Source organism: Phytobacter sp. RSE-02, from assembly GCF_040578655.1.
GTDB classification, from domain to species: domain Bacteria; phylum Pseudomonadota; class Gammaproteobacteria; order Enterobacterales; family Enterobacteriaceae; genus Phytobacter; species Phytobacter diazotrophicus.
Genome location: NZ_JBEULY010000001.1, coordinates 230,686 through 288,356 on the forward strand (window position 1 = coordinate 230,686; position 57,671 = coordinate 288,356).

Below are 57,671 nucleotides of genomic sequence, written 5' to 3' on the forward strand. Positions count from 1 at the left end.
CAACGCTTGGTGCCAGTGCCGGGACGGGGCAAATTTCGGGGTACAGTGATTCCCGTACGACCACGCTGAGTGTTTCGCAACCGTTATGGGCTTTTGGGCGTATCGACAGTGCTATTGACTACGCCGACAATGACACCCTTGCCCAGCAAGCCACGGCCTGGGCTACCCGTCGTGAATTGCTGGAAGATACCGCGGTGGCTTACGCGAATATACAGGGTATTCGCGAGCGCCTTGCCGTTGCTGAATCAAACGTTAACAATCATCAGGCGTTGCAGGAACAAATCCAGCGCCGCGCGCAAGGGGGGCTGGCTTCTCCAGCCGATGTCAGCCTTGCGAAGGCCCGGTTGTTACAGGCACGCTCATCGCTCGAACAGGCCAAATCGGACCTGCGTACCGCCGAATCCACGCTGTTATCCTTGACTCAGGTGCCGATCGCAAGCGAACTGCCGATCCCTGGCAGCATCCTCAAGTTGCCTGCTGATACTTCTATACAGGAACAAATCCTTGCGCAGAGTGCGACGGTCCGAGCACGTGAAGCGGCGGTTACGCTTGCCGAAGCTGATGTGGAACGTCAGCGCACCTCATCGCGACCGACCGTCTCCCTGCAAGCCGCGCGCAACGAATATTCAGGTATGCCCAACCAGAGAAATAATAATACGGTCAATGTGGTTGTGACCGGCACGATGGAGGGGCTGGGGCTGGTCTCCCGTGGCCTCCAGAACGCGGCACTGGAACGCGTGGAATCCGCACGACAGGATCTGGCCGAACAACGCCACAGCGAAGACATTCAAACGCGCCAGTTGCTTGATCAGCGTGATGCTAACCAGACGCTGATTGCTGGTTATGAACAGTCTGTCGTCGAGCTTAGCGGCACGCTGGCCTCGTTCCGTCGCCAGTACGAATCGGGTTACAAGAGCTGGCTGGATGTCCTCAACGCCGTACGCGAATTAACCGAACAACAACAAGCCCTGGTATCGGTGCGATCGGCATGGCGGGTCGATTGCCTGCGCCTGGCCGCACGCACGGGCCGTATGGACGATACCACTGGCGCCCTGACCACGGGCACTCAATTTGCTAACACGTCTGCGAGCCATCCCTGATGATACCTGTTCCTCTTCCTGAATTACTGGCCTTGCTGGACAAGCTACATGCCCCGGTGAATAAAGCGGCATTAACGCAGGCGTATGCCCGCGCGCAGGCCGTTCCTCCGTTAACCGATCGTCCACAGGATTATGTGCGCGGTTTGCTGTCAGACGCGGGAATGAAAGATATCCGGCTGGCGTTGTTCCCCTGGCGGCGTTTTGATCCCCGTCACCTCCCGGCACTGATGTGGCACGAACAGACATGGTGGCTGGCTGAACGGCACAACGAAGAGGGGAGAGCCGATACCCTTACGCTGACCCGTGAAGGTGTCGAACCCCGAACGCTGGCGATAGACGACATTGTGACCGGCGCGCCGGGGACGACGGCGGGTGACGAAACGGCTGTACTCTGGTTCAGCCTGGCTTCACACGTACAGTCAGAGAACCTCTCTGACAGCGAAAATCCGGCTATGCGCCTGGTCTGGCGAGAACTGTTGCGCGATCGCCGCTGGGTGTTCCGGGTGGCTGCCGCCACGCTGCTGGTGAACATTCTGGCCATTCCCACATCCCTCTTCGCCATGCAGGTCTACGATCGTGTCGTGCCCACCCTGGCCTGGGCGACACTGACTACGCTTGTAGCGGGGATGGGGTTGGTTGTAGGACTGGACTGGCTGCTCAAAACATTGCGTGCCCACATTATGGACAGCGTTGCCAGCAGTGTGGATAAACGCCTTTCCCAGCATGTTTATGAACATCTGTTGCACCTGCAACTCGACCAACAACCCGGTAGCCTGGGCACGCTGGCCGCGCAGGTAGGGGCGCTGGATTCGGTTCGACAAGTTTTCTCTGCCGGTCTTGTCTTCGGTATTGTGGACCTGCCATTTGCATTGCTGTTTATCGGGATTATTGGTCTGATCGGGGGGCCAGTCGGCTGGGTTTACCTGGGGATGCTCCCCATCGCGCTGGCGCTGGGTCTGTATACCCGTCTGCGCTTACGCCGTCTCACGCGCCAACAAATGCTGCGCAGCAATGAGCGTCTGGGGTTGTTAGTCGACAGTATTCGCGGTGCCGAAACCCTGCGCGCCAGTCATGCTGGCTGGCGTTTTGCGCAAGACTGGCAGACGCTCAGTCACTCCATCGCGGGCTACAGTATTCAACAAAAATCCCTCAGCCAGTTCTGTACGAACACCACAGGCAGCCTGTCGACGCTGGCCTATATCATGGGCATTGTTGTCGGGGTTTGGGGCGTTGAAGCCGGCTATTTGACCACCGGGGGGATGGTCGCGTGCAGTATTCTGGGCGGCCGTGTTATCGGGCCGGTGAGCCAGGGCGTTCAGTATCTGATGCAGTGGCAGCAGGTCCGGGAGGCGCTGGATATGGTGAACAACCTGCTGCGCAAACCTACAGAGCGCCGCGCCGGACAGACCCTGCTGCTGCCCGATCGCCTGCCAGAACATATTAGTGTCGAAAAGCTGCGCTTTGCCTTTCCGCAGTCTCCGGTACAACAACTCAATATTCCCGCACTCCACTTTCACGCCGGTGAACGTGTTCTGCTGTTGGGCCCTGTTGGCGGCGGTAAATCAACGTTGCTCAAGATCCTGGCCGGACTCTATCGCCCCGGTGAGGGCCGTGTCCGTCTGGGCGATGTGGATCTGTGGGAGATCGATCCCCAGGTGGTCAGCGCTCAGGTTGGCTATTTGCCACAAGCGGTGCAGCTCTTCAAAGGGACGCTGCGAAGCAATCTGATGCTCGCGGGCGCAGTCAGCGACACCACGCTGACAGACATCACCCGCGATCTGGCGCTGGATCAGGTGGCGGCCAGTAATCCGCTGGGTATGGATATGCCTATCAGTGAGGGGGGCTCCGGTCTCTCTGGCGGTCAGCGCCAGCTTGTTGGCCTGGCGCGTGTGCTGATGTCCCGTCCTCGTATTTGGCTTCTGGATGAACCGACGGCCTCGCTGGATGGCGAAGCGGAGACGCGTGTCTGGAAAGCATTACAAGCCAGGCTACAGCCGGAAGATATCCTGATCGTCGCCACTCACCGTCCGATGGCGGCCGTTAATTTTGCTACCCGCGTGCTTGTCGTACAGGAAGGTTCTGTCGTACGAGATGGTACTCCTGACAAGGTGTTACCAGGACTGATGGCCCGCGCCACTGGCTCGCGTCCCGCCGCAGAGGTAACGAACGTGAAAACACACATGCCCGCAGCATCACATTCAGCAGGAGTCCTTCATGGCCGTTGAACTGTTTGACGACGAGGTCGCTGACGCTGCTCGCGTGAATCGTCTGGAAAATTACTACCGTAGCCGAGTCCCGGCAGGGCTTATCTGGAGCATCGTCGTACTGGTGCTGGGTTTTGTCATATGGGCTATGTATTTTCGCATTGATGAAGTGGCACGGGCACACGGTGAAGTGATCGCCAGCAGCCGGGTGCAGATCATCCAGACCGTGGACGGTGGCGTACTATCCGAACTGCGTGTCAAAGAGGGTGATCATGTTAAGGCGGGGCAGATTCTGGCTCGCCTCGATCCAACCCGCGTGGAGGCGGCGGCAGGTGAAGTGGACGCGCGCATCGCCGGTCTCAGGGCGCGCATTGCACGACTTCGCGCAGAATCAACGGGACAATCCGCTCCCCAGTTCCCTGCCGATCCAGGTCCGGCGTTACGCGAGCAGGCCGATATTGAACGCGCACTGTTTCTGCAACGCCGTCAGAGCCTGCAGGAGGATATAACAGCGCTGCAAACCGCCGTGAATTTAGCCAACCAGAAGCTCAGCCTGGTGAACGGGCTGGAACGCTCTGGCGATGTTAGCGCCAGTGAGCGGCTTAATGCACAGCGCGAGCTTAATGAGGCTCGTGCCCGCCTGCTTGGTCGGCGCAATAAGTTTTTGGATGATGCGCGGGCCGATCTCACCAAGGCAGAAGATGATCTGGGCCAGACCTTGCAACAGATGGCCGGTCGTCGCCAGCAGGTACACGATACGGTGTTTACGGCCATGGGGCCTGGGATTGTTAAAAATGTCCGCGTCACCACGCTGGGCGGGGTATTACGTGCCGGTGATGAGATTATGCAGATCGTCCCGTCAGATGATGCCCTCATCATAGAGGCCAAGGTTCTGCCTGCTGATATTGCCCGCGTTCAGGTTGGATTACCGGCTACTGTGCGCCTTGATCCCTTCGATTACACCATTTATGGGGCATTGCAGGGTGAAGTAATTTACGTATCGGCCGATACCCTTAAAGAAAACACCTCGCGTGGCGAGGAGATCTACTACCGCGTCCATGTTCGTTTGAAAAGCCATGCAGAAGGTCTGTCAGACCATCAGGAAGATGGGCAGCTTGTGCGCAGTACGACAGGTCGTCAGCTTGACATCCTGCCGGGCATGACATCCCAGCTCGACATCCGTACCGGTGATCGCACGCTGATGGACTTCTTACTTAAACCTTTGCGTAAAACACTCAGTGAATCATTCCAGGAGCGATGACACCGCCGGTGACCGTTGCAACCCGATTTCCCTGTCCGCCCCAGAGAGAGATAACACATTATGAAACCCGAGACCCAGATGAAGCCACGCCAATATACGCTCAGTACCGGTAAAACCCGCATCTCCCTGCAGGCCGGGCAGACCAATATTCACAAAGCTGCGCCGGGTGAATCTTACCGGGTGCTTAAACGCCAGGGTGAAAATGATCAGGAAAAGCTGGCTGATGACGTAGTGGCTTCACGTCACGGACAGGATCTGCAACTGGACTATGCCGATGGCACCACGCTGACCCTACAGGGCTGGTATACCGAAAGCGATACCAGTGTAACCCTGCCTGCCGATGGCACCTCTACCCAGGTGATTACGCCGGGGAGCACCGAAGGGGCGGCCCTGTCTGACGGCAGCCATGTTCTTTATGCGCACGGTTCTCCTGACGCGCTGGCCAGCATGACCTCAGGCCACCCCGGGCTGGAAGGTATCTTAGCTGGCCTGCAGGATGGCTCGGTAGTGACTGGCCATCCGGTAACCTACCTCCCGCAATCACATTCTTACGCGGGCTACCTCGCCGGTGCCCTCGGGCTGGGGGGCGTGATCGGGGTTGCAGCGGCAAGCGGTGGCCATGGCGGGCATGATAAGGGTGGCGATAACAACAATAACGGTGGGGGAGAAACCCCGGTCCAGAACGCTGTTCAGCTTAATTTTGTCGGCGGCCCGGCGCTCAGCAGTAATGATTTGAAAGTAGAGATTTATCAGGCCGATGGCAAAACGCTGATTGGCACGGGGACTTTGGGGGCCGATGGCTCGGTCACCGTGTCTGCGGGCAGTTACACCGGCGTCGTTATTGTGAAACTCATTAACAGCGGCAGTGCCGCTGACTACCTGGACGAAGCCACTGGCGCGGGTAAAGACCTCTCTGCTCAGCTTTGGAGTATGGGGGTTATCTCCGGAAACAACAGTACTCTTGTGCTCAATGTTAACGTGTTGACCACACTCGCCTATACCAAGGCCCAGGAGGCCCTCGGTGGCACGCCTGACAATCCCGCCACCCTGAGCGCAACCCAGGTGACCGACACGGCAACGGCCATCAGTAACCTGTTTGGTGTGGATAACATTCTGAACACCACGGTTACCGCTACCAATGGCGGCAGTTTTGATGCTGCCGATGGCCTGAGTGCCGGTGAAAAATATGGCCTCCTGCTGGCGGCCTTCTCCGGTGCAGAAGCCAACGCGGGTGCGACCACCCAGACCATCCTGGACACTGTCGCTGCCGGAATCACACTTGGCAGCACTAACAATCTGTCCGATGGTGCGCAGTCGTTGCTGATTAAAGGCGCAGCGACCGCCAGTGATGCATCCGGCGGCGTCAGCCTCATTATTGATACCCATGCGCCTGTCTTTAGCAGCGCCACGACGGCCAGTGTGGATGAGAACATCGGGGCAGGCAAGGTGGTCTGGACTGCTGTTGCTACCGACCCCAGTCAATTCAGCTATAGCCTGGGCAACACCGGTGACAGCGCACTGTTCAGCATCAATGCCTCTACCGGTGCGGTCACACTGACCGGCAATCCGGATTATGAAAGCAAAGCCAGCTACAGCTTCACTGTCGTCGCCACCGATGCGGCAGGCAATGCCAGCAGTCAGACGGTCACCCTGGCGGTCAACAACCTTGACGAAGTGGCGCCGACAATCACCAGCGGCACGACGGCCACGGCGATCAACGAAAACAGCGGCGCGGGTCAGGTGATTTACACCGCCACGGCCACCGACAGCGGCGATATCAGTGGCGGGGTGACCTTCTCGCTCAAAGCGGGCAGCGACGCGGGGCTGACGATCAACCCGACTACCGGAGCCGTCACGCTGACCGGCAACCCGGATTTTGAAAGCAAATCCAGCTACAGCTTCACTGTCGTCGCCACCGATGCGGCAGGCAATGCCAGCGACCGCACGGTCACCCTGGCGGTTAACAATCTCGACGAAGTGGCGCCGACCATCACCAGCGGCACGACGGCCACGGCGATCAACGAAAACAGCGGCGCGGGTCAGGTGATTTACACCGCCACGGCCACCGATACCGGCGATATCAGCGGTGGGGTGACCTTCTCGCTCAAAGCGGGCAGCGACGCGGGGCTGACAATCAACCCGACCACCGGTGCGGTCACACTGACCGGCAATCCGGATTATGAAAGCAAAGCCAGCTACAGCTTCACTGTCGTCGCCACCGATGCGGCAGGCAATGCCAGCGACCGCACGGTCACCCTGGCGGTCAACAACCTTGACGAAGTGGCGCCGACAATCACCAGCGGCACGACGGCCACGGCGATCAACGAAAACAGCGGCGCGGGTCAGGTGATTTACACCGCCACGGCCACCGACAGCGGCGATATCAGCGGTGGGGTGACCTTCTCGCTCAAAGCGGGCAGCGACGCGGGTCTGACCATCAACCCGACCACCGGTGCGGTCACGCTGACCGGCAATCCGGATTTTGAAAGCAAATCCAGCTACAGCTTCACCGTTGTTGCCACCGATGCCGCGGGTAACGCCAGCGACCGGACGGTCACGCTGGGCATCAATAACCTCGATGAGGTCGCCCCCAGCTTCACCACGGGCAACAGCAGCGACAGCTTCGCCACCGCCACGGTGAGCGTTGCCGAGAATACCGCCACCAGCACCGCCATCTATACCGCGCAGGCCTTTGACAATGACGCCGCCGATGGTGGCGAGCACGTCACCTACAGCTTGATCGATGCGGATAATGGCGCAGACGCCCAGTATTTCACTATCGATGCGGCAACGGGTGCGGTCACTTTCAAAGCCAGCCCTGACTTTGAAGGCACCCACGCGCCTGCATACACCTTTATCGTCGCCGCCACTGATGCGGCAGGCCATGTGACCATGCAGACCGTCACCGTTAATGTCACCGATGTGGACGAAATCGCACCGACTGTCACACTCTACGGCAGCTCTACGGGGCCCGTGATGCTGAGCCCGGCGACCGGCTACATTTACCCCAACGGTTTCGACACAACCGCGCTGGGCGACGGTAGCTTCCTGGTGACATGGGCAGGCAACAACAATGGCAGCTACGGGATCTATGCGCAGCGCCTGAGCGCTCAGGGTGTGGCGATGGGCGATCCCGTACAGCTCGCATCAAGCGCGACCAACACTTACTCCAACGCGTTGGACAGTGTCATCAGTGTGACGGCCATTAACGATGCAGGGGCGTATGCCGTGGCCTGGACCGGCAAAAATAGCGCCAGCACTGACAGCAGCATCTATACGCAGTTGTTCAACGCTGACGGCAGCCCAATATCCACAGCCGTGAAACTTGATGGTGCCGCTTCTGCGCAGGATATCGCCCCGCAGATCGCGACGCTTACCGATGGCAGCTATATCGTGACCTGGTACATCAACGGCGGCGGTGTCTATGTGCAGCGCTTTGATGACGCGGGTGTCGCAGTTGGCAACACCGTGCCGCTGATTGTCTCCGGCTCCTCTAACAACGCCAGCCCGCAGGTGACTGTGCTGGACAGCGGTAGCTACGTGGTGACCTGGCAGGGCCAAACCTCCGGCGACTACCATATCTACGTGCAGCAGTTCGACGCTACCGGCACCCCATCCACCCCGGTGGTGCTGGACGCCTCGACGGGAAACAGTACTAACTACGAAACCCTGCCGCAGATCACGTCGCTGGCTAACGGCGGCTATGTCGTTACCTGGTCCGGCTACAACTACAGCAACTCGAACTACAACAGCAGCACCTATGTGCAGCAGTTCGATGCCAACGGCGCCAGGGTTGGCAGCATCGTCGAACTGAACGGCGCGAGTAACGCTAATTTCGGTAGCGAATATACCTACCCGTACGTTGCAGCGCTGACCGGCGGTGGCTACGCCATCACATGGATGGAATATACCGATACAAACGGCTCCGACGATTACACTGTCTTTGTTCAACAGTTCTCGGCTGGCGGCAGCAAAGTGGGCGCTACCGTGCAACTGGACGCATCACACAACAACACGAGCAACAACTACGACGAATTACCGCGCATCACGGCGCTGGGCGATGGCGGCTATGTCGTTACCTGGATGAGTTTGGGCAGCTCGAATTGGGACGTCAATGTGCAGAAATTCGATGCCAGTGGCGGCCTGGTGGGCGGTGTCGTACAACTGCAAGCTTCCAGCGGCGCGACCGACCTCTATCCACAAGTCACCGCCGTTGGTACAAACGGCGAATACATGGTGACCTGGTACGGTTATGCCAGCGGCATTTCAGGCTATCACCTCTTTGTGCAGAAATTTAACGCCGACGGCAGCACCCACGAAAACCTCGTCGTGCTCAACCACGATGGCCATGCCACCGTGCAAAGTACCGAAAGCGGCACCATCTATCTCGTCAACGACAATGTCGTGGTCAGTCAGCTTAGCGACATTACGGGCGCCCCCGGCAACCTGTGGGCCAGCACGACTGTCACAGCCAATACCAGCGCAACGATCTCTGCCGCAAATCTCGCAGAAGGCACCTACCATGCTTATGCCGTCGATGCGGCAGGCAATCTTTCTGTTATTTCCGGTCGCAGCGTGTTGGTGGACAACACCGTGCCCGTCTTTACCAGTGCTGCCACCGCCGCCGATATTACCGATAGCACTGCCGTCGGCGATACCGTCTACACCGCTGCCGCCACCGACGCACACGGTGTCACCTACAGCCTGAGCGACACCCAGCACTTCCGCATCAACACCAGTACCGGCGTCGTGACGTTGCTCTCCAGCCCGGCCAGCGCCACTGGCGCGCAATTCACTGTTACTGCCACCGATGCCGCTGGCAACCAGACCACGCATACCGTCACCTACAACGTCGTCGACACCACGCCGCCTGCCGTCACGCTCACCCGCGACGTGGATGGTGTGGAGAACAGCAGCCAGACGGTCACCGTGCAGAGCACCGAGGCTGGTACGGTATACCTGGTCAGCGACAGCGTGACGGTGACGAATCTGAGCAGCCTCACCGCCGCCGCCGACAACCTGGTGAACAGCGTCGCCGTCGCCGCGAATGCTGGCACCACGCTGGCGCTGACTGGCCTTGCCGAAGGCACCTACCACGCTTATGCTGTGGACGCGTCCGGTAATGTCTCTGCCATCTCAGGCAGCAGCGTGATCGTGGACAACACCGCGCCTGTCTTCACCAGCGCTGCCACCGCCGCCGATATTACCGATAGCACTGCCGTCGGCGATACTGTCTACACCGCTGCCGCCACCGATGCGCACGGCGTCACTTACAGCCTGAGCGACACCGGGCACTTTCATATTAACGCCAGCACTGGCGTCGTGACGCTGCTCTCCAGCCCGGCTAAGGCCACTGGCGCGCAATTCACCGTCACCGCCACCGACGCCGCTGGCAACCAGACCACGCATACCGTCACCTACAACGTCGTCGACACCACGCCGCCTGCCGTCACGCTCACCCGCGACGTGGATGGTGTGGAGAACAGTAGCCAGACGGTCACCGTGCAGAGCACCGAGGCCGGCACGGTATACCTGATCAGCGACAGCGTGTCAGTGACGAATCTGAGCAGCCTCACCGCCGCCGCCGACAACCTGGTGAACAGCGTCGCCGTCGCGGCAAACGCCAGCACCACACTGGCGCTGACTGGCCTGGCCGAAGGTACTTACCACGCTTATGCCGTTGATGCGGCAGGCAATCTTTCCATCATTTCCGGCAGCAGCGTGATTGTGGACAACACCGCGCCCGTTATCGCAGGCGGCGCCACCGCTACCGGCGCCACCATTGTTGGCGGCACGGCGGCTGGCACACAGGTGTACGATGCCAACGCCACGGACGCCCATGCCATCACCTATAGCCTGGACGCGGACAGCCTCGCCAATTTCGCCATCAACCCCACCACCGGCGTCGTCACACTGAACAACGCCGCTATCGAGGGCAGCTATAACTTCATCGTTACCGCGACCGATGCCGCTGGCAACCACAGTAGCCAGACTGTCACCCTTAACGTCAGTGCTGGCCTTAATGGCAGCGCGTTGGTCTCGGGCAGTACCACCGACACATCCACCGAGATGACCATCAACGTCGGTCTGGAGAAACTGAGTAACGGCTACACGGTCCTGGAGTACATGAAGCAGACCGGCGGCGACAATATTTCCTGGGATCCGACCGGCCCGCTTTACGCTGGCGTTATTAAGGTGCTGGACGCGGGCAATAACGTCATCAAGACCGTCGACATCAGTATCCCCAATGGCTACACCATGATGGATACACAGATCAAGGCGCTGGCCAACGGCGGTTTCGTCGTGGCCTGGTCGCAGGTGGATACCGCTAATTACTCAGATTACAGCGTCCACTATGCGATCTATGACAACAGTGGCAATCTGCAATCCAGCAACACCCTGGCAGCCCCTGGTACCGGGGTCACCATCGCGGCGCAGAGCAGCGCGAATGGCGGTGATTTCGCGATCGCCTACCAGACGATGGGGACCGGGACCGATCAGCAGGAAGCTATCTCTGTCTTCCACTACAACGGCAGCGGATTAAACTTCACCCAGGGCGCGCAGACCCTGATTGGCGGCAACAGCTCGAGCGCCAATTTCGGCGGCGTCGCCAGCCCGGCAGTCCAGTTGATGAAATTCCAGTTGACGCCGGGTGTGCTGACGGCACTGAGCGATGGCAGCTATGTGCTGGCGTCCGAGGTCTACGACTGGATAGGCACGCCTGGTCAGTCGGCGACAAGCACGCCTATCGGCGCCTTCATCTTCAAGCTCGACGCCACCGGCTCGCTGGCCAACTTCGACAGCGGCAAGACCTGGCAGCGCGTTAACTGGAATGACGAGCAGGGTTCGCCGACTAACGCCATTGCTTTCGATGGGGGTTTTGCTGTCTTTAGTCAGGAATATCGCACTGCAACCTGGCAGGTCACGCTCTATAACAACAACGGCACACTCATCACCACCAACGTCCAGAGCAACACCGTTTATAACATGGGGACCCAGAGCTATCACGCCGTGGACGTTGGTGCGATGGACAAGGTGACCCATGATGAGTTGCAGTACAGCACCACCGGCTACCTGGCGGCATCAGCCACGGTGTATGACAACGGTACGGATCTGGTGTTCGTGTTCCCTGACGGAAACGGCGGCCTGAGCCAGGTCAGTATCTCCAAAACCACCGGCGAGCTGACCAGTGCGGTGACGGACACCGGTATCACGGTGCCCCAGGGCGGGCAGTTGTATAACGTGCGGATCGTCTCCGATGGCGCGGGCGGCCATGACATCACCTACTCTGTGCTGTTTGATAGCGACACAAGCGATGGCGGTAAGGCCGGCTATGCTGTCGGCGATATCTATCAGATTGGCCTGAACGCAGGTCCTGCTCCAGCGTTACCGATAGTGACCGATGCCCATATCGCCATCACCTCCACGCCAGGTGGCGCAGACGGCACTAGCTACAAGATCGGCGATACCGTCACCGCCGTATGGGATAACTCGTCCAGTGGCGACGCCAATACCAGCACAGTGACCGGCGTCACTATGGATTTCAGCCAGTTTGGCGCCAGCACGCCGGTGGCGGCCTGGGACGATGGTACCCATGGCGATGTCACCGCTGGCGATGGTAAGTATACGGCCCAATACACTATTGCCGCTGGCTCCATTAACAACGTTCATGGTCTCAACGTCTCTGTTACGGCCACCACGGCGAGCCACACCTCGGCCACGGCGGCGGACAGCACCGGCCTTACGGTAGACAGCACAGCGCCTGTGCTCTCCAGCAGCACGCCGCAGGATAACGGCGGCAGCGTTGCCACGGGCTCTAACCTGACACTGACCTTCAGCGAGAACGTGCAGGCCGGCAGCGGCCATATCACCCTCGTTAACGACGGCAACAGCAGTCTGAACAAGGTCATCGACATCACCGACAGTTCGCAGGTCTCTATCAGCGGTCACACGGTGACGGTCAATCCGACAACGGATCTGGCGGCTGGTGCAAACTACCATGTCCAAATCGACAGTACCGCGCTGCACGACGCGGCGGGGAATAACTTTGCAGGTATCAGCACGTCGACGGGGTTGAATTTCACGACCGCTTCCGCCTCGGTCGGGGATCCTTCCATCGTGGTGTTCGACCTGACGACGGGGCAAAGCTCCGAGCATAACGGGCGTGTCTTTGACGCCAATACCGCGTACACCATCTATATCAAGGTCAACAGCAATTACAGCCCGCTGGTTGGGCTGGATAGCAACGAAATGTGGTCGGGCGCGCAAAATCTGGGCACGGACGACAAGATTGTGCTGGTGGGCACGGGCAGTGCTGTTAAGGGAAGCCATGGCGACGCAGTGATGGCGATGAATCACGGCGGCAATTCCGTTAACTGGGTGGCGGGGTTCTCTTCTACGCTTTCTTCTAATGTCGCCGGCGTTGCCGCAAATGGCCAATTCGCTCGTGGTGGAAATAACGCGGATCTTTGGAACGGCACCTGGGCCGCAAACCCGAATGCGGATAATTCGTTTGCTCAGGCGTATTTGCAGGCGATGCCTGCCGGCGTCCTCACCTCGCAAGGGCTGGCGATACCATGACAGGTTCACTGATTCTGCTACGCCGCCTGGTCGAAATGCGGCAATTCGAGGCGCTGCAGGAGGCTGTCTTTAGCCTGCCGGCGCTCTCATCAGCAGAACAGGTGCTTTTGGCCCTGGCTCAGGCCCATTTGGGCCAGCCAGAGGCGGCTCGCCAGACGCTGGGGGTACTGATCCCGGCGGAACTGGAGGTCGATGCCCGTGTCGATCTGGCTGCCGTGCACCTGCTTCTTGGGGAATCTGCCACGGCGCAGGCGCTGCTGGAAGCCACCCGCACCGAGGCACCAGACCACTCGCTTCTGCTGGCGCGTCTGGCTGCCTGTTATGTGCAGCATCAACGGGAGGAAGAGGCTATCCCTCTGTATGAATGCAGTCTGCGCCTGCAACCACGTATCGACGTCTATCAGCAACTGCTGCGTCTCTACCTGCAAAGTGAGGCGTTGCATCAGGCCGAAGAGATGCTGGCCGCCGCACACCGCTTCTGGGCAGGCGAGCGGGAGCACTGGCCCGCACAGCAGGTGGCGCTGCACGATCAGCAACTGCGCGGCCTGCGTCTGGAGCTGTGGCTGGCCCGTGGCGACTTCGCCCGCGCTGATGCCTGGCTGGACGCACGCCATGCTGAACTGGCTGAGGACGATTACTGCGGCCTGCTGACCGGTTATGTTCAGCGTCTGGCCGAGCGAGGACGCCATGCCCAGGCCGAGGATGCGCTGCGCCATGGCCTGCGTCATTACCCGGAGCATCCGGACCTGTATCTACAGCACGCTGAACTGGCAGAGTTGCAGGGGCGCATACCGCATGCCATTGCCTTGTTGCACCACGCCATTACTCTGGCCGGGCAGCAGCAAAAAATGACGCTTCTTCTGCGCCTGAAGCTTGCCAGCGTCGCTACCCAGGGGCATCCGGCGTTGGCGCGTAACATGGCTGAGCAGGCGATTGAGGAGGCCGGAGCGCTGACGCCTTCACCCGATATGGACGCCGCGCAAATCGGTCACTGGCTGGCGCAGGCGCAAGTAGCACTGGCCGGTGCAGACGTGCAGGAACAGCGGTACGCCGGGGCAGAGGCGCGATACATCGACGTGCTGCAGGCACATCCGCAACTGCTCCCGGCACTGCAAGGGCTGGGACAGTTATATATGCAATTGGGGCGTATCGACGAGGCTGTTGCGCTGTTCGAGCAAATTTTGGCGATCGACCCGGCACGCGGTCATGCGGCGCTGATCAATGCCCGTCGTTTTCCGCAAGATGAAGAGACGTTGATTCGCCTGGAAAACCTGGCGCGTCGGCCTGGCTTGTCCGGCCCGGTGCAGCCTGGGTTGCTGCTGCAACTGGCTGCTGCCTGGGAAAAACGCAAAGAGTACGCCAGAGCCTTCACCCTGGCCAACGAAGCTAATGCCGCCCACCGCGCACTTCTACGTTACGATCCGGTTGCACACCGACAAAGCTGCGCGCGTATCCGCCACGCATTCAGCCGTTCGCTCTACGAGCACCGACGCCACATCGGCAACGATTCAACGCTGCCGGTGTTCGTACTGGGTATGCCGCGTTCCGGTACGACGCTGATTGAACAGATTCTGGCGGGGCACAGCCAAATCCACGGCGCGGGTGAACTGGGGGTAATTCCCAGCACGATCGCCAGGCTGGAGCGCTGGGAACGTCATACGGGGTCAGGACACCATTACCCGGACTGTGTGGACGATCTGTCGGCCGATGTCGTGGCGGGTATCACCGCCAGCCTGCTCAAGGAACTGCGGGAAACCGTGCCAGAAAACGCTTCTGAGGTTCGGCATGTGGTGGACAAGCTGCCGCACAATTTCGAGAACATTGGTCTTATCAAGCTGCTGTTCCCGAACGCGCGGATAATCTCAGTGCGGCGCGACCCGCGCGATATCGCTATCTCCAACTACTTCACTGACTATGCGGCCAAACATGGCGGTATGGGCTTCGCCTATGATTTGCGATGGATTGGTGAACAACTGGCCGACCATAACCTGTTGATGCACCACTGGAACCAGCTATTCCCCGGCGAAATTCTTGAGGTGCGCTACGAGGATGTTGTCTCTGACCCGGAGCGTGAGGCGCGCCGCATGCTCGCTTATCTGGGCGTGCAGTGGGAGCCACAGGTGCTCGACACGTCTGAACTGGACAGGCCGGTCAAGACCGCCAGTGTGTGGCAGGTGCGTCAGCCTATCTATCAGACCGCGCGCGAACGCTGGCGGCGTTACGCGGACTTTCTGGCGCCGCTTACCGCGGGCACCAATGCGAAGATCGTGCATGAGCCTGTTGAGATGGTAAGCCTGCCGGTGCCGGGGATGCAGACCGAGGGTATCGTCTACTATCGTCAGGGAAAACTTGATGAAGCCGAGATGCTTTTCAGACGCCTGCTGCACCACCTGCCCGAACACGCTACCGCGCATTTTATGGTGGGCCTGATTTGTGTGCGCAAAGGGCACCTGGCCGATGGCATCGGGCACATGGAAAAGGGACTCCAGGCCTGCCCATGGAATGCCAACTGGCGACGCGATCTGGCGCAGGCCTACGAATTGGCAGGGCAACCGGAAAAAGCACAGGCGTTAAGGTCGCGCCACGTCAGCACGGATGACCGTGTGATGAGCGTAATAGACGTTGACCAGGATGACGCTGTTTCTCTGGATTTCTCCATTCGCACCTCCGCGACGCGGCCGTTTTAGTGAGCCGCGGCAGTAGCGCGAATATCTTATGGCGGAATGTCGCGCGCTGACGGCGTAAACGGGGCAGGGCAGAAGGATAAGGGCAGGCAAGGTCATCTACAGCGACAGAATCGTGCTCCTTATGTCGAGGTTTTCCCGCTGCGCCCATTTACGCGAAAGGGAATTTCACATCGCGTTAATATCGGTTACCGATGCGCGTGCCACCAGGCGTCCGGTAATCGATTTGCCCTCTTCCACAAAGACAGGGTGCCCATCAATTAACGATTGAATACGTTGTATACATTGTTCCAGCAATTGATCGACAGGGTAAGCGATGCAGGTCAGCGTAGGATAAAGCAACGCGGCAAGCGGGGAATCCTCAAGACTGACGATAGAGACTTCTTGCGGTACGGCAATATTAAATTCACGCAATAAACGCATGGCCTCGGCGGCGTAGCTGTCGCGTTTGGCAATGATTGCCGTGTATTTTGTAAAACTGTTAATGAGCTTTAACAATGCCTGTTCGATATTGTTGTTGGCCATGACCAGCAACTGGCGGTTAAACGGTAGCGAGTAATTCTGCAAAACGCTGCGATACCCTTCCAGCATCTGCTTACTGGCAACGTCGTCTTCATTATCAACGAGCAAGGCAATATTGCGGTGTCCTTTCCCGAGCACGTAACGACAGGCGCTTTCTGCCGCGAAAGCATAATTATAGCCCTGGCTGGCGCTTCCTTTAGTGGAAAAGGCGTCAAAGGCGATGACATTGGCTGGCATATCGCTACTGGCATGACTTAAGGTCACCACCGCAGCGCATTGATGATGCAGACTGTGTATGGCGGCTTTTTGCTCGTTTTCATCATTAACATACTGAATCAGTAATGATTTATTGAGCGCTTTCACCGCAAGCGACAGGCGAGGCAAAAGCGTCGCGCTGAAACTGGCTTCATGCGCGGGCAACACCATACCGATATAACCTGATGTATTACTGGCCAGCGTCTGCGCCGCAAAACTGGGACGATAGTCGAGCACTTCAACGGCTTTTAACACCGCTTCACGGCTATCGTCGCGCACGCCACGTGTGCCGGTCAGCACGCGTGAAACCGTGGCGCGGGAAACATTGGCTAATTTTGCAACATCATCAATAGTAGGCATGGTGTTTTCTGTATGGCGATTTTCTCCCAATAATACCATAAATGCAGACCAGTTTTAGTCACTTACGCTGTACGGCGCGCCGTATCGGTTTGGTGTGAATGAAGCGTGGGCAGCCATGCAGCGCCGCGAACCCCGCTGGCATCGCCGAACCTGGCTTTCACAATAGTAGTGTGACAAGAGGACGAAAAAATGTACCTCTTGATAGCTGGTGGAAGGTCGCGATAGATCGATGCAACGTTAGAAAGCCCGCCGCCAATCACAATGACATGCGGATCGAGCGTATTGATAACCCCGGCGATGCTGCGCGCAAAAGCGTCGATAAAGTGCTGATAATGGGCGAATGCCAGCGGATCGCCTGCTTCGGCTGCGGCAATGATCGACTCCGTGCTTAGCTGGCTTGCCTGTTTCTCATTAAAACGACGGCTAAATCCGGTGCCGGAAATATAGCTTTCAATACAGTTCTCATGCAGACAATAGCAGTGCTGAACCGGGCCATCTTTTTCTGCTGTCCAGCCTGGCAGTGGATTGTGCCCCCATTCGCCTGCAATGGCGTTGGGGCCGCTGAGTAACTGTCCATTCACCACCACGCCGCCGCCGCATCCGGTGCCGATAATAACGCCAAACACTGTCCCATAACCCTGGCCCGCACCGTCGATGGCCTCGGAGAGGGTAAAACAGTCGGCATCGTTGGCCAGAAAAACCGGTTGTTCCAGGCGACAGGCCAGGTCTTTTGCTAAATTTTCGCCATTCAGCACCAGACAATTACAATTCTTGATAAGATCGGTTTCCGGGTCTATCGCACCCGGTAGCCCAATCCCGATGGTAAATTCCTGCTTCTGTTCGGTTTTGATGTATTCCACCATCCCGACGAGATGATGAAGAAATCCGGCGTAGTCGGCTTTATACGTTGGACGCCGCTCACGAAAACGAACCGTGCCGTTTTGGTCCAGCAGTACCGCTTCCATTTTTGTACCGCCAATATCAAGGCCAAGGTGAAGCATTGTCATCCTCCAGTAAAAGAAGAGAGGCTGCGCCTCTCTTCGGTGTCGTGCAATTAATGGCGCGTGCGGTAAATGTCGATAAGCTCTGTTACCAGCTCTTTCGCAAGGATGGAGGTCATCAGGTGATCCTGGGCATGCACCATCACCAGCGTCATTTTGGTTTTTCCTTCGCCTTCATCGGCTTCAATAAGCTGGGTCTGGACTAAATGCGCTTCACGGGCAAAGTGTTGCGCCTGCTGCATTTTTTCATCAGCATCGGCAAAATTGCCTTCTTTGGCGCTCTGCAGCGCTTCATAGCACAGGCTGCGTGATTGCCCGGCATTGATGATAATGCCCATGACTTGCTCTTCTAATTCCATAACATCCTCTGAGTTCGGTTATTGCAGTTATGCGGTTTCTGACTGGCCTGTAGCACCGGATGGCTGATTTTCAGCGGCATCTTGTGCAAGTAACTGTTTTTCGTAGGCTTTAAAGAACGGAAAATACATGGCGGTGGCGGTGACCATACAAATCAGACACATAATGACCGGGCTAAAGGCCCAGTTCGCCGCCCAGGAGGCGCCGATCGGCGCCGGCGTGGTCCACGGGGTCATCGAGACCATACGGGCGACCAGTCCGAAGTCGAGTGCCAGGTAGGCCAGGGTGGCATTGACCATCGGCACAAGCACAAACGGAAGGAAGAACAGCGGATTCATAATGATCGGTGCGCCAAACAGAATGGGTTCATTGATGTTGAACATACCAGGAACGATACCCATGCGGCCGATAGTGCGCAGGTGCACGGCTTTGCTGCGAATCAACAGCAGCGCCAGCGGTAAGGTTGAACCCACGCCGCCAATCAGCAGATAGTGATCCCAAAAACCCTGCACATAAATGTGGGGAATGGCGGTGCCTGCGGCAATGGCCGCCTGGTTGACGGACAGGTTCGCCATCCAGAAAGGGTTCATAATGCCGGTGACGATCAGCGCGCCATGGATCCCGGCAAACCACAGGATCTGGCACACCAGCACAGAGAGCAGAATGGCGGGTAATGTGTCCGACGCGGCGACCAGCGGTTTAACCAGCGACATGATCGCTTCCGGGATGATCATGCCAAATTGGGCTTCGATAACCAGATTCAGCGGATGCAGCGTCAGCACCACGGCAAGAACCGGGATGAGGATTTCGAACGAACGTGCCACCCCGGTCGGGACTTCAGGCGGCAGGCGGATGGTAATGTTGTTACGACGCAGGAAGGCGTACAGCTCCGTGGTATAGATGGCGACCAGCAGGGCGGTGAAAATCCCCTGTCCGGAGAAATACGCCGTCGAAATTTGCCCATCTTTAAGCGGCGCGGCGATAAGCAAAAAGCCCATCAGCGAGAGCATGCCTGACGTCAGCGGATCCAGTTCATGATGACGAGCGAGACTGGCGGCAACCCCGACGGAAATAAATATCGTCATAATGCCCATGCTGAAATAGTACGGCAGCATCAGGTTGGCGCGATGATCGAGCGAAAATTGCAGCCAGGCGCGCGCGAATCCCCAGGTGGTGTCGGGGGAAAAGGGCGGAAAAATAAACACCAGCATAAAAGAGCCGACAATCATAAACGGCAGCGCAAGGATAAAACCGTCACGAATAGAGGTAACGTATTTTTGCTGCCCGACGGCGCCGGCCAGCGGCGTGATTTTTTGCTCAATCACCGCGATTAATTTCGAGTACAGAGAACTCATGGCGTGTCCCTTATTTTTTATTGTCGATTAATGAAAGGGCAAAATCTAAAACTGCTGCACCCTTCTGCATCCCGTAATCCATCATGTTGATGGGCTCAACGCGAATACCGTAGGCATTCGCTTTGTGTTGCAGATCCTTCTGCATGTACTTCACCTGCGGGCCAAGAAGAACGACCTCGTAATGCCCCACTTGTTGTTCAAATTCCGCGACACCAAAGGCTTTGATATCAACGTCCAGACCGCGCTTTTCCGCCTCTTCCACCATTTTTTTCACCAACAAGCTGGTCGACATGCCAGCGGAACAACAAAGCATGATTTTTTTCATGAAAAGACTCCTGACTGTGTGACGAGAATGGGCGCACTATAGACTTTGTGGATTCAAAACGGAAAGCGCTTTCCATAGATGGATGCATTAAATGTGAGCACGATCACCAGTTTGAGACTTTCACTTTGGATCGATGTAAGCGATGATCCCGCGACTTCGTGGATTAAATAGGTTCCATCATGAACATTCAGTTTATGAATGTTGTTGTTGTGCTGATCGAGCAACGTATTACCCCTTTTGCCAATATGCTCACCCGCAGCCAGCACATTACCGCCATGCGCGACAGTTTTGCGCTGGCAATGCCTTTCGTTATCGTCGGTAGCCTGATGGTGCCGTTGATCTTTCCGCCTGTTTCCATTAACCCTTTCTCGTGGTTTGGCGGTTACTACCAGTTTGTTCGCCCGATGCTTTTACCCACCTTTGAACTGACGATTGGTCTGGTGGCGTTAATCATTGCCTTTGGGGCCAGCGCCAGTCTTGCTAAGCAATACCAGTTGCCGGAAAGGTTATCGGGCCTGACAGGGTGCATAAGTTTTCTGCTCTTTATTGGCTTTAAAACCACGGATGGGAGCAATGTTTATTTAGGAGGGTTAGGGATATTTAGCGCGTTGATATCAAGCTTTTATAGTATTGAAGTTATTAGGTTTTTTTACAATAAAGGCTGGTGTATACGCCTGCCGGATGAGGTGCCGGTGATGACGCGAAATGGTTTCCAGCTCCTGGTGCCGTTGCTGGTGGTGATGCTGTCTGTCACGGCGGTAAATATGACGTTAAAGCTGACCACCGGCATGATCCTGCCGGGTCTGATAAGCGAAGCCTTTCGCCCGTTAATTATCGCCTCTGATACGCTGACGGCTATTCTTATCTCTTTGATTATTTGTAATTTATTGTGGTTTGTCGGCATCCACGGCGCCTTAATTGTGACCGGCATCATGAACCCCTTCTGGATGACTTATTTGTTTGAAAACCAGCAGGCGCTGGCTAGCGGGCAGGCACAGCTTCCCCATATTTATCTGCAGGGTTTCTGGGATTTCTATCTGCTGATTGGCGGAATAGGCTCCACCTTACCACTGATCTTTATGGCGCTACGCAGCCGCTCCCGGCAACTGAAAAGCGTCGGGAAACTTGGCTTTATTCCCTCGCTGTTTAATATCAACGAACCTATTCTGTTTGGCTTTCCGGTTATCCTTAACCCCATATTTTTAATCCCTTTTATTTTTGTTCCTGTCATCAATGCCTGTATTGCCTGGTATCTCACACACCTTGGCGTACTGGACCGCGCCGTGGCGATGTTACCCTGGTCAATGCCATCGCCGCTCGGCGCTGCCTGGTCAGCAAACGGCAGTTGGAAAAATATGTTTATGTGCCTGTTTGCGTTGTTCAACTCCTGGATGATCTACCGGCCATTCTTTAGGGTGTATGAACGCCAGTTGTTGGATGCAGAGAGTAAGTAAACCTGCCGCCGTTTCCCGGCCAGCGCGATGACCGCGCTGGCTTTTTTATAACTCACACCCATTTGTGTGATTTTCATCACGTTATCATTGCCATTATTCTCGATTTTGTGATTTGATCCGGCAATTATGGAAAGCGCTTTCCATATCCGGATGTACTTTTCCTTTTTTGATCCGTAAATTTCCCTTCGCGCCAATAAGACGCTCTTTCACTCAGAAAAAGAAAAAGGAAAATCATGAACAGGTTGAACCGATTAATACCTCTGGCCTTACTCATTAACGCTGCACTCTGCGCGAACGCCCAGGCCGAGGAGGTCAAGGCATATGACTTCACGCTTCACGGCTATATTCGTTCCGGCATTCTGGCGAATTCCGATGGCAACCGCGTCGACTCCGTAGGATTGATGCCCGATGGAAAATGGCGTCTGGGGAACGAAGAAGACACCAAAATCGAATTAATTCCCCAGGTTACCCTGAAATCAACATCAGGCGCGGTGGCAAAAATTCAGGCCAATATTACCCATCAGAGCAAATGTACCGCTGACTGGAACTGCCGGGACGACGATGGTCATGACGCGCAGTTCCGTGAGGGATTTGTTGAGTTAAGCCATCTCGACTTTGCCCCGGACATCACCTTCTGGGGTGGCAAGCGCTACAGCAGTTCCAATACCTCAAGCCACCAGTACGACTGGGAATACATTCAGTACAACGGTACCGGTGGCGGTTTCGATCATATGGATCTCGGTTTTGCCAGCCTGGATGCCGGTGTCTATGCCTTCTCTCCGACCGATGAAACCAAAGCCTATCCCGTTGATAAGGGCGACCAGGGTTATCCGGATGACTATTCCCTCAACGTGTGGTTGAAGAAAATCGGCGGCACCGGTCTGGATCTTGAATTCGTCGGTCATCACATGAACCGCAACGAAAACCATCCAACGTCTGCTGAAAAAGGCTATGGCATCACCGGGGTTTACAATTTTGATGGTTTCTGGGGGCTGACCGGCGGCTATTCAAAACTGGTTATGCAGTATGGGCGCGGCCTGGGGGCGGGTGATTCGCTGGGTAAAAATGGCTGGGGTTGGGCCAACCTGGACGATACCCAGTCGTGGCGCGTCATACTGGATAGCATGGCATCAGTGAATAACGTTGATATCTCGACCTTCGCCTATTACCAGAAGGATAAAAATTACCGCTGGTGGAGCAGCGATGCCGACGGCTGGGGCCGCACGCGCTGGGTAGCCGGGGTTCGTCCGTATCACCAGATAACTAAGAATTTCGCCATGCAGTATGAAGTGGGCTACGAGTATCTGGATGATGAAAACTACAAAGGTGTGAATGGCAAAGGTAAAGGGGGGCTGACGAAAGTGACCGTCGCGCCAACCCTGACGTTCGACTCGGGTTACTGGAGTCGCCCGCAGTTGCGCTTCTTTGTAACGTACGCCAAATGGGATAAAGGCGTATCTGATGCCCTGGATGGCAACTATGACTGGAGCACCAACACCATTTCCGCCGGGGGGTACAGCCGTAGCGGCAGTACGGACACCGTAAACTTTGGCGTCCAGGCAGAAGTGTGGTTCTAAGGAGAGATGAACATGTCTAAACCTTTACGCAAATGGCTGCTGGTGTCGATGCTTTCGGTGTTGGGAAGCGCAGGGGCTATGGCCGCAGAACAGTCGCATTTCGAAAATTTTATCACCCGTGATGGTGCGCAGTTGAAAGACGGCAACAACGTCTTTCGCTTTGCCGGTATCCACGCGCCGGAGTTGCATCGCATTGAGGATGACGCGCGTGGGGTTTGCAAAGCCGATCCACGCGGTTGGGGACAGTACTTCAAATGGCCAACGGCAGAAGAACAGGAAAACTGGATCCGCGCGATGGTGCAGACCGGCGCCAAAGCGCAGCGTGTCTATGTACTTTCTGTTCAACAGGAAAACGATGTAGCCTGCGGGCGCGCAACGCATATTCTCGCGCCTGAAACGCCGGATGGTATGCCGCGTCTGAATGAAGAGGCGATGAAAGTTTACGACAACATGATTGCGCAAGCCGATAAACAAGGGCTGCGTTTAATCCTGCCCTTTATCGATCACTGGTGGTGGTGGGGCGGCCGTGAACAACTGGCCGCGTTCTATCATGAAAAACCCGAGGATTTTTACCGTACTGACAGTAAAACCTTTAAAGCCTATCTGGACGTTATTCGTCAGGTGATTACTCGTACCAATACGGTAACCGGGCGAGCCTACTTCGATGAAAAAGCAATCATGGCCTGGGAAACGGGCAATGAGCTGGAAAATACCAATGCCGATTTCCTCAAACAAACGGCAGCATGGATCCGTAAGTGGGCACCGCATCAGCTCATCGTTGACGGTACCTATAAAAAGATAAATGCGTTTGCCCTGACCGATCCGAATATCGATATCGTCAGCAACCACTACTACACCAATGCCGGGAATAACCACCCCGATCAGGTCAGCAAAGATCTGCAGGCCATTGGCGGTAAAAAAGCCTATCTGGTCGGCGAATTTGGCCTGCTCGACCATGCGCAGCTCAATGACATTATGCAGTCAATTGTGCACAGCGAGGTCAACGGCGCGCAGGCCATTGGTGGCTTTATCTGGGGCTTTCGCGGCCATCGCCATGATGGCGGTTTTTACTGGCACAAAGAGTACACCGGCCACTACAGCTACCACCTGCCAGGATTCACGCCAGAAGGCAAAGCGAATCAGGAAATGGAGGTGGTGAATCTGGTGCGCACGGCCTCCGCGCAGCTTGCCGGTTTAGATAAGGCGCCTGCGCTACCCGTACCGGATGCGCCACGTCTGCGTGAAACCAATTCTCCTTTTGCCATTAACTGGATGGGGGCCGCCGTTGGGCGCGACTACGATGTTGAGCGTGCCACATCGGCAACCGGCCCCTGGCAGGTGGTCGGCAAAGATATCTCTGATGGGGTGAACGAGTGGAATCCGGCGACGATGGCCTTGTTCCGCGACGACTACCGCAACTTGCAGTTGGGAAAAACCTATTACTACCGTGTGATAGCCAAAAACGAGAGCGGGGCATCAGCACCATCGAACGTGATCAGCGTGAAACATACTCAGGAGAATAAAGCCCCGACCGTTGCGCTGACCGCTTCCCTGACGACAACACAGGATAAAGGCGTGGCGCTGAAAGCCACCGCGACAGACGACAATCTGCCTGACCGCAAACTGGCGCTGAGCTGGAGCAATAACGGCAATGACAAGGCGCATCTGTGCGACAGCAGTAAAGCTGAAACCCGTGCCTGGTTCTCAGCGCCTGGCAGCTATGCACTGACGTTTACGGCTGACGATGGTCTATTGCGTACCCGCAAAACCGTCAACGTCACAGTGAAAGAGGCCGTCGGTAAATCACCCGCTGATTACTGTACTTTTGGCGGCGGCGTGCTGGACGTCAGTAAAGGCAAACTGAATGTGGTGAAAGCCAGTGAAAACCAGCTTGCCATTGGCGATGACGGTTTTCTCGGCCCGTTCGCCAGTGAAGGCGACAAGGTTACCTGGCAGGTGGAGGTTCCCTGGGAGGGGCGCTTCGCGTTACACGTGACCTTCAACGGTAAATGGGGCGGTAAAAAGAATTCGTTTGTTGTGAACGAGGGGGCGCCAGTCGAGGTTGAATTCCCGCAGACCGATGAAAAAGGTCAGCAAATGGTTGTGCCTGTGACGCTAAACGCGGGCACAAACACCATTAGCTTCGGCAAGTTCCCGGGCGACTGGGGCTACATGTTTATTAAATCCATTGAAGTGACTGCAGAGTAGTGACATTGGCTGCGTCCGTTGGGCGCAGCCTTTTTTTATCTGAGGAGGCGTTATGACCCGGTATCAATTCCCGGACGGATTTTTCTGGGGTGCAGCAGCATCTGGCCCACAAACCGAAGGTGTAGAAGGGAAAGCACATCGTTCCATTTGGGACAGTTGGTTTGCTGAACACCCTGAGCGGTTTTATCAGCAAATGGGACCGCAAAAGGTCTGTGAAACCTACACCAAATACAAAGACGATGTGGCGTTAATGAAAGGGTTGAACTTCAACTCTTTTCGCACTTCGATTCAGTGGTCGCGGCTGATTGCCGACTTTGAAACGGGTGAGCCCGATGCCGACGCGGTGCGTTTTTACCATGCATATCTGGACGAGATGATCGCCAACGGCATTGAGCCGATGATCAACCTTTACCACTTTGATATGCCCGAAGCGCTGCAGAAAAAATATGGCGGTTTTGAATCAGCGAAAGTCACCGACCTGTTCGCCCGTTTTGCACAGACCGCGTTCACCCTGTTCGGCCATAAAGTGAAATACTGGATAACCTTCAACGAGCCGATTGTGCCGGTTGAAGGGGGCTATTTGTATGACTTCCACTATCCATGCAAAAAAGATGGCAAGCTGGCGGCGCAGGTGGCATTCAATATTATGCTGGCGCATGCAAAGGCGGTTCAGGTCTATCGACAACTGGCGCTGGACGGCGAGATTGGTGTGGTGTTGAATCTGACGCCGTCCTACACCCGCAATGATTCTGTTGAAGATAAAAAAGCCGCCGCGTATGCCGATTTACTGTTCAACCGCAGTTTTCTCGATCCGCTGGTGAAACATCAGTTTCCAAAAGAGTTATGCGAAATCCTCGTCGCGAATAAGTGCCTGCCAGAGGTGGCGAAAGCCGACGTTGACCTGATTACTTCGTCGCATATCGATTTTCTTGGCGTCAATTATTATGTCCCCCGGCGTGTAAAAGCACGGGAGTCCGCCTACATCCTCGATTATTTCACCCCAGAATTTTATTTCGAAAATTATGTGAATCCGCACGGGCGCTTTAACCCATACCGGGATAATAACGAAATTTTGCCGCAGGCGATTTACGATATCGCCGCAAATATCCGCGACAACTACGGCAATATTAAATGGTATCTGGCAGAAATTGGTATTGCCATGGATCTCGAATCTGAGGGACCGGTTCAGGCTGATGGCGAGATTGATGACAGTTTCCGTATCGGTCTGATGAAGGAGCATTTAATTCAGCTACATCGGGCTATTGCGGATGGGGCGAACTGTTTTGGTGTTCACCAGTGGACCTTCATTGATAACTGGTCGTGGATTAATTCCTTCAAACGTCGCTATGGCTTTTATCGTCTCGATATTGAAACAGGGGAGCGGCATATAAAGCGCAACGGGGTATGGTTTAAGACGCTTGCCCAAACCAACCAGTTCACTGACGAGGAGTAATCGACGTGAGTCACTGTTTCTATCCACTCGTAAATGTGGTGAAGAATTATCCGTGGGGGAGTCGCTCCGCGCTCAACACGCGTTTTCATATTCCGAATCCTGATGACCAACCGCAGGCAGAATTATGGATGGGCGTACATCCGGCGGGGATTTCTCAGGTTGTCTGTGAAGACGGCACCTGTTCTTTGACGGAACGGATTGCCGCTGATAAGCAGGCCATGCTCGGCAGTAAAATTGCCGGGCAATTCGGTGAGCTACCGTATCTGTTAAAGATCCTTGCCGCTGAAAGTGCGCTGTCGATTCAGGTTCATCCGCAAAAAGCGCAGGCGCAGGCGGGGTTTCAGCGCCAACAACAAAATCCGGATAACCCGCCTGATTACAACGATGATAACCATAAGCCAGAGCTGGTTTATGCGCTGACGCCGTTTATGGCGATGAACGGCTTTCGTAACCCCGCTGACATAGTGGACAATTTTACGCCGCTTCATATTCCGTCGCTCAGTGATGCGTTAACACAATTAGCCGTCTCCCCCTGCGCAGAAACACTGCAGGCATTTTTCCTCCTGGTGATGCAGCTACCGCAGGAGGAAAAACAGCAGGCATTAAATCGGCTTATTGATAATGCCAGGGACGGGTATGACGATAATCTGGCGACGTTTATATTACGCCTGCATCAATATTATCCTGACGATATTGGCCTGTTCGCGCCGCTGTTTCTCAACTGCCTGACATTGCAGCCAGGGGAGGCGATGTTTCTCTCTCCCGGTACGTTACATGCGTATGTTCATGGCGTCGCCGTGGAAGTGATGGCCAGCTCCGATAATGTTCTGCGAGCCGGGTTAACGCCGAAAAAAATTAACCTGAAGGAGCTTATTGCCTGCACGGTATTTGAACCGATTTATGCGGAGCAATTACGCATGCGGCCGATAAGTGAAGCAGGAAAACACCATTATCCGATTCCGGTGGAGGATTTTTGCTTTGATGTTTATAGCGATGTGAAAGATGTTGCTATACAGACTTCGAGTGCAGAGATTGTTTTAGTGATCGATGGGCGGGCGTTATTGCACCATCCTTGCGGCGAAACGGTGACCCTCAAAGAGGGGCAGTCGGTGTTTATTCCGGCAGTGACCGGTGACTGGACGTTGAGTATAACCGGGACGTTATGTCGCGTTTACGGTTAATATAATAAAGCGTTGTTGAGTCCTGAGAGGGCGGCAGACACCCGGATAGACCAGATGTCTGCTTTCCGTTATCTCAGGATACAAAGCGGTCAACAAGCGTGGACATCGATTTTGACTGTGCGTCAAGCATTTGACTGGCGGTTGCCATCTGGGAAACCAGCGCCGCGTTTTGCTGGGTGACCTGCTCCAGTTGATTCAGTGCCTGATGCACTTGTGTTACGCCAAGCGATTGTTCATTGGCTGCGCGGGCGATATCACTGACATATTGCTTCATCCGCCCGGTCGTATCCGCCGCCGCTTTCAGTGCCGCCTCGGATGCCGAAACCCGTTGCACCCCTTCGCCAATGTTATCCATATTCTGATTAACCAACTCTCGAATCAGGCTGGCCTCTCTGGCACAGCGTTGGGAGAGATGACGCACCTCTGCCGCCACAACGGCAAAACCTTTGCCCAGTTCCCCCGCGCGGGCGGCTTCAACGGCGGCGTTTAGCGCCAGTAAGTTGGTTTGAAACGAGATCTCATCGATTGACGCCACAATCTGGAAAATATTGTCGCTGGACGAACGGATAGCCGCCATGCTCTGGCTGGCCTCGTTGGAAACGCGGGTCGCATCCAGCACGTCGTTTGCCATCAATTGGGTCAGTCGTTCCGCCTCGCTGGCGTTATGGGCCGTCTGGGAGATGGCCGTCGATATCTGTTCCATACTGGCGGCGGTTTCAACGATGGATGCTGCCTGCTCATCGGTACGCTGAGCCAGATCCTGGTTACCGTCGGTAATATCACTGCTGGCGTTGCTGAGTATCAGCGCGCCCGATTTAATTTCCTGCACGATATGCTGAATGTTTTCAATTGCCTGATTGTAGGCGCGATTAAGAGCAGAGAGCTCGTCGCTACCCGGCACATCGAGGCGGCGGGTCAAATCGCCATCCATCTCATTAATGGTTTTTAGTGTGTTGGTTAGTTGTTGTTGAATACTGCGCACCACCATCATGGCAAAGGCGATTGCAATGAACAGGGCTACCAGACTGATCGCCAGGAAGGATTGCCAGTCAATACGTGCGTTGTGAGCCAGTGCAGCCGAATGCGCGAGCAGGGTATCCGCCGCCTGGGTTTCTACCTGGCGAAGTATCTCAATGCGTTTGGTCTGGGCAGTAAACCAGTCCGTCGGTTTGACGCCAAATCCCCCCTCCTGCGCCTTATTTAAGGCAATCGTTCTCAGCTCAAGAGCACGGGTGACTTCGGCCGACGCAAGGGCTTTATCCAACTCCGCAGCCTGAGCAGCGCTACTAAAGCGGCGGGTGGCGGTCAGCCAGGCTTCTTGTTTACCCACCACATCGCTGAGCATACGAAATTGACCGTCGCTAAAACGATCAACAGAGAAGACATTGGTAAGCAGGGCGCGCTCGATACCGGCCTGCTCCTTTAAATTCAGCAGGCTATAGAAGGCTGCCAACTCATTGACCATAGGGCCGGAGGCGCTTAACTGGCCTATGCCACCAACGAAACTCAGCAGACCGGAGATGGTCTGCGTATAGAACTGCGTCGACTTTGACGCCTCTATATTTAGTGCGCTTATCGCATTACGGATGGCGTCGAGGGACTGAATACTCTCCTTAAACATCTTTAGCGGGGCGGCAATATTGCCCTGCGTTAAATTCGTGTCCGTACTGGCTAGCGCCTGGTTCAACTTTACCAGCGCGTCGTCAGTTAATTTCCGTTGCACGATGATTTCATCGCGGAACTGCTGTCCACGCGCGCCGATAAAACCGGCGCTCATTCCACGTTCACGTTGCAGTTGGTGGACAACATCTCCCGTGCTGCGGGCAAGCGTTGTTAACTGACCGATAGTGTCCATCTGTCGTTCGGTACCGATACGGCTGAGCATGCCTGAACCGGCAAACCATATCAGCGCAAGTAGCAGAGGGAATAACGCGATAAATAACTTCATTCTCATAGAAATACGATAAATCCATGACATATCGTTATTTTCCTTATTTGCTGTGTTGTCTTATAAGTGCTATCGGCACATTTCTGGCTAATCTTTACAACTTTATTATTATGAAAAACTGAATCGTTATTCATATAAGAAGGTGATGGTAAAGAATGAATGCATAAGAGGCGTCATAGGTTTCAGGTATGTATTCTGTCTGCTCTTCGCTGCACGTGTGTTTGACGTTATTAGAATAGTTTTTTTTCTATGCTTTCGTGCTGGCGGAAAAATGCGGTTTAAGTGTTTTTTAACTTTTATGCAGCGCTGCTTAAATTATTAAGGGACTCTTTTTTTGGGCGACGCAGTGAGGCTGACAATCCTGTTTTCTGGTATCTTCACCACCACTATGTTTTGCTTGAGTTAATTTGGTAGCAAATGCGGTATAGTATTCTTTTGCACTTCGTCTCAAAAATCAGAATTTAAGCTTATTCCGAAAATATATTATTCAGTAGTATATTAATAATTTTAACAATCTTATACGGTTACGCTATCCCATACATAATGTATCGTGGAGAGATAAATTATGCGGCTTGATGTGATAACTGATCATACCGAAAGTGTGTTGAATCTTATGATGGACAAGGCCATCCGGGAATGTGACCCCGAGTACGGTCGAGTGGCCGCTACATGGTACACGATGGCAGAGGGGGCGCTGTTCCTCTGGCAGGAACTGGCGGAGTGTTGCACCGAAGTTTCGCAAGAAGAGAAAAATAAAATGGCATCCCGCCTTCACAGCATTATCAGTATGAATAGAGTACCTCTGCTCAAAAAAAAGGATGAGTAATACATTGATTTTCTGAGTAAATGCATCTCTAAAAAGCTATGTGCCGCCTGATTCTGGTTGGGAAGCCGACCGGGTGGGGTATTATCAGAAGAGTGACGTTACCCCGACAGGGTGACGAAATATAATATACGTTCTTTCCTGCAATGTGTTTTTTTGATGCTATGTCAGATTGAATCTAAACCCTGCATTACTGCGCCTGGTTAATCTGTCCTCACCTGCAAAGCAGGCGAGGTGAATTCCGGGTGATTATTGTTCTGCGGCCTCTGTATTTTTCGCATGTATTTTTTTATTCGCTTCGCCACTTTCATTCAATGCCTGACTGGCGGCTTTTTCGGCGTGTGCGGCACTATAGGCTGCAAGGTGTGAAATGACGATGGCGTAAATACTCATCAGTGAAACCCAGAGTATACTGTTTTTCCACCATAACAATGTTGGGATTGTCAGCACTGCCCAAATTAACGCCAAAAATAAATGCACCCTGGCCATAAATCGGGCTGTTAGTTTGACTTTCATCTTTACTCCTTATTTCTGTGCTCTATATTTGCCATCCTGGTAATATTTATAGCAGTTGTCAGTTAACTGTTGCGCTTATTTTGTTACAGTTTGTACACGAAAGAAATTAAGATAATTCCTCTGGAAAGCGTTTGATTAAGCAATGTTTTTTTGAGAGGGAAGGGGGAATTACACCAGTCGAGCCCGTCTGTTAAAAAAAGCCAGACGGGAGAGATTCGTACGAAATTAATACTTAAGTGTTATAAATTTTTCTGAGCCCGCTTTATTTTCGGGTCATACACCGGGCTTAAGCAAAGGCCGTTTTGTCTTGATTGTAAAGTTTACTGCAATGAGGGCACATCAATGACAAGCCTTTCTGGACTCGCGTAAAACTATGTTCTGACTGTTTGGTGCAGTGAGGGCAGGTACATTTGACGAGATAGTTGCGATTATTTTTTGAATCTTTGCGTTGTGGCATAGGGTCTTTCCTGATAAATGGGCTGTAACCATACACTATCCGGGCGCGCGTTGCCCATAATCATTTTCGATCCCCCTAAGAGGGGATATTCGCTACTCTGGTCACGACACTTTGTTAAAGCCTTTATCTCAAGGCGTCGCCTGTCCTGACGTTAAAGGACATGATTGCGCACCAGCATCAGAAACGAGCCGCCGGGGATGACAACATTAAATGAATGCTTGCGAACGTAACGGGGGAGAATGGACCAGGAAAATAAAACTTGCATAATAGGATATGACATGCCTTAATGAGTTGTCGGTTTGATACACAGACCAGTCCAAAGCATTCCATTTTTTGCCCTCATTTTAAGTATCCTTAGATATCTCTTTTTGAGTCTTCATTGAAAGTTATGCGATTATTCTGTAATCGGACCCTGCATGCCGAAAGGCTTACATTTATTTATATAGGTAAAAAATTATGTCTTCAAAAACGACAGGTAACGTAAAGTGGTTCAACCCTGAAAAAGGTTTTGGTTTTATCACTCCAAAAGATGGTAGCAAAGATGTATTCGTGCATTTCTCTGCTATTCAAAGTAATGAATTTAAAACGCTTGAAGAAAATCAAGAAGTTGAATTCTCAGTCGAAAACGGTCCGAAAGGCCCTTCCGCTGTTAATGTAGTAGTACTTTAAGGACACTTTCACTATTTCTAATATTCATCTTCGTTGTCCAAAATGTCACGGCTCGCAATATCGTGTTTCGCATTTTGATGTAACAGAAACTAATCCATATGGCGCAAAATGTATTTTTTGCAAAACCATAATGGTAACCAATGAACGTTACAATTTAGCGACAATGCATCCTGTGCCGCTTGTCAGAAATATCACAGCAACGCATATCGCATAGATATTTCGCCTGCCTCACGTAATCAATTAAGGACCGACTTATGACATCAAAAGTTTTGGTTTTTTTCAACGCTCAGCCCGTCAAAGCTGTTGACAGAAATGCCAGCGATAAGACCGTTGATTGTGAATACCCTAACGGCGAGAAAGCGACCCTAAATATTATGCACGCAGGCGTTCACTCACTCACTGGTGATCATCTGGAGATTCGTGTCGCCACTGACCGACAGCTTTCATCGGATGACATTATGACCGCGGCCCAGAAATTTATCTAAACGGGGCTGTTCAGGTGCTGCGTCATCTTCGATTCTAAGCCCCAGAATTTGCTGGTCGTTTGCGATTTTTCTGCCAGTAAAAATACGGGGTTATCGTATTAACGAGGACGTCACATGGCGCATCCGGTGAATCTGATAATGAATACAACACTCGTTCCGCCTGAGAGCGTGTGAAAAGTTTACTGGCTACCTCGCTGGGCAAAAGCTATCTGAGAAATGAGTTCTATTATGCCGACAGGGAGTTGGTAAAAATCTCGACAATTTTATCCCCTACTTAACTTATCACCTGACAGATCAATGCTATTCATTTGCATGATCAGTTCTGCCATTGTTCTGGCGTCCATTTTTTCCATAACTCGTGAGCGGTGAACTTCCACCGTGCGCAATGCAATATTCATCTGCGACGCGATATCTTTATTCATCATGCCTACGGCTACATAATGGGCCACGGCTTTTTCTTTGGGGGTCAGTTGGCCGTAACGCTGTTTAAGCTCCTGTATTTTAGCCAGACGCGCAGAGTGTTCGTAGCCTTTACTGATGGCCTCTTTTAGGGCATCAAGCGCGACAGGTTTTTGTAAAAAATCGACGGCACCCGACTGGATCTCTTTTACCGCCATTGGGATATCGCCATGGCCTGTCAGGAAAATAACGGCAAGGGTGCTGTTATCGTGACGCATGGCCTGAAACAGGCGATGCCCGTCCATACCAGGCATCCGCATATCCAATAGCGCGACGCCCGTATCTTTAAGCGCTGCTTCGTGCAGAAAGCGCTCACTTTGGTTCCAGCACTGAACGGTGTATCCCAGGCTTTCCAGTAAAAAAGAGCATGAGTGGGTCACCGCTTCGTCATCATCCACTAAATGAATCATTTAAATCTTCTGTGTTATTGGTCTGTCGGAAAGGTCAGGGCCACGAGTAAACCATAACGCCCATCCGGGGCGCTGTGATTATTCACACTAATCTCACCATTGACGCTGCGCAGAAGGCGCTGGCAAATAACGAGTCCCAGCCCCATCCCCCCTTTTTTGGTGGAGTGAAAAGGGCGAAACAGCGTCGAGATCTGTTCCGCTGACAGGCCGCCCGCGTTGTCCAGTAGCGTAATCTGCTGCTGTTGACCGACATGTTCCTCCGTTACCCAAAGGCGTGTGGCGCCTGCCTGGACCGCATTCAAAATGATATTTGCCAGCACCTGCTCCAGCAGGACCGGTGGCAGAGAAAGCGGCATGGGGCGCTTGATGTTTATCTCAACGAGCAGGTCGGGTGATGCTTTATCAAGCTGCAAAAGCCTGAGCACATGTCGGAGCGTATCTGCGACATCACAGGGCGTATTTTCACTTTGCTGCTGCGGACTCGCCCATTCCCGTAAATGTTTGATGATAAGTCCACAGCGTTCGGCCTGAGTATCGATGTGGTGTAGCGCCTCTTCTACGGCCTCTCTCTTTTCCGGCTGTGGGAGATAATTAAGCCCTCCCTGCGCATACATGCGGATTGCCGATAGCGGCTGGTTAAGCTCGTGCGCAAAACCGGAGGCCATCTCACCCAGTACGCTCATCTGTCGGGCCTGCTCCAGCGTCTGCTGTTGGGCGCGCAACCGGGCGTTTGCCTGCTCGAGCGCTTTACCGCGCCGGTTTACCAGTACCATCACCCAACCATAATTGGCAACGAACAGCACGCCCAGCACAAGGATCAGCCCAAGCATTAGCCTGTGCTGGCTCAGCCAGGCGAGCAGGGTTTGCCCGATCCGCTGCTGCTCCGGGTGGCGGTTAAGTCCGCGAAGCAGGGCTTCGGTATCGCTGGTTGAGGCAGGAGCGCCCCAGTGCCAGGTATCACTCTGGGGTGCCGTCAGCAACGCCTTTGCGACGGCATCGGCAACCCGGTCACCCACGCCGGGCAGGGCAGCGAACGACCAGTCAGGATAGAGTGCGGTACTGGTCAGGCAGGGAGATGCGGACGGTTTTTGGAGCAGAACCCGAAAGGCGTTTTTCGCAATAAGACCTTCCGCGTCCATGTCTTCCAACAGGCACACGGGAACGATGGCAGCCTGAATGGCATCTTCGCGCAGCAAATAGAGCAGCGCATCGGCAGGAAAGCCCAAAAATCTCACCTTCACCTGATCGTCCACACGTAACCCCGCATCCAGCAGTTCACGGTAACCGAGCAGATAGCCGCCAAAGGCCTGCGCATCGACTGCGCCCAGGGTGTGTCCGGCCAGATCCCGCGCGTGGGTGATGGGGCTATCACGGCGAACCAGAATAGCGCTGCCGGTGGCCATGCTCTCCCCGGCGGCCCCTTTCCCGGATCGTAGCGATGCCAGCCAGCGCAAATGATAGTGGCTATTTAGCTGCACAAACTGCGCCTGATTGGTGATGACAAACTGGACGCTTCCTGCGTTTACCGCCTCGCGCATCGCGTTGAGATCAAGGGGGAGTAGCCGAAAATGGGCATCCGGTACGGTGTCGTTAAGCGAGTCGATAAGCGGCTGCCAGTGACGTTGAGTTGCCGCTTCACCGCGCAATGCCAGGATGCCGATGGTCCAGTCAGCGGCGAGAAGAGGGGCGCTATACCCGACGATGAACAGGCACAACAGGATTTTTGCGATGCGATCCATGCGACAAATGCCCCTTTTCGTTTGCGGTAGATCAAGCCCGCTTCGTTTATGTGGTTAACCACAATAGAGGGCGACCCGGCGGGATTTTTAGACTGTAACTAATCACATTTGGTTAGGTAATTCCATCCCTAATCTTTTCCTTAGCCGCGCACTGACTGGAGGTCACTATGGACATCAGTAAGCGACATTTTTTGCAGCAATTGGGTGTTGTCACCGCCGGGGCATCACTGATACCGCTGGCGCAGGCGAGTCTCTCATTAAAGCCTGAACGGCACGAAGGCTCCGACAAGCAGCGTTACGCCATGCTTATTGATTTGCGCCGTTGCATTGGCTGCCAGTCCTGCACGGTGAGCTGCACCATAGAAAACCAGACCCCGCAGGGGGCTTTCCGCACCACGGTTAACCAGTATCAGGTGAAGCTCGCCGACAGCGACGAGGTGACCAACGTGCTGCTGCCGCGTCTGTGTAACCACTGTGACGATCCGCCCTGTGTGCCGGTTTGCCCGGTGCAGGCCACCTTTCAACGCAAGGACGGGATTGTGGTTATCGACAACACCCGCTGCGTGGGATGTGCCTACTGTGTGCAGGCCTGCCCGTATGATGCCCGCTTTATTAATCACACGACCCAAACGGCGGATAAATGCACCTTTTGCGCACACCGACTGGAGGTCGGGCTGCTCCCTGCCTGTGTGGAATCCTGCGTGGGTGGCGCGCGGATTATTGGCGATTTACACGATCCCAACAGTACGATCAGCACGCTGCTGGCGGCGCACCGGGACGCGATAAAAGTCCTCAAGCCGGAGAATAACACCCACCCGCACGTCTTTTATCTGGGGCTCGACGACGCCTTTGTCTCCCCGTTGCAGGGGCGTGCACAGCCCGCGCTCTGGCAGGAGGTGGAAATATGTCACCCATGATCATTGATGAGGTGCTGGCTCAGCCGCAGGACATTACCTGGCTTCCCTGGGCCGTACAGTATTTTTTCTTTATTGGTATTGCCTCGTGCGCGGTGCTGCTGGCCTGCGCGGCACGCTGGTCTCAGCATCGGTATCGCGAAGCGTTCGAGCGAGTTTGCCTGTTCCTCGCTTTAACCTGCGGGATTGCCGCGCCGCTGGCGTTGACCGCCGATCTGCATCAGACCGCCCGTTTCTGGCACTTTTATGCCTGGCCGACACCCTGGTCATGGATGCCCTGGGGCGCGCTGTTTTTGCCGCTGTTTACCGTGTTTGTTGGGCTGTGGTTTTTGCTTTTCCATCTGCGCGTGGTCACGGAACGCTTTACACCGTTGATGCGCTGGATAGCTCTCGCCGCGGCGCTGACGGCGGTCGGCTTGCTGCTCTATACCGGACGCGAAGTTTCTGTCGTGCAGGCCAGACCGATGTGGTTCAGCTATGGGTATCCGCTGGTGATGTTCGTGAGTGCGATGAGTGCGCTGCTGGCGATACTCAGCCTGGCCCTGCATAAGCATCGCTATTGCGGCAAATTACTGGCGAAAGGGCAGGTGGTAACGCTACTGCTGCTCGGGGCCGTGGCGCTGCTATGGCTGCTGGGGGATACGTTGTCGGGCGAGGCCCTGCGCCAGCAGTGGCGGCTTGGCACAGATATTCGTTTTTACATGCTGGTGATGATGACACTGTGGGGCGTCGTGCTGGTGCTGGCGCTCGCTGCGAACCGCTACGACTTTCCGTTATCGCTGACACTGGCGAGCACGCTGCTGGTGGCGGCACTGTGCTGGACGTTGCGCTGGGCGCTGCTGATTGGCGGGCAAACGGTCCCGAAATACAACGCCCTGATTAACGACTACCACCTTCCCCCTGGGACCGATGGTCTGCTGGCCATTATCGGCACCTTTGGGCTGTGGTTCGCCCTCATGATAACCATCAGGGAATGCGTCAACTGGCTTTCAAGGAGGTTTCGTCATGTCTGAATTATCCCGCCGTCAATGGCTAAAAATTGGGGTCGCCGTGGGGGGCTTTGCCGCGTTCGGTTTGAGCTATCGTGAGGTTGCAAAACGGGCCGTGGACGGGCTGGTCAATGGCACGTCCGGGAAGGTGACGCGGGACAGGATCCACGGTAACGCTCTTGTTCCGGAAGGTAGCGCGCACAGCGGCTGGCAGAGTAACCCCGATCAGGCGGTCTCCATGACCCAGTGTTTTGGATGCTGGACGCTATGCGGCATTCGCGTGCGAGTGAACAGAGCAGAGAATAAAGTCTTACGCATCGCCGGAAACCCATGGCACCCGCTGTCACACGAGACGCCTTTTGACAGCATGATGCCGTTTTCCGAAGCGCTGCAAAAGATGGCGGGGGAAAGCGGGCTTGAGTCCCGCTCCACCGCCTGTGCGCGCGGCGCCACTCTGTTGGAGAGCCTGCACAGCCCGCTGCGTATCCTTACGCCGATGAAACGCGCCGGAAAGCGCGGGGAAGGCAAGTGGCAGCGCATCAGCTTTGAGCAACTGATTAAAGAGGTGGTGGAGGGCGGTAACCTGTTTGGCGAAGGCCACGTCGACGGGCTGCGTACCATTCGCGATCTCAACACGCCCGTTGATGCGAAACATCCCGCCTATGGCCCGAAGGCCAACCAGTTGCTGGTTACCAACACCAGCGATGAAGGCAGGGATGGCTTCCTGCGCCGTTTTGCGCTGAACAGTTTTGGCTCAAAGAACTTTGGCGCGCACGGTGCCTACTGTGGACTCTCTTATCGCGCCGGTTCCGGTGCGCTGATGGGCGATCTGGATAAAAATCCCCACGTTAAACCCGATTGGGAAAACGTCGAGTTTGCGCTGTTTATGGGGACATCTCCCGCACAATCCGGGAATCCCTTCAAACGCCAGGCGAGACAGCTTGCCAGCGCCCGCTTGCGTAAAAGCTTTAACTACGTTGTGGTGTCTCCCGCGCTGCCCCTGACCACGGTACTGGCTGATGACCATGGTCACTGGTTGCCGATAAAACCGGGGACTGATTCTGCGCTGGCGATGGCTATGATCCGCTGGATTATTGATAACGAACGCTATGTTGCCGCGTACCTGATGCTGACCAGCCGGGAAGCGATGACGCGCGCCGGAGAAAAAAGCTGGAGCAATGCCACCTGGCTGGTTATTACCGATGAAAACCATCCGCTGAGCGGACAGCACCTGAGCGTATCCCATCTCAATGGCGGCGACGGGCAGGCTGATGAACCGCTGGTGGTGAACGAGGCGGGAGAGCTGGTACCCGTCAGCCAGTGCGATTGCGGGACGTTACGGGTATCGCAGGCGGTCACGCTGCACGATGGCGCTACGGTTACGGTGAAAAGTAGCTTTCAATGCCTGACTGAATCGGCCCACCGTTTCACGCTGGAGCAATACAGCATGGAATGCGGCGTGCCGGTTAAACAGATTCATGCGCTGGCGAAAGCGTTTACCGATCACGGGCGTAAGGCGGCGGTGGTGACCCATGGCGGGATGATGTCCGGCAACGGTTTTTATAATGCCTGGGCGGTGATGATGCTCAATGTGCTGCTGGGCAATATGAGTCTGAGTGGCGGCGTATTTGTCGGTGGGGGGAAATTCAACGGCGAGATTAACGGGCCGTGCTACAACATCGAACAATTTCCCGGCAAGATCGCGCCCAAAGGGCTCAATATCGCTCGCAGTAAAGCCGACTACGCCAAATCCGATGAGTATCAGGCAAAAGTGGCCGTCGGTCAGTCGCCGTGGCCCGCCAGTGCGCCGTGGTACCCGTTTGTTGCCGGGCAACTGACGGAACTTTTACCCTCCGCGCTGGAGGGCTATCCCTATCCATTAAAAGCGTGGATTTCGAATATGACCAATCCGCTGTACGGCGTACCCGGTCTGCGCACGGTCATTGAAGAGCGGCTAAAAGATCCGCAACGTCTGCCGCTGTTTATCGCCATCGATGCTTTTATGAATGAGACCACTGCGCTGGCGGATTATATCGTGCCGGATACCCATAACTTTGAAAGCTGGGGATTCAGCGCTCCGTGGGGGGGCGTGGCGAGTAAAACCGCAACGGCGCGCTGGCCTGTTGTCGCTCCCGCGACCGCCAGGACGCTACAGGGTGACCCGGTATCCATGGAATCCTTCTGTATTGCGGTGGCTAAACGGATGCAGTTGCCGGGATTTGGCGAGAAAGCGATACCGGATGCTCAGGGGGTGATGCATGACCTGAATCGCGCGGAGGACTACTACCTGCGCGTGGCGGCCAATATTGCTTTTGCCGGGCAGAAACCGCTGCCGCCGGCTGGCGAGCAGGATGTGGCGCTGTCCGGCGTTGAGCGCATATTTCCGACAATAAAGCGTACGTTGAAATCAGAAGAGGCATTGCCCGTTGCCTTTCTTTACAGCCGGGGAGGGCGTTTTGCGCCCGATGCCTCAGGGCGTAAAGAGGGGATGGTCGGCGGTGAATGGGCCAGGCCGCTGCAGATCTGGAACGCCCAGGTGGCGGCCTTTAAATATGCCATGACTGGCGAGCGATTCAGCGGCTGCCCGACCTGGTATCCCGCGCGGTTGTCCGATGGACGGGCGCTGGAGGAGGTCTTCCCGCAGATAAAATGGCCGATGAAACTGATGTCTTTTAAATCAAACCTGATGAGTAGCTCCACGACAGTTGTTGAACGGCTGCATCACGTTAAGCCGATGGGGCTGGTGGCTATTCACCCCGACGATGGCAAACGCTTTGGGTTACAGCATGGCGACAAGGCAAAGATAACGACGCCGGGAGGCAGTGTGGAGGCGCGGGTGAGTTTGCTCTCAGGCGTGATGCCGGGTGTGATTGCTATGGAACATGGGTATGGGCATACGGAGATGGGGGCGCGTCAGCACTGGCTTGACGGTGAGCCTCTGGCGCATAAAAGCCAGATAGCATCCGGCGTCAATCTCAACGATTTGGGCTTTGCCGATCCCACGCGCAAGGTGCCCGGCCCCTGGCTTGACTGGGTAACCGGGTCGTCCGTGCGTCAGGGACTACCAGCTTGTATTGAAAAAGTGTGATGGAAGCTGGCCCCGGTGCGGGGCCAGCGTTTAGCGTGTTGTAGACATTCCCCTCGTAACACAGTCGTTACATTGAAAGAAATATGTGACGGATTTCTCTCTTTTAATTTTTTTTAAGAAAGCTAACCACCTGATTCCCACTATTTTTATGTGCTTTTCTGCCGATTGGTAAAAAAATGTAAGAGTAAAGTAAATTTTTTAGCTGCCGATAGGATCGTGTTGCGGGTTTTTAAGACAAATACCTTCGGGCCTAAGGGGAGTGATTATGTCGTGGTGGAAAGTCTTTTCTGGAAAAAAAACGATCATTAATTCAACGGCAGCCCCTGAACCCCGGCGCTTGTTGCTGCAGGCGCTGGAGCCCAGAATGATGTTTGATGGTGTTGCCGTCAGCGCAACTACCGCGACCGCTGATGCCACTCACACCGATACGGCATCGCATACCACAGCATCCGTGAGTGTGGCGCATACGGACACCACCCCGGCGGCGGCCACAACAGCCGAAACCAGCAAAACCACATCTGGCACCACTGCCGTAACATCCAGTTCAACGTCTTCTGCATCCAACACAACAACACAGGACACCAGTAAAACCTCCGGTGCCAGCGTTGTATCCGGCACGAGCAGTGCCAGTGGGCCACAGGTCGTATTTGTGGAGTCGGATGTGAAGGATTATCAATCTCTGATCAATCAATTACCGTCCGGTTATGAAGTGGTCGTGTTGGACAGTTCAAAAGATGGTCTGGCGCAAATCGCCGCCTGGGCCAGTACCCATAGTGGTTACAGTGCGATGCATATTCTTTCACATGGTGAAAAGAATGACCTGATGCTGGGAACGGTAGCGCTGAACAGCGCCAATATAGCGAATTACGAAAGTGAACTGGCGACCATCGGCCAGGCACTGAGCGCCGATGGCGATATTTTATTGTATGGCTGTAGTATTGCGCAGGGCAGTGACGGTGCCGCATTGATTGGCGCTTTGGCTAAGGACACACAACATGCCGTCGCGGGTTCTACGGATCCCACTGGTGCCGCAGCATTGGGCGGTAACTGGACCCTGGAATACAGCACCGATAAGTTACATGTCGCGGCCCTGGATTTAGTGGGCTATGACGGCCTCCTTACTCGTCCTACGTCAGGAACAACGTTCTTTGATTCCCTTGATGGCTCTTTAACGGTCATCCCCAATGGCCAGTCATCGATAACGGCGCCTAATTACATGGGCTGGGACTTTACCATGCAGATGAATTCACCATCTGATGGTGCGAACGAAATGATTATTGTGGAAAAAGATGGTTCCAGTACAGTGGAAACCGTCGATGCTTTGAGCGATGGCTTAAAGCAAATCACCTATTTTTCGGTAAAATCCAATGATGGTTCTTTGTTTACGCTGAATTCTATTGGCGTGGTGGTTAATGGCTATGATTCCGGTTTTAGCGGGGGAACGGTTACATTAACCGGCTATCTGAATGGTTCTGCGGTCAGCGGCGCCTCGTTAACATTGAATGTTAATGACATATACAACAGTGGCAATCTTGTCACATTCAATGTCTCATCTAATTCTGCTTTTCAGGACATTGATTCCTTTCGCGTTACGGCGGCAAATGGTCATACTATTACAGGCTTAATTGGTATTGGCGCGATTAATGCCACTAACTTCCATTTCCCCGGCCCGGTATTAACGACAAGTGGTGGTAGCACAGCATACAGCAGCGGTACTGGAAACGCTGTTGCCATCGATAGCGGTATCACGCTAACCGATACCGCCGCCTCTACGCTGACCAGCGCGACAATTGCCATCACCGGAAACTTTCACAGTGGCGAAGATGTGCTGGCCTTTAGTAATACTAATGCCACGACGTACGGCAATATTATCGGTTCTTATAACAGTGCAACGGGCCTGCTGACATTAACCTCTTCTGGCAGCACGGCTACGACAGCGCAGTGGCAGGCAGCGCTGAAAGCGGTGACCTATCAGGACAGCTCTCTGTCGCCAGGTACCAGTTCCCGAACACTCTCTTTTACCATTACCGATGCTTCCAGTAATACCAGTAACACCGTAACGCGTATCGTCACCGTTGCTGCGGACGTCGCGCCTGTTATCAGCAATCTTAATGGCGATAGCGGGACATTTTATGCAGGCGGGACGGCAGTGCATCTGGACAGCGGAACCGCTGCAACGGTCACTGATAGCGATACGACCAGTTTCAATGGCGGAAATCTGACAGTACAAATCACCGCTAATGGCCATAGCACAGAAGATGTTCTGGGTATCGATACCAGTGGTACGGTGACCGCCAGTAATGGCACGACCGCAGGCAGTGTTATCTCTGTTGGCGGTGTCGCTATCGGGAGTATTGCCACCAACGGTGATGGGATAAACGGCGATAATCTGAGTATTACCTTTAACGCGAATGCGACAGCCAGTCGTGTCTCGACACTGGTTGGTGCCCTGACCTATTACAATAGCGCCACCACGCCGACAACGGGAAACCGTACAATACAAGTGGTGGTGAATGATGGCCGCGGGCAGACCAGCAGTGCATCCAGTGTCACCATTGCCATGAACAATAATGCCCTGGTTACCACCAGCGGCGGCAGCGCCGCTTTTACCTCCGGGGATAATAGCGTTTCAACACCAGTGGTTATCGATAGTGGGCTGAGTATTGTTGATCATGCCAGCAGCACGCTGGCGTCCGGCACGGTATCCATTTCCTCGAATTTTCATAGTGGTGAAGATGTTCTGTCATTCACCAATACCAACACGACAACCTATGGCAATATCGTCGCTTCCTATAATGCGGCAACCGGTGTTTTGACACTGACCTCCAGTGGCGCGACGGCGACGATTGCGCAGTGGCAGGCGGCAATGCGAGCGGTCACCTGGACGGATACCGCCGTGACACCCAATTCGGCTACCCGTACTATCAGTTTCCAGGTCACAGATGGCAACAGCAACAGCAGCCCGGTCGCCACCCGGACAGTCACGGTAACGGCTGTCGATCAGACACCGATAGTGAGCACCAGCGGCGGCAGCGCAGCCTTTACCGCTGGTGATAATACCGCGCCGACACCAGTGGTTGTTGATAACGGCCTGACCTTAGCAGACCTGGACAATACGACATTCGCTTCGGCAACCGTGGCTATTACCGGCAATTTCCATAGCGGTGAGGATGCGCTCGCATTCACCAATAATAATGCCGGGATATATGGCAATATTGTCGGCAGTTATAATAGCGCGACCGGTATATTGACCTTATCGTCAGGCGGGGCGACGGCAACAGTCGCCCAGTGGCAGGCGGCATTACGGGCGGTTACCTGGACAGATTTAGCGGTGACACCCAACACGGCGACCCGGACGGTGGGCTTTACCGTTAATGACGGGACGAAAAACAGCGCTGTAGCGACACGGCAGATAACCGTTACCGCGACAGATCAGACGCCGATACTGACGACCAGTGGCGGCAGTGTTGCTTTTACCGCCGGCGATAACACCCCCTCGACGCCCGTTGTCATCGACAGCGCTCTCACGATCTCCGATATCGATAACACCACACTTGCCAGCGCTACCGTCGCCATTACCGGCAACTTCCACTCCGCAGAGGATGTACTGGCCTTTACCAATACCAGCGGCACGACATTTGGCAATATCGTCGCCAGTTATAATAGCGGCACGGGGGTATTAACGCTGACCTCTGCTGGCGCTACCGCGACCCTTAGCCAGTGGCAGGCTGCATTGCGGTCCGTGACCTGGACGGATACGGCAATCACCCCTAATACCGCGACAAGAACCATCAGCTTTAGTGTCAACGATGGCACGAAAACCAGTACCGCTGCGACACGAAACGTGACGGTTGCCAGTACGGATCAAAGCCCTATTGCAACAACATCTGGCCCTGGCACCACGTATCCCTTGGGAAGCCCTGGTACGCCCATTGCGGTGGACAGCGGCCTGACATTATCAGACCTGGATAACGCCACGTTTTCCAGCGCTACCGTCGCCATTACCGGCAACTTCCACTCCGCAGAGGATGTACTGGCCTTTACCAATACCAACAGCGCGACATTTGGCAATATCGTTGCCAGCTATAATGGTGGCACGGGAGTATTAACGCTGACGTCTGCTGGCGCTACCGCGACCCTTAGCCAGTGGCAGTCGGCATTACGGGCGGTGACCTGGGCTGATGGGGCCACCACGCCCAATACAGCAACCCGGGTTATCAGTATTACGGTGAACGATGGAATCAAAAACAGTGCGACCGTAACGCGCTCTATCGCTATGTCCATTCCCGTACCCTCTGTCACCGGGATCACGGCCGCCAGCGATACGGGGAGCAGCGCTTCTGATGGCATAACCCGCAATGCACAGCCAACGTTTATCGGCACGGCCCAGGCGGGAAGTACCGTGACTGTGTATGTCGATGCTGTTTCAGTGGGCACCACAACGGCGGATGGCAGTGGCGCCTGGTCATTTACCCCTTCCAGTGCGTTGAGTGAAGGTAGCCATGCGGTTAGCGCGATGGCTACGCTCGGTAGCGTGAACAGTGTGGTTTCCGCTAACGCGTCGGTAGTGATTGACACCACCGCCCCGGCAGTCCCGACAGGGATTGCGCTCACTGCAGCCACCGATACCGGCGCCAGCGCCAGTGACGGGGTGACCAATAATCCCCAGCCGACGTTCACGGGGGCAGCCACCGCGGGCAGCCTGGTGACGGTCTATATCGATGGTTCTGCTGTCGGCACCACCACCGCGGACGGCAGCGGGGTCTGGCAGTATAACCTCGCTGGGTTATTGCCGGACGGTCCACATACGGTACGCGCCACCGCCACAGATACCGCCGGTAACGTCAGTGCCGCGGCAACGCCCTGGATCTTTACGGTGGACACCGCCGCCCCGGCAGTCCCTACAGGGATTGCGCTGACCGCAGCCACCGATACCGGGGCGAGCGCCAGTGACGGGGTGACCAATAATCCCCAGCCGACCCTCACGGGGGCAGCCACCGCGGGCAGCCTGGTGACGGTCTATATCGATGGTTCTGCTGTCGGTACCACCACCGCGGACGGCAGCGGGGTCTGGCAGTATAACCTCGCTGGGTTATTGCCGGACGGTCCACATACGGTACGCGCCACCGCGACAGATACCGCCGGTAACGTCAGTGCCGCGACCACGCCCTGGCTCTTTACGGTGGACACCGCCGCCCCGGCAGTCCCGACTGGTATTGCGCTGACCGCAGCCACCGATACCGGGGCGAGCGCCAGTGACGGGATAACCGCTAATAACCAGCCGACCCTCACGGGAGCAGCCACCGCGGGCAGCCTGGTGACGGTCTATATCGACGGAACGGCGGTCGGCACCACCACCGCGGACGGCAGCGGGGTCTGGCAGTATAACGTTGCGGCTCCCCTGATCGACGGCGCGCATACGGTCAGCGCCACCGCGACGGATACCGCCGGTAACGTCAGTGCCGCGGCAACCCCCCGGAGCTTTACGGTGGACACCACCGCCCCGGCGATCCCGACAGGGATTGCGCTGACCGCAGCCACCGATACCGGGGCGAGCGCCAGTGACGGGATAACCGCTAATAACCAGCCGACCCTCACGGGAGCAGCCACCGCGGGCAGCTTGGTGACGGTCTATATCGACGGAACGGCGGTCGGCACCACCACCGCGGACGGCAACGGGGTCTGGCAGTACAACGTTGCGACTCCGCTGATCGACGGCGCGCATACGGTCAGCGCCACCGCGACGGATACCGCCGGTAACGTCAGTGCCGCGGCAACCCCCCGGACCTTTACGGTGGACACCGCCGCCCCGGCAGTACCGACAGGCATTACGCTGACCGCAGCCACCGATACCGGCGCCAGCGCCAGTGACGGGGTGACCGGTAATAATCAGCCGACCCTGACGGGGGCGGCCACCGCGGGCAGCCTGGTGACGGTCTATATCGACGGAACGGCGGTCGGCACCACCACCGCGGACGGCAGCGGGGTCTGGCAGTATAACCTCGCTGGGTTATTGCCGGACGGTCCACATACGGTACGCGCCACCGCCACAGATACCGCCGGTAACGTCAGTGCCGCGGCAACGCCCCGGACCTTTACGGTGGATACCGCCGCCCCGGCAGTCCCGACAGGGATTGCGCTGACCGCAGCCACCGATACCGGGGCGAGCGGCAGTGACGGGGTGACCGCTAATAATCAGCCGACCCTCACGGGGGCAGCCACCGCGGGCAGCCTGGTGACCGTCTATATCGACGGGACGGCTGTCGGCACCACCACCGCGGACGGCAACGGGGCCTGGCAGTATAACGTTGCGGCCCCCCTGGCCGATGGCGCGCATACGATCAGTGCCACCGCGACGGATACCGCCGGTAACGTCAGTGCCGCGGCAACGCCCTGGATCTTTACGGTGGACACCGCCGCCCCGGCAGTCCCGACTGGTATTGCGCTGACCGCAGCCACCGATACCGGCGCCAGCGCCAGTGACGGGGTGACCGGAAATAATCAGCCGACCCTGACGGGGGCAGCCACCGCGGGCAGCCTGGTGACGGTTTATATCGACGGAGCGGCTGTCGGTACCACCACCGCGGACGGCAACGGCGTCTGGCAGTACAACGTCGCGACTCCGCTGATCGACGGCGCGCATACGGTCAGTGCCACCGCGACAGATACCGCGGGTAATGTCAGTGCCGCGACGGCGTTTGCAACCTTTACGGTGGACACCACCGCACCTCAGGTGCAGGCAGTTACCGCGCAGAATACGCTTACAGGGGCTCAGGGGCAGGTCGGGTATAACATCTCCTTCACGAAACCTGTTCAGACTTTATCCGCGAGTGAGTTGCAGGCGCTGGTCACGGGCAATGTCCAGGCGAATATCGTTTCGGTTACTCAGGTCAACGCCACGACATGGCAGGCTGTATTAAGTGTCCAGGGCACTGGCACCGTCACCCTGGGTTTTGTGGATAGCACTATTAAAGACATCGCGGGGAACACGTTGTCAGGCTCGCAGGCCAGCGTTCCGGTGTATCAGGTCGCGCCTGCTGTTACACCTGTGACGCCGACAACACCGTCTACCGTATCGCCAGTGGTGCCGGGGAATTCGGCGCCAGCGATAGCACTGCAGTCGCCGCTCAGCGGTTCAATGAAAGGCCTGTTTCAGGAGGCTGCTCCTTCTTCCATCTCGCCCAATATTGTTTTAACAGCGCTCAACGGCATCAGTACGCCAGCGTTAAATTTGACCGGGGACAGTTTGCTGGCAACAGGAAACGCAACCTTACCGTTAACCCTCTCCGTTACCCCAGTCTTTGGTGAGTTTGCGGTTCCGGGCGGTACGGCATCGCCTTCTTATATTGGTTCTATTACCAGTAGACCGACTGCAGCCCTTGAAGTGCGGGCGGATGTCGGCAGTGTAGGCGTTGTGTCCGGCCAAAGCTTTAGCGTTTCACTCCCGGCAGGCACGATTTTAACCCGTGAATCTATGGCGAACTTATCGGTGACCGTGCGCCAAAGTAACGGTATGCCGCTGCCTTCATGGATTAAATTCGATCCAGCAACCGGGCGTTTTTCCGGACAGCCACCCGCCGGATGGAAGCAACCCGTCTCTATTGAAATTCGGGTGGTGGATAAACAAGGACATTCAGGCACCAGCCATCTGGAGCTGAAAGTCGCCGGGCCGCGGGAAGCCACCTCCTCGGCAGGTATTCAGGCATCACCGGGCAAGCCCGGTCTGGATCAACAAATCGCTGCTCAAAAGACCGTTTTTGCAGGGCGACTGATGACGCCTGAAAAACAGGTGTAATGTTTAACCAATATCTAATGCGCTGTTTTTTATAACTAAAATCAATTGATATATTAAGGATGGTAGCATGCAAGGTACGTTATCCGCACAACGTCATCCAGGCCGGTTTGTCCTTCTCCCTGTCGCGGTAACTCTGCTGCTGTCAGGGTGTATGGTCAAACCGCATCCTGTGAGCCTGCAAGAGCGGCAGGCCACCGCCGCCGCCGATAAACAAACGCTGTTTGGCAGCCAGGAAAAAATATCAGCGCCGGTCACTCTGGAAAATGCCATGGCCCGGGCGCTGAAATACAATATGGATTACCGCGTCAAGCTCATGGAAGAGGCCATGGGACAACGTCAGTTGGATGTGGCGAATCTGGATATGTTACCCAAACTTGCCGCCTCTGCCGGTTATACCGCCAGGGATAAAGACAACGCCTCTTCATCGCAAAATATCGCCACTGGCGAACAATCCCTTGCTCCGTCTATCTCAACCGAAAAACAGGACCGTATGGCGGATTTAAGCCTGAGCTGGAACGTGCTGGATTTTGGCGTGAGTTATTACACCGCGCAGCAACAGGCTGACCGCGTTTTGATTCTGGAACAACGTAAACGCCGGGTAGGGCAACAGTTGGTTCAGCAAGTGCGCGAAGCATGGTGGCAGGCAGCAGGTGCGCAGCAGCTACAAGGGCGAATCGATACCCTTCTTGCTCAGGCTCAGTCCGCGCTGGAAGATGCCAGGGAGGTCGAAAGCTTAAAACTGCGTTCCCCACTGGAAGCCCTGAATTATCAGCGTCAGTTATTGGATGTTATTCGCCAGCTAACGGCGGTGCGCAGCGCGCTGGCTCAGGCAAAACCACGGCTGGCAGCATTAATGAACATTTCCCCTGGGCTCGATTTCAGTGTCGCGGTATCTGATGATATGCCAGTACCTAAATTGGGTATCCCCGTCGACAAGATGGAAGATATCGCTCTGCTTAACCGTCCTGAAATGGTGGAAGCGAATTACAGCCAGCGCATCAGTGCCCTGGAAACCCGTAAAGCGATCGCCAAACTATTACCGGGTATTGAGTTGAGCGTTGGGCAAAGCTATGACAGTAATAAATTCCTGACAAACAATGCCTGGGGATATGCCGGGTTACGTGTGAGCTGGAACCTGCTCAATCTGTTTAATGCCGGACCGATTACCAAAGCGGCTGAGGCGGAAAAACAAGTCAACGATGCCCAGCGCCTGGCGTTGAGCATGGCGGTGCTGACTCAGGTGAATATCGCCTGGCTGGATTATGAAGGTAAAACCAAACAGTTTGAACTGGAACGCCAGTTGAATACGGTTGATCAAACGATTTACGAGCAGACACGCCATGCGGTAGAGAGCGGCGCATCGGCACGTTTGCAGGGTATTCTGGCTGATGCTAACGCGGTCTATTCATCATTACGTCTCTATCAGTCCTATGGCGCATTACAAAACGCCTACGGACAAATGGGGGCCAGCCTTGGGCTTGATCCTTTGCCGGAAGATACGCGGGGATATGATATTGCCTCATTGGATCAAGCCTTTAAAGGTGTTACAGCTCGCGTAACTAAGCAAATGGCAGGCGATAAACAATGAAAAAATACGCGCTGTGGTTGATGGCGGGCGTCCTGAGCGCCAGCGCGGTTGGCGCAACGACCGGCTCATCGCCGACGCCGGAGAGTACGCCGTCAGGCAGTAGTGATGGCGGGATTCGTGTCGAACTGCTCTCTCCCCATGCGGTAACGCTCTCCGGCGAAGTCGCGGCGCGTATCGCCGCACTCAAAGTATCGGAAGGCGACAGCTTTCGACAGGGGCAGACACTGATTGAGTTCGATTGTGCGACCTATCGCGCGCAACTGCGTAAGGCGCAGGCCGTGCAGGAGGCCGCCAGTCAGTTGCTGAAAGTGAATAATCAACTGGCGAAATACAATTCTGTCGGCACCCTGGAGTTGACCCAGGCAAAAGGAAAGCTTGATGAGGCGGCGGCGGATGTCAGCTATATGCAAACGCTGGTCTCAAAATGCACGATCACAGCACCTTTTGATGGGCGTGTTTCAAAGCGACATGCCGCCGCCTGGCAGTATATGACCCCAGGCGCACCGGTTCTCGATATTGTGGCAACCCAGGATTTGGAGTTACGTATGCTGGTGCCGTCAAAATGGCTACCGCGCTTAAACGCCGGTGCCACATTCCAGGTGACGATTGATGAGTTGGGGCAGACCTTCCCGGCAAAAATAAAGCGTACAGGTGCGCAAATCGACCCTGTCAGCCAGACCATTCCGGTGATTGGCGTTATCACCGGGAATGCGGAGAATTTGTTACCCGGTATGAGTGGGTGGGCAAACTTTAATTAAGGTTGATATGGAACAAGCGCAACATAACGGGCTGGCGGTACTGCTGCATCTTCTTCATCTGGCGCGAGAGGCGCAAAGTCCGCTACGTCTGGGATTCATTATGGTGAATGAGTCCCGCCAGTTGTTGGTTTATCGCCAGGCGGCGTTCTGGCAGGAGGGGCTGCGCCGTCAGGTTGTTGCCGTCTCCGGGCTTGCGGAAGCTGACGCCACGTCACCCTATTTACAGTGGTTAAGCGGCGTTTTTCGATTCCTTTATCAACACCACCCTGAATTGCCGCCGTATGTGGCGATAACGGCTGCGGCTTTACCTGAGTCTCTGGCTGCGGACTGGTCTCAGTGGCTACCCGCCCATGCGGTCTGGTTCCCGTTGGGGTCTGCGGGGGCATTACTGTTTGCCAGCGATGAGCCCTGGGATGACGAAACCCTCCATCTGGCCCAGGAACTGACCCACGGCTACCGTTTTGCGCTGGTTCAACATCTGCCTCACCTGAATAGCCGTCAGAAATTTCAGGCCTGGTTGAAAGCGTCGCCGCGCCGGAAATGGTGGCTGCTGGCGCCGCTGCTCCTGTTATGTATACCCGTGCGGATGAGTGTGCTTGCGCGGGCAGAGGTGGTGCCATCGGATCCCGAACTGATTCGTGCCCCCGTAGTTGGGGTTATCGATAAAGTGCTGGTACAGCCGAATCAGGTGGTGCAGAAGGGAACGGCGCTTTTCGCCCTGGACGCAACGGTACTGGCCGGGCAGTTCGCTCTGGCAAAACAGGAGGCGCTGGCGGCAAAAGAGCGCTTTCGGATCAGTGCGCAGATGGCGGTGACCAGCGACAAGAATAAGCTGGAACTGGCTGAGGATAAATCTCGTCTGGCGGCAAAAGACATCTCGGCCGACTATGCCGGAAAGGCGCTGGATAAACTTAACGTGATGGCGCCGGGCAGCGGCGTGGTGGTGTTTTCCGATGCTGAGGAATGGCAGGGAAAAGCAGTTAACGTCGGTGAGAAAGTGATGACCCTGGCCGATCCGGAACATGTGGAGCTGGCGGCCTGGTTACCCGCGGCGGATGCAATTCATCTGCAGCCGGGGGCGAAAGTCACTCTTTACCCAAACGCATCGCCCTTTAGCGCCTTTGACGCAACCCTGGTAAGAATAGCGTATAAAGCTGAGGTCAGTGATGGCAACGTGCTGAGCTATCGTCTGCAGGCAAAATTCCTTGCCTCAAAACAGACACCCATGATTGGGCAGATGGGCACCGCGCGTATTTATGGCGACTGGGTTCCTTTGGGCTACTATGCTCTGCGGCGTCCTTTGACCGCCGCCCGACAGTGGCTTGGGTGGTAGCATGGATAATTTCCTGCTTCCTCCACTGCGTCAGGAACTGACCCTGCATGCCGGGCCGGATCAGCAGGATGGCTCGCCAGGTTGGGTGCTGCACGACCCGGCGGCAAACCGTTTTTTCCTGCTGGGATGGGCCAGTTTTGAGATGCTGTCACGCTGGGGAGCACGGGATGCCGGGCGCCTGATGAAGGCCGTCAATACACAAACTACATTGACGCTGAATATGCACGATATCCACCACCTGGTGCAATTTCTGCGCGAAAATCAGTTACTGCAAACAGAGTCGAGTGAAGAGCTGTGGCGTTTGCATCAGCATCGCCATCGCGGTTATTTATCCTGGCTGCTCAGCCATTATCTGTTTTTCCGTATTCCTCTGGTTCGCCCGGATGCGCTTCTGGCTCGCTTGTTACCCTGGATCAGTTGGGTTTTTCGCCCGGGATTCTGGTGGCTAATGGCGCTGATAACCCTGAGCGGCTTGTTTATGGTGTCTCAGCAGTGGGATGCCTTCACGCATACGTTTTCAAGTTATGGCGGCTGGATGGCGGCGGTAGGGATTGCGGTGGCCCTGAGCGTCGCTAAAGTGGTTCACGAACTGGGACATGCATTTACCGCCCGCCATTTTGGGTGCCGGGTGCCCGCTATGGGGATCGCTTTTTTGGTGATGGTCCCGGTGCTGTATACCGATACCAATGATGCGTGGAAATTACCGTCGCGTCGGCAACGATTATTGATTGGCGGCGCCGGAATGATGGCTGAACTGACGCTGGCCTCCTGCGCGACGTTACTCTGGTGTTTCTTACCCGACAGCCCGTTTCGCGCCGGTATTTTTCTCTTAGCCAGCACAACCTGGCTGGCGACGCTGGCTATTAATGCCAGCCCCTTTATGCGGTTCGACGGCTATTTTCTGTTATCGGACCTGCTGCAGATGCCAAATCTACACGCCAGGTCCTTTGCTCTGGCGCGCTGGCACTTGAGACGAGTGTTGCTGGGGCTTGATGATCCCGAACCAGAGCATTTCTCTGCTTCACGGCGACGTGGTTTACTTATTTTTGCCTGGCTGACCTGGATATACCGCCTGGTCATCTTCACCTCCATCGCGTTTTTGGTTTATCACCTTTTTTTTAAAACGCTGGGGATAATATTACTGATGGTGGAACTGGGGTGGTTTGTGGTGCGACCCTTTGTTAATGAATTACAGGTTTGGTGGCGGCGGCGCCATGATTTACGCTGGGGATTCAGAACCTGGCGCACGTTATTTTTCCTGACTGTGATAGTGCTTTTTTTAGCCGTGCCATGGCAGCGGGGCGTTTCGGTACCCGCCGTGATGGACGCGGCACAATCTCAGGCTATTTATGTGCCGGAGGATGCATTAGTCGGGCAGGTGAATGTGCATGATGGTGACCGGGTGCAACAAGGGCAGGTACTGGCGGTGTTGACGTCGGACAGCCTTGACTACCAGATAGCGCAGGCTAAGGTTATCGCTGCGAATCTGGCCTGGCAGGTTGCTCAGCAGCCTTTTTCAAAGGGGCTTGATGAACAAGGTGCGGCACTGAAAAAGCTGGCGCTGGCCGCTCAGCAGCAAATCGAAAGTTTATTACGTCAGCAAGCGCGACTGACATTAACCGCCCCTTTCGCCGGGCGCATAGCGGATGCCAGCGATACGTTAAAGCCTGGCACCGTAGTGGTTCAGGGCGAACGGTTGATGCAAGTTCTGGGTAAAGAGGGTATGCGTGGTGAAGGTTGGGTCGATGAAGATACGGTCACGACCCTACGCCCTGGCGATGCTGCCTTCTTTGTGCCGGACAGCGGTGAAACAAGGGCGATTCGCTGTAAAGTCGGCCAGGTTGACCGGCTTAACCAAACGACGCTTGACCAACCGTTGCTGGCATCGGTGTATGGCGGTGGCATTCCGGTGCAGATCATCAATGAGCGTCTTGTGCCCATTAACACCATTTTCCGCGTTCGTCTGGACGCCTGCGAAACACACCTTTCGCCAGAGCGTGAGATGGCCGGAAAAGTAGTGTTACAGAGTGAGCATCGTAGTTTTTTACAACGTGCCTGGCAGTGGCTGGTGGTCAGTCTGGGTCGGGAGGCGGGGTTGTAATCCGTCTGGAGGCAGGATTTACCTTTCATAAAGGAGTCATGATGGTGTCTAAGCCCGAGATTTCGAAGTCTATAGATGTCTTATCTTTGCGGCCTGCACGCACATCGGATATGCCGTTGATTGAGCAAATTTATCAGAGTGCTCGACCTGATTTGCAGTGGATTGATGGGGAACAGGCGCTTATAGAGACCGTACGCCAGCAACAGTGGTATATGATGCAGCAATCCAGCGGTGAACAGCACCCTAATGCCATGCATTTTATGGTGGAGCGTGCAGGTTCGAATGTCGGCACCGTGATGGTCGATTTTGGTCATAATGAGGCAAGGGTGATATTCATTGCTATGTTGCCGCAAGCGCGTGGACAAGGTTACGGACGCCTGATATTACAGCAATTACAGGTTGCTGCCCGTAAAGTCGGCTGCCCGCTCAGTGCTACCGTCTGGCGAATGAATCACGATGCCCAACGGTTATATCTGGCGCTGGGATTTCGGTGTGAGGAACAAGGTGCAGTTGCGGATAAATGGGTGTGGTATCCCTCAGACAGCTAATTATATTGGCGCAGAAATTTTTCTGCGCCAGAGCGTTAATTAAAAATGAGCTGGAAATAACTGTAAGCAGGATCTCTTCCCATTTCCAGAGTACGGTTGATATTGATGCCTTCTATTTTTAACTCCTGATGTTCAGTGGTTTCAGGTAATCGTAAGATGCCATAGACATTCACCAACGGTGTATTTGCCGTGGCCTGCAGTTCTACAATAAACGGAGTGCGTGATATATTCCGCTTCGTAGGCATTTGTGCTCTTGGTAGCAATGTGACGGACTGCACTGATAAAGTTAACGCCATACCATTATCAGCATCCATCGTACATGTTTTCCCAATAAAAGATGTAAATAAGTGGCTGTTAATTTCTTCCAGCATAAGACCCTCTGGATATGTTAATCATTGCGCATGGGAAATATTCCGGTGACTGCGATACAGAAGTTAATCGCCAGAAATGGGTTCATGACAGATACAGGGACATTCCCGCCTGTAGGGTTCAGTTGACCCGTAATACTGGTACCGCCGACGTCTACAGGATCTTTTAGTGTGGTTGACCAGATGGTTGCCAGCCCCGTGCCGCCGCCGGAAGCACCAATGAACGGTGCCTGCGCTGAGGGAATACTGGCCGGTGTTGTAGGGTTGGCAGTGCCGCTGGCCTGTAATTTTACCTGTAAAGCGGGGGTATGCGTGTGTGCTGGCATATTTGCGGTCGACAACTGAACATTGGCAGTGCCACCAGTATCGCCCATGTTATGAATAACCGTTTGTAGCTGACCGAAACCAATAGGCATTCGCCCCTGGAGATTCGGCAGATTAAACGTTGTTGCGCCATCACCACCGTAAAATTTTCCCAATAAAGCGAAAAGCGCCTGATATTGCGAAACTTTATATTGTTGTCCATTGCAGAAATCAAAATAGCTTGGTGCGTAGTTAAAAGCAAAAGGAAGAATTGTTCCCATATAACAGTCCATAACTAACTCCTTATTGATGTTGAAATGTGCAGAGCTGGAAAGATGCGAGAAAACAACATTAAAAGTGTGGCTTGTTATTGCCATTTGTCGAATAATTTACGCTAAAGCATTGCTTTATGAATATTGTACTGTCGCTACATTAAAAAAGTGGGGCTGGATATTTACATACGATTTGGGCTATTCCGGGAGTTGTTGTATTAAGTAAGAGTGTCAGATGAAAAATAATGAATCGGGGAAAGCATTTTTTAGCGGATGCTTATCCTTATAAATAGAAATTATTGACGTTGATCTCATCCGGATGGCTTTACATGGATGTATGCCTGAGAATGTCTGCCGCCTTGCACATATTAACCGCTCAGGTCATAGCGGGTCTGAATTGCAATGCGTTGCTCCGGCGATATCCGATAATGATAAGCAGGTCGGTGTAGCTATCATAACAACAAGGGCTTATCAGTACTGATTTAGCCGATATCAGATAAATTTGTCTTTAGTTAGTTAAAAGGTAAACCGGGAAATGAAGAACATGATGACCCACAAATGGTGGCATGGCATATAGGCATACGTCGGGAAGAGCGGTTTCGCCAGAGATCGGGAGAGGTGTGTATGGTGTCCCCTGCAGGAATCGAATATATAAACACTTCGATGATTTAACTGAGTTTTATTTGATAGTTCCATAATTGTTCCAACCTTGTGACCAACAAAAAATTTGGAAGCCTTTGTAGCTCTTTTAAACCTACTAAATCTTACGCGTTCAACACTAACAGGTCGTGGAGGATTGTTGGAGTAGGTATGATGAAAAATCAGTATGCTCGTACCTTGCAGCAGGAATTGATGAGATTACTAAGTCCTGATGGTTGGCTTTTCTCATGGGTGAAAACCCAAAAGGCCACCTCGCGGTGGCCCTAATCGCTATTTTCTCGGTTTACCTGCGTCCGAGCGTTTCTCACGAACTCTTCCGTCATTGTTCCTGTCGCGAGGTTGTTTACCTCCACCGGGTTTAGGTACGACTACATCCGGATTAAGTGGTCTTCTGTCAGCCATGTTTCCGTTCCCAAAGAAAGGCAAAAGTGCCATCTACTGTGATACGCCTCGTCTGTTGACCTTTCAATACAGATGAAACAACAAATTGAGCAACATCAAGTTTACTCTGTGTTCCATATCATTCGTGGCATACGAAAATGACTCTCCTGCATCAGGTCTATGAAGATAATATTCTATCTAATAATTCTATACGAATTCTTGAATATGTTTTTCTTAGCAAAAAGTAAAAAATAGCACGAAAAGCTTAGTCTTTTTTACAAGTTATTTTACAAATTTTCATTAAACCTAATATTATCAATGTTTGCAGGAGTGTTTGTTATTATCAAGTCAGGAGAAAAAATATTCTCCTGACTTGATAATAAAGCGTAAAAAACATTCAACCAGCTAAACATCTCGCTTCAATGCTCTCAAAAAATAAAATAAAAAATTTGTAAAATTAAAAAATATAAAATATAGATACCCGGAGTTGTTCTAAAACGTAAAAACCGGGAGGAAAAATGAATAACTATAATTTGAAAAATTTTATAATGGAAGGTGGTGATAGGTCTTGTCTTTTATTTCAAAAGAATGGATTTCCTTTGTTGTATGCAAATATATTCATAAATAATGAGGTTAGAAATAATGGCTGTACAGTCACTACTATGAAGTCAGTGTCAAAATCACTAAATATTTTTCTTGTTTTCTTGGAGAATAAAAGTATTAATCTTGAAGATAGGATCATACGAAAAGAATTTCTAAGCCGTGATGAAATAAGAGAAATTATTAATCACATGTCTTTAAAGAAAAACTCAGGGAATGTGATTGATTTTTCGAAAAATGACAGGGTCGTGTCTTCTGGTACTAAATATTATAGAACTATAGTTGCATTCAAATATATAAAGTGGTTGTGCGAATATCTTCTAGGCAGTAATACATATATAGATCGAGAGGCAATTAATTTTCTAAACATGTTAAAAGCATACAACCCTAAAAAAAGAATAGCGGATGACTTTTATACAAGGAAACCAAAAACACTCGATGACAATCAAAAGACTGCATTATTCAGATATGTAAGCGTGAAATCAGTTGATAATATTTACAATCAAAACGTAAGAAAAAGAAACGAGCTTATTATTTTATTGCTTTATTCACTAGGGCTGCGTAAAGGTGAGTTGTTAAATCTAAGAATC

At 54.4% G+C, this 57,671-nt stretch carries 36 protein-coding genes (2 of these 36 only partly in view); 24 read left to right on the forward strand and 12 right to left on the reverse strand.

All coding sequences use genetic code 11. The features are described from left to right. The 5 genes from ABU190_RS01015 to ABU190_RS01035 all read left to right on the forward strand — a co-directional run. A protein-coding gene (locus tag ABU190_RS01015) for a TolC family protein (protein WP_039079771.1) crosses the window boundary here: on the forward strand, positions 1-1,100 show its 3' portion. The gene continues 259 nt to the left of window position 1, outside the view; only the last 1,100 of its 1,359 coding nucleotides appear in the window; the start codon falls outside the window, past its left edge; it ends in the stop codon at positions 1,098-1,100. Continuing rightward, complete coding sequence (locus ABU190_RS01020; RefSeq protein WP_354690130.1) at positions 1,100-3,325, forward strand: ATP-binding cassette domain-containing protein; 2,226 nt, start codon at positions 1,100-1,102, stop codon at positions 3,323-3,325. The genes ABU190_RS01015 and ABU190_RS01020 overlap by 1 nt, the downstream gene beginning before the upstream one ends. Next, positions 3,315-4,565, forward strand: coding sequence for an HlyD family efflux transporter periplasmic adaptor subunit (locus ABU190_RS01025; protein WP_079496207.1), 1,251 nt, complete (start codon positions 3,315-3,317; stop codon positions 4,563-4,565). Before ABU190_RS01020 ends, ABU190_RS01025 begins: the two co-directional genes overlap by 11 nt. A 78-nt stretch (positions 4,566-4,643) precedes the next feature. Next, entirely contained in the window at positions 4,644-13,145 is an 8,502-nt protein-coding gene (locus tag ABU190_RS01030) for a cadherin domain-containing protein (RefSeq protein WP_354690131.1), read from the forward strand. Then, positions 13,142-15,832: a sulfotransferase gene (locus tag ABU190_RS01035; RefSeq protein ID WP_354690132.1), complete on the forward strand. Its 2,691-nt coding sequence runs from the start codon at positions 13,142-13,144 to the stop codon at positions 15,830-15,832. Before ABU190_RS01030 ends, ABU190_RS01035 begins: the two co-directional genes overlap by 4 nt. A gap of 165 nt (positions 15,833-15,997) precedes the next feature. Here the strand turns inward: ABU190_RS01035 and ABU190_RS01040 are convergent, their stop codons facing one another. From ABU190_RS01040 to ABU190_RS01060, 5 genes are all read right to left on the reverse strand, one after another. Beyond that, entirely contained in the window at positions 15,998-16,966 is a 969-nt protein-coding gene (locus ABU190_RS01040; RefSeq protein WP_354690133.1) for a LacI family DNA-binding transcriptional regulator, read from the reverse strand. A gap of 62 nt (positions 16,967-17,028) precedes the next feature. Further along, complete coding sequence (locus tag ABU190_RS01045) at positions 17,029-17,967, reverse strand: ROK family protein (RefSeq protein ID WP_354690134.1); 939 nt, start codon at positions 17,965-17,967, stop codon at positions 17,029-17,031. 53 nt (positions 17,968-18,020) lie between these two features. Continuing rightward, positions 18,021-18,326, reverse strand: coding sequence for a PTS lactose/cellobiose transporter subunit IIA (locus tag ABU190_RS01050; protein ID WP_296442064.1), 306 nt, complete (start codon positions 18,324-18,326; stop codon positions 18,021-18,023). 27 nt (positions 18,327-18,353) lie between these two features. Further along, entirely contained in the window at positions 18,354-19,679 is a 1,326-nt protein-coding gene (locus ABU190_RS01055) for a PTS sugar transporter subunit IIC (protein WP_354690135.1), read from the reverse strand. A gap of 10 nt (positions 19,680-19,689) precedes the next feature. After that, entirely contained in the window at positions 19,690-20,004 is a 315-nt protein-coding gene (locus ABU190_RS01060) for a PTS sugar transporter subunit IIB (protein ID WP_039079806.1), read from the reverse strand. Between the two features lie 179 nt (positions 20,005-20,183). Between ABU190_RS01060 and ABU190_RS01065 the strand changes: the two genes are divergently transcribed. From ABU190_RS01065 to manA, 5 genes are all read left to right on the forward strand, one after another. After that, on the forward strand, positions 20,184-21,458 hold the full coding sequence (locus ABU190_RS01065) for a PTS transporter subunit EIIC (protein WP_079496212.1): 1,275 nt from the start codon (positions 20,184-20,186) through the stop codon (positions 21,456-21,458). A gap of 233 nt (positions 21,459-21,691) precedes the next feature. Then, the gene (locus ABU190_RS01070) at positions 21,692-23,035 is read left to right on the forward strand and encodes a carbohydrate porin (RefSeq protein ID WP_354690136.1); all 1,344 of its coding nucleotides are present in this window, start codon (positions 21,692-21,694) and stop codon (positions 23,033-23,035) included. A gap of 12 nt (positions 23,036-23,047) precedes the next feature. Beyond that, entirely contained in the window at positions 23,048-25,243 is a 2,196-nt protein-coding gene (locus tag ABU190_RS01075) for a CBM35 domain-containing protein (protein WP_354690137.1), read from the forward strand. Positions 25,244-25,295: 52 nt separating this feature from the next. Continuing rightward, positions 25,296-26,696, forward strand: a complete 1,401-nt coding sequence (locus ABU190_RS01080) for a glycoside hydrolase family 1 protein (protein ID WP_354690138.1) — start codon at positions 25,296-25,298, stop codon at positions 26,694-26,696. Between the two features lie 5 nt (positions 26,697-26,701). Further along, positions 26,702-27,877, forward strand: coding sequence for a mannose-6-phosphate isomerase, class I (manA, locus tag ABU190_RS01085; RefSeq protein WP_354690139.1), 1,176 nt, complete (start codon positions 26,702-26,704; stop codon positions 27,875-27,877). 73 nt (positions 27,878-27,950) lie between these two features. Here manA and ABU190_RS01090 read toward each other — a convergent pair whose 3' ends face one another. After that, complete coding sequence (locus ABU190_RS01090; RefSeq protein ID WP_354690140.1) at positions 27,951-29,855, reverse strand: nitrate- and nitrite sensing domain-containing protein; 1,905 nt, start codon at positions 29,853-29,855, stop codon at positions 27,951-27,953. 535 nt (positions 29,856-30,390) lie between these two features. On the opposite strand from ABU190_RS01090, the gene ABU190_RS01095 reads away from it, so the two are divergent. Beyond that, the gene (locus tag ABU190_RS01095; RefSeq protein WP_039079813.1) at positions 30,391-30,651 is read left to right on the forward strand and encodes a hypothetical protein; all 261 of its coding nucleotides are present in this window, start codon (positions 30,391-30,393) and stop codon (positions 30,649-30,651) included. Between the two features lie 246 nt (positions 30,652-30,897). On the opposite strand, the gene ABU190_RS01100 is transcribed toward ABU190_RS01095, so the two are convergent. Both ABU190_RS01100 and ABU190_RS01105 read right to left on the reverse strand, forming a co-directional pair. Then, positions 30,898-31,164: a monooxygenase gene (locus tag ABU190_RS01100; protein ID WP_271850082.1), complete on the reverse strand. Its 267-nt coding sequence runs from the start codon at positions 31,162-31,164 to the stop codon at positions 30,898-30,900. 286 nt (positions 31,165-31,450) lie between these two features. Then, complete coding sequence (locus tag ABU190_RS01105; protein WP_222556294.1) at positions 31,451-31,621, reverse strand: YnfU family zinc-binding protein; 171 nt, start codon at positions 31,619-31,621, stop codon at positions 31,451-31,453. 456 nt (positions 31,622-32,077) lie between these two features. On the opposite strand from ABU190_RS01105, the gene ABU190_RS01110 reads away from it, so the two are divergent. Genes ABU190_RS01110 through ABU190_RS01120 form a run of 3 tightly spaced genes read left to right on the forward strand, consistent with a single transcriptional unit; the run spans position 32,078 to position 32,775 of the window. Further along, on the forward strand, positions 32,078-32,290 hold the full coding sequence (locus ABU190_RS01110; RefSeq protein WP_039079815.1) for a cold-shock protein: 213 nt from the start codon (positions 32,078-32,080) through the stop codon (positions 32,288-32,290). Positions 32,291-32,303: 13 nt separating this feature from the next. Beyond that, positions 32,304-32,504 carry a cold-shock protein gene (locus ABU190_RS01115; protein WP_354690415.1) on the forward strand — a complete coding sequence of 67 codons (201 nt, stop codon included), beginning with the start codon at positions 32,304-32,306 and terminating at the stop codon, positions 32,502-32,504. A gap of 40 nt (positions 32,505-32,544) precedes the next feature. After that, complete coding sequence (locus ABU190_RS01120) at positions 32,545-32,775, forward strand: hypothetical protein (RefSeq protein ID WP_354690141.1); 231 nt, start codon at positions 32,545-32,547, stop codon at positions 32,773-32,775. Between the two features lie 263 nt (positions 32,776-33,038). Here the strand turns inward: ABU190_RS01120 and ttrR are convergent, their stop codons facing one another. Together ttrR and ttrS are read right to left on the reverse strand one after the other, a co-directional pair. Then, positions 33,039-33,644, reverse strand: coding sequence for a tetrathionate respiration response regulator TtrR (gene ttrR, locus ABU190_RS01125; RefSeq protein WP_354690142.1), 606 nt, complete (start codon positions 33,642-33,644; stop codon positions 33,039-33,041). Between the two features lie 14 nt (positions 33,645-33,658). Further along, positions 33,659-35,383 (reverse strand): tetrathionate respiration histidine kinase TtrS, encoded by a 1,725-nt coding sequence (gene ttrS, locus ABU190_RS01130; protein WP_354690143.1) that lies wholly within the window; start codon positions 35,381-35,383, stop codon positions 33,659-33,661. A gap of 167 nt (positions 35,384-35,550) precedes the next feature. Between ttrS and ttrB the strand changes: the two genes are divergently transcribed. From ttrB to ABU190_RS01175, 9 genes are all read left to right on the forward strand, one after another. Continuing rightward, positions 35,551-36,300 (forward strand): tetrathionate reductase subunit TtrB, encoded by a 750-nt coding sequence (gene ttrB, locus ABU190_RS01135; protein WP_107224728.1) that lies wholly within the window; start codon positions 35,551-35,553, stop codon positions 36,298-36,300. Further along, entirely contained in the window at positions 36,288-37,310 is a 1,023-nt protein-coding gene (gene ttrC, locus ABU190_RS01140) for a tetrathionate reductase subunit TtrC (protein WP_354690144.1), read from the forward strand. Before ttrB ends, ttrC begins: the two co-directional genes overlap by 13 nt. Then, positions 37,303-40,374: a tetrathionate reductase subunit TtrA gene (ttrA, locus tag ABU190_RS01145; protein WP_354690145.1), complete on the forward strand. Its 3,072-nt coding sequence runs from the start codon at positions 37,303-37,305 to the stop codon at positions 40,372-40,374. Before ttrC ends, ttrA begins: the two co-directional genes overlap by 8 nt. Positions 40,375-40,639: 265 nt before the next feature. Continuing rightward, complete coding sequence (locus ABU190_RS01150) at positions 40,640-48,169, forward strand: Ig-like domain-containing protein (RefSeq protein ID WP_354690146.1); 7,530 nt, start codon at positions 40,640-40,642, stop codon at positions 48,167-48,169. A 67-nt stretch (positions 48,170-48,236) separates the two neighbouring features. After that, the gene (locus ABU190_RS01155; RefSeq protein ID WP_354690147.1) at positions 48,237-49,757 is read left to right on the forward strand and encodes a TolC family protein; all 1,521 of its coding nucleotides are present in this window, start codon (positions 48,237-48,239) and stop codon (positions 49,755-49,757) included. Then, the gene (locus tag ABU190_RS01160) at positions 49,754-50,515 is read left to right on the forward strand and encodes an efflux RND transporter periplasmic adaptor subunit (protein ID WP_039079821.1); all 762 of its coding nucleotides are present in this window, start codon (positions 49,754-49,756) and stop codon (positions 50,513-50,515) included. Before ABU190_RS01155 ends, ABU190_RS01160 begins: the two co-directional genes overlap by 4 nt. Before the next feature lie 7 nt (positions 50,516-50,522). Further along, complete coding sequence (locus ABU190_RS01165) at positions 50,523-51,848, forward strand: HlyD family efflux transporter periplasmic adaptor subunit (protein ID WP_354690148.1); 1,326 nt, start codon at positions 50,523-50,525, stop codon at positions 51,846-51,848. A 1-nt stretch (position 51,849) separates the two neighbouring features. Further along, positions 51,850-53,949, forward strand: coding sequence for an HlyD family efflux transporter periplasmic adaptor subunit (locus ABU190_RS01170; protein WP_354690149.1), 2,100 nt, complete (start codon positions 51,850-51,852; stop codon positions 53,947-53,949). Positions 53,950-53,987: 38 nt separating this feature from the next. After that, positions 53,988-54,497 carry a GNAT family N-acetyltransferase gene (locus ABU190_RS01175; RefSeq protein ID WP_354690150.1) on the forward strand — a complete coding sequence of 170 codons (510 nt, stop codon included), beginning with the start codon at positions 53,988-53,990 and terminating at the stop codon, positions 54,495-54,497. 35 nt (positions 54,498-54,532) lie between these two features. On the opposite strand, the gene ABU190_RS01180 is transcribed toward ABU190_RS01175, so the two are convergent. Next, positions 54,533-54,868 (reverse strand): hypothetical protein, encoded by a 336-nt coding sequence (locus tag ABU190_RS01180; RefSeq protein WP_334748678.1) that lies wholly within the window; start codon positions 54,866-54,868, stop codon positions 54,533-54,535. Positions 54,869-54,885: 17 nt separating this feature from the next. Beyond that, a complete protein-coding gene (locus ABU190_RS01185; RefSeq protein ID WP_354690151.1) occupies positions 54,886-55,461 on the reverse strand; it encodes a tail fiber protein in 576 nt (191 codons plus the stop codon). Positions 55,462-56,999: 1,538 nt separating this feature from the next. On the opposite strand from ABU190_RS01185, the gene ABU190_RS01190 reads away from it, so the two are divergent. Then, a protein-coding gene (locus tag ABU190_RS01190) for a site-specific integrase (RefSeq protein ID WP_354690152.1) crosses the window boundary here: on the forward strand, positions 57,000-57,671 show its 5' portion. 552 nt of this gene lie beyond the right edge of the window; only the first 672 of its 1,224 coding nucleotides appear in the window; it begins with the start codon at positions 57,000-57,002; the stop codon falls past the right edge of the window.

What these genes read in the sequence shown, in the direction of transcription:
- ABU190_RS01020 (WP_354690130.1), top strand. Translation starts at nt 1,100, where the DNA reads ATGATACCTGTTCCTCTTCCTGAATTACTGGCCTTGCTGGACAAGCTA.
- ABU190_RS01025 (WP_079496207.1), top strand. Translation starts at nt 3,315, where the DNA reads ATGGCCGTTGAACTGTTTGACGACGAGGTCGCTGACGCTGCTCGCGTG.
- ABU190_RS01030 (WP_354690131.1), top strand. Translation starts at nt 4,644, where the DNA reads ATGAAGCCACGCCAATATACGCTCAGTACCGGTAAAACCCGCATCTCC.
- ABU190_RS01035 (WP_354690132.1), top strand. Translation starts at nt 13,142, where the DNA reads ATGACAGGTTCACTGATTCTGCTACGCCGCCTGGTCGAAATGCGGCAA.
- ABU190_RS01040 (WP_354690133.1), bottom strand. Translation starts at nt 16,966, where the DNA reads ATGCCTACTATTGATGATGTTGCAAAATTAGCCAATGTTTCCCGCGCC.
- ABU190_RS01045 (WP_354690134.1), bottom strand. Translation starts at nt 17,967, where the DNA reads ATGCTTCACCTTGGCCTTGATATTGGCGGTACAAAAATGGAAGCGGTA.
- ABU190_RS01050 (WP_296442064.1), bottom strand. Translation starts at nt 18,326, where the DNA reads ATGGAATTAGAAGAGCAAGTCATGGGCATTATCATCAATGCCGGGCAA.
- ABU190_RS01055 (WP_354690135.1), bottom strand. Translation starts at nt 19,679, where the DNA reads ATGAGTTCTCTGTACTCGAAATTAATCGCGGTGATTGAGCAAAAAATC.
- ABU190_RS01060 (WP_039079806.1), bottom strand. Translation starts at nt 20,004, where the DNA reads ATGAAAAAAATCATGCTTTGTTGTTCCGCTGGCATGTCGACCAGCTTG.
- ABU190_RS01065 (WP_079496212.1), top strand. Translation starts at nt 20,184, where the DNA reads ATGAACATTCAGTTTATGAATGTTGTTGTTGTGCTGATCGAGCAACGT.
- ABU190_RS01070 (WP_354690136.1), top strand. Translation starts at nt 21,692, where the DNA reads ATGAACAGGTTGAACCGATTAATACCTCTGGCCTTACTCATTAACGCT.
- ABU190_RS01075 (WP_354690137.1), top strand. Translation starts at nt 23,048, where the DNA reads ATGTCTAAACCTTTACGCAAATGGCTGCTGGTGTCGATGCTTTCGGTG.
- ABU190_RS01080 (WP_354690138.1), top strand. Translation starts at nt 25,296, where the DNA reads ATGACCCGGTATCAATTCCCGGACGGATTTTTCTGGGGTGCAGCAGCA.
- ABU190_RS01090 (WP_354690140.1), bottom strand. Translation starts at nt 29,855, where the DNA reads ATGTCATGGATTTATCGTATTTCTATGAGAATGAAGTTATTTATCGCG.
- ABU190_RS01095 (WP_039079813.1), top strand. Translation starts at nt 30,391, where the DNA reads ATGCGGCTTGATGTGATAACTGATCATACCGAAAGTGTGTTGAATCTT.
- ABU190_RS01100 (WP_271850082.1), bottom strand. Translation starts at nt 31,164, where the DNA reads ATGAAAGTCAAACTAACAGCCCGATTTATGGCCAGGGTGCATTTATTT.
- ABU190_RS01105 (WP_222556294.1), bottom strand. Translation starts at nt 31,621, where the DNA reads ATGCCACAACGCAAAGATTCAAAAAATAATCGCAACTATCTCGTCAAA.
- ABU190_RS01110 (WP_039079815.1), top strand. Translation starts at nt 32,078, where the DNA reads ATGTCTTCAAAAACGACAGGTAACGTAAAGTGGTTCAACCCTGAAAAA.
- ABU190_RS01120 (WP_354690141.1), top strand. Translation starts at nt 32,545, where the DNA reads ATGACATCAAAAGTTTTGGTTTTTTTCAACGCTCAGCCCGTCAAAGCT.
- ttrR (WP_354690142.1), bottom strand. Translation starts at nt 33,644, where the DNA reads ATGATTCATTTAGTGGATGATGACGAAGCGGTGACCCACTCATGCTCT.
- ttrS (WP_354690143.1), bottom strand. Translation starts at nt 35,383, where the DNA reads ATGGATCGCATCGCAAAAATCCTGTTGTGCCTGTTCATCGTCGGGTAT.
- ttrB (WP_107224728.1), top strand. Translation starts at nt 35,551, where the DNA reads ATGGACATCAGTAAGCGACATTTTTTGCAGCAATTGGGTGTTGTCACC.
- ttrC (WP_354690144.1), top strand. Translation starts at nt 36,288, where the DNA reads ATGTCACCCATGATCATTGATGAGGTGCTGGCTCAGCCGCAGGACATT.
- ttrA (WP_354690145.1), top strand. Translation starts at nt 37,303, where the DNA reads ATGTCTGAATTATCCCGCCGTCAATGGCTAAAAATTGGGGTCGCCGTG.
- ABU190_RS01150 (WP_354690146.1), top strand. Translation starts at nt 40,640, where the DNA reads ATGTCGTGGTGGAAAGTCTTTTCTGGAAAAAAAACGATCATTAATTCA.
- ABU190_RS01155 (WP_354690147.1), top strand. Translation starts at nt 48,237, where the DNA reads ATGCAAGGTACGTTATCCGCACAACGTCATCCAGGCCGGTTTGTCCTT.
- ABU190_RS01160 (WP_039079821.1), top strand. Translation starts at nt 49,754, where the DNA reads ATGAAAAAATACGCGCTGTGGTTGATGGCGGGCGTCCTGAGCGCCAGC.
- ABU190_RS01165 (WP_354690148.1), top strand. Translation starts at nt 50,523, where the DNA reads ATGGAACAAGCGCAACATAACGGGCTGGCGGTACTGCTGCATCTTCTT.
- ABU190_RS01170 (WP_354690149.1), top strand. Translation starts at nt 51,850, where the DNA reads ATGGATAATTTCCTGCTTCCTCCACTGCGTCAGGAACTGACCCTGCAT.
- ABU190_RS01175 (WP_354690150.1), top strand. Translation starts at nt 53,988, where the DNA reads ATGATGGTGTCTAAGCCCGAGATTTCGAAGTCTATAGATGTCTTATCT.
- ABU190_RS01180 (WP_334748678.1), bottom strand. Translation starts at nt 54,868, where the DNA reads ATGCTGGAAGAAATTAACAGCCACTTATTTACATCTTTTATTGGGAAA.
- ABU190_RS01185 (WP_354690151.1), bottom strand. Translation starts at nt 55,461, where the DNA reads ATGGACTGTTATATGGGAACAATTCTTCCTTTTGCTTTTAACTACGCA.